The organism is Massilia putida (assembly GCF_001941825.1).
Lineage (GTDB): Bacteria > Pseudomonadota > Gammaproteobacteria > Burkholderiales > Burkholderiaceae_D > Telluria > Telluria putida.
Map to the genome: position 1 here is coordinate 4,349,025 of NZ_CP019038.1, position 57,671 is coordinate 4,406,695.

At 68.0% G+C, this 57,671-nt stretch carries 40 protein-coding genes (2 of these 40 cut by a window edge); 27 read left to right on the forward strand and 13 right to left on the reverse strand.

From position 1 onward, the window contains the following. A protein-coding gene (locus tag BVG12_RS21515; RefSeq protein ID WP_075794187.1) for a LysR family transcriptional regulator crosses the window boundary here: on the forward strand, positions 1 to 236 show its 3' end. It extends 679 nt beyond the left edge of the window; 236 of the gene's 915 nt are visible here — the last part of the coding sequence; the start codon falls outside the window, past its left edge; its stop codon occupies positions 234 to 236. Then, entirely contained in the window at positions 233 to 847 is a 615-nt protein-coding gene (locus tag BVG12_RS21520) for a cysteine hydrolase family protein (protein WP_083685294.1), read from the forward strand. The genes BVG12_RS21515 and BVG12_RS21520 overlap by 4 nt, the downstream gene beginning before the upstream one ends. Here BVG12_RS21520 and BVG12_RS21525 read toward each other — a convergent pair. Next, positions 768 to 1,067 carry a hypothetical protein gene (locus BVG12_RS21525; protein ID WP_075794188.1) on the reverse strand — a complete coding sequence of 100 codons (300 nt, stop codon included), beginning with the start codon at positions 1,065 to 1,067 and terminating at the stop codon, positions 768 to 770. The genes BVG12_RS21520 and BVG12_RS21525 overlap by 80 nt on opposite strands. Positions 1,068 to 1,205: 138 nt before the next feature. Here BVG12_RS21525 and sodC point away from each other — a divergent pair, with 138 nt between their 5' ends. Then, positions 1,206 to 1,736 (forward strand): superoxide dismutase family protein, encoded by a 531-nt coding sequence (gene sodC / locus BVG12_RS21530; protein WP_075794189.1) that lies wholly within the window; start codon positions 1,206 to 1,208, stop codon positions 1,734 to 1,736. 3 nt (positions 1,737 to 1,739) lie between these two features. Here sodC and BVG12_RS21535 read toward each other — a convergent pair whose 3' ends face one another. Then, on the reverse strand, positions 1,740 to 2,216 hold the full coding sequence (locus BVG12_RS21535; protein ID WP_075794190.1) for a nuclear transport factor 2 family protein: 477 nt from the start codon (positions 2,214 to 2,216) through the stop codon (positions 1,740 to 1,742). Between the two features lie 142 nt (positions 2,217 to 2,358). Between BVG12_RS21535 and BVG12_RS21540 the strand changes: the two genes are divergently transcribed. The 4 genes from BVG12_RS21540 (at position 2,359) to BVG12_RS34200 (ending at position 7,045) form a co-directional block, all read left to right on the forward strand. Beyond that, a complete protein-coding gene (locus tag BVG12_RS21540; RefSeq protein ID WP_075794191.1) occupies positions 2,359 to 2,925 on the forward strand; it encodes a TetR/AcrR family transcriptional regulator in 567 nt (188 codons plus the stop codon). A gap of 172 nt (positions 2,926 to 3,097) precedes the next feature. Beyond that, positions 3,098 to 5,713, forward strand: a complete 2,616-nt coding sequence (locus tag BVG12_RS21545) for an ATP-binding protein (protein ID WP_169926836.1) — start codon at positions 3,098 to 3,100, stop codon at positions 5,711 to 5,713. Positions 5,714 to 5,785: 72 nt separating this feature from the next. Continuing rightward, the gene (locus BVG12_RS21550; protein WP_156895704.1) at positions 5,786 to 6,790 is read left to right on the forward strand and encodes a GAF domain-containing protein; all 1,005 of its coding nucleotides are present in this window, start codon (positions 5,786 to 5,788) and stop codon (positions 6,788 to 6,790) included. Between the two features lie 114 nt (positions 6,791 to 6,904). Continuing rightward, positions 6,905 to 7,045 carry a hypothetical protein gene (locus BVG12_RS34200; protein ID WP_156895705.1) on the forward strand — a complete coding sequence of 47 codons (141 nt, stop codon included), beginning with the start codon at positions 6,905 to 6,907 and terminating at the stop codon, positions 7,043 to 7,045. A 68-nt stretch (positions 7,046 to 7,113) separates the two neighbouring features. On the opposite strand, the gene BVG12_RS21555 is transcribed toward BVG12_RS34200, so the two are convergent. Together BVG12_RS21555 and BVG12_RS21560 are read right to left on the reverse strand one after the other, a co-directional pair. Then, on the reverse strand, positions 7,114 to 8,733 hold the full coding sequence (locus BVG12_RS21555; protein WP_075794194.1) for a M28 family peptidase: 1,620 nt from the start codon (positions 8,731 to 8,733) through the stop codon (positions 7,114 to 7,116). An 866-nt stretch (positions 8,734 to 9,599) separates the two neighbouring features. After that, on the reverse strand, positions 9,600 to 11,063 hold the full coding sequence (locus BVG12_RS21560) for a M28 family peptidase (RefSeq protein ID WP_083685296.1): 1,464 nt from the start codon (positions 11,061 to 11,063) through the stop codon (positions 9,600 to 9,602). 475 nt (positions 11,064 to 11,538) lie between these two features. Between BVG12_RS21560 and BVG12_RS21565 the strand changes: the two genes are divergently transcribed. Genes BVG12_RS21565 through BVG12_RS21585 form a run of 5 tightly spaced genes read left to right on the forward strand, consistent with a single transcriptional unit; the run spans position 11,539 to position 18,249 of the window. Beyond that, on the forward strand, positions 11,539 to 12,189 hold the full coding sequence (locus tag BVG12_RS21565) for a response regulator (protein ID WP_229503677.1): 651 nt from the start codon (positions 11,539 to 11,541) through the stop codon (positions 12,187 to 12,189). Between the two features lie 33 nt (positions 12,190 to 12,222). Beyond that, positions 12,223 to 13,224, forward strand: a complete 1,002-nt coding sequence (locus BVG12_RS21570) for a hypothetical protein (protein ID WP_156895706.1) — start codon at positions 12,223 to 12,225, stop codon at positions 13,222 to 13,224. Continuing rightward, a complete protein-coding gene (locus BVG12_RS21575; RefSeq protein ID WP_083685298.1) occupies positions 13,221 to 14,804 on the forward strand; it encodes a sensor histidine kinase in 1,584 nt (527 codons plus the stop codon). Before BVG12_RS21570 ends, BVG12_RS21575 begins: the two co-directional genes overlap by 4 nt. Before the next feature lie 60 nt (positions 14,805 to 14,864). After that, entirely contained in the window at positions 14,865 to 16,553 is a 1,689-nt protein-coding gene (locus BVG12_RS21580; RefSeq protein WP_075794197.1) for a M14 family zinc carboxypeptidase, read from the forward strand. Between the two features lie 22 nt (positions 16,554 to 16,575). Then, positions 16,576 to 18,249 (forward strand): PQQ-dependent sugar dehydrogenase, encoded by a 1,674-nt coding sequence (locus BVG12_RS21585; RefSeq protein WP_075794198.1) that lies wholly within the window; start codon positions 16,576 to 16,578, stop codon positions 18,247 to 18,249. A gap of 203 nt (positions 18,250 to 18,452) precedes the next feature. Here the strand turns inward: BVG12_RS21585 and BVG12_RS21590 are convergent, their stop codons facing one another. The 3 genes from BVG12_RS21590 to BVG12_RS21600 form a co-directional block, all read right to left on the reverse strand. Further along, the gene (locus BVG12_RS21590) at positions 18,453 to 20,282 is read right to left on the reverse strand and encodes a DUF885 domain-containing protein (protein ID WP_075794199.1); all 1,830 of its coding nucleotides are present in this window, start codon (positions 20,280 to 20,282) and stop codon (positions 18,453 to 18,455) included. A 70-nt stretch (positions 20,283 to 20,352) separates the two neighbouring features. Then, on the reverse strand, positions 20,353 to 21,486 hold the full coding sequence (locus BVG12_RS21595; protein ID WP_075794200.1) for a branched-chain amino acid ABC transporter substrate-binding protein: 1,134 nt from the start codon (positions 21,484 to 21,486) through the stop codon (positions 20,353 to 20,355). Positions 21,487 to 21,667: 181 nt separating this feature from the next. Next, positions 21,668 to 22,162 (reverse strand): Lrp/AsnC family transcriptional regulator, encoded by a 495-nt coding sequence (locus BVG12_RS21600; RefSeq protein WP_075794201.1) that lies wholly within the window; start codon positions 22,160 to 22,162, stop codon positions 21,668 to 21,670. Between the two features lie 143 nt (positions 22,163 to 22,305). Between BVG12_RS21600 and BVG12_RS21605 the strand changes: the two genes are divergently transcribed. The 4 genes from BVG12_RS21605 (at position 22,306) to BVG12_RS21620 (ending at position 36,521) form a co-directional block, all read left to right on the forward strand. Further along, complete coding sequence (locus BVG12_RS21605) at positions 22,306 to 24,225, forward strand: aminotransferase class V-fold PLP-dependent enzyme (protein ID WP_075794202.1); 1,920 nt, start codon at positions 22,306 to 22,308, stop codon at positions 24,223 to 24,225. A 162-nt stretch (positions 24,226 to 24,387) separates the two neighbouring features. Further along, the gene (locus tag BVG12_RS21610; RefSeq protein ID WP_229503678.1) at positions 24,388 to 33,096 is read left to right on the forward strand and encodes a glycoside hydrolase family 94 protein; all 8,709 of its coding nucleotides are present in this window, start codon (positions 24,388 to 24,390) and stop codon (positions 33,094 to 33,096) included. 85 nt (positions 33,097 to 33,181) lie between these two features. Beyond that, complete coding sequence (locus BVG12_RS21615) at positions 33,182 to 34,798, forward strand: CehA/McbA family metallohydrolase (protein WP_075794204.1); 1,617 nt, start codon at positions 33,182 to 33,184, stop codon at positions 34,796 to 34,798. Between the two features lie 100 nt (positions 34,799 to 34,898). After that, positions 34,899 to 36,521 (forward strand): serine hydrolase, encoded by a 1,623-nt coding sequence (locus BVG12_RS21620; RefSeq protein WP_075794205.1) that lies wholly within the window; start codon positions 34,899 to 34,901, stop codon positions 36,519 to 36,521. A gap of 124 nt (positions 36,522 to 36,645) precedes the next feature. Here BVG12_RS21620 and BVG12_RS21625 read toward each other — a convergent pair whose 3' ends face one another. Further along, the gene (locus BVG12_RS21625) at positions 36,646 to 37,563 is read right to left on the reverse strand and encodes a hypothetical protein (RefSeq protein WP_075794206.1); all 918 of its coding nucleotides are present in this window, start codon (positions 37,561 to 37,563) and stop codon (positions 36,646 to 36,648) included. Next, the gene (locus BVG12_RS21630; protein ID WP_075794207.1) at positions 37,563 to 39,104 is read right to left on the reverse strand and encodes a S1C family serine protease; all 1,542 of its coding nucleotides are present in this window, start codon (positions 39,102 to 39,104) and stop codon (positions 37,563 to 37,565) included. The genes BVG12_RS21625 and BVG12_RS21630 overlap by 1 nt, the downstream gene beginning before the upstream one ends. Before the next feature lie 355 nt (positions 39,105 to 39,459). Here BVG12_RS21630 and BVG12_RS21635 point away from each other — a divergent pair, with 355 nt between their 5' ends. The 11 genes from BVG12_RS21635 (at position 39,460) to BVG12_RS21685 (ending at position 53,725) form a co-directional block, all read left to right on the forward strand. Continuing rightward, positions 39,460 to 41,097: a TldD/PmbA family protein gene (locus tag BVG12_RS21635; protein ID WP_075794208.1), complete on the forward strand. Its 1,638-nt coding sequence runs from the start codon at positions 39,460 to 39,462 to the stop codon at positions 41,095 to 41,097. A gap of 18 nt (positions 41,098 to 41,115) precedes the next feature. Continuing rightward, on the forward strand, positions 41,116 to 42,453 hold the full coding sequence (locus BVG12_RS21640) for a TldD/PmbA family protein (RefSeq protein ID WP_075794209.1): 1,338 nt from the start codon (positions 41,116 to 41,118) through the stop codon (positions 42,451 to 42,453). A 218-nt stretch (positions 42,454 to 42,671) separates the two neighbouring features. After that, positions 42,672 to 44,309 (forward strand): TldD/PmbA family protein, encoded by a 1,638-nt coding sequence (locus BVG12_RS21645; RefSeq protein WP_075794210.1) that lies wholly within the window; start codon positions 42,672 to 42,674, stop codon positions 44,307 to 44,309. A gap of 10 nt (positions 44,310 to 44,319) precedes the next feature. After that, entirely contained in the window at positions 44,320 to 45,657 is a 1,338-nt protein-coding gene (locus BVG12_RS21650; RefSeq protein WP_075794211.1) for a TldD/PmbA family protein, read from the forward strand. A 15-nt stretch (positions 45,658 to 45,672) separates the two neighbouring features. Continuing rightward, positions 45,673 to 46,293: a DUF4159 domain-containing protein gene (locus BVG12_RS21655; RefSeq protein ID WP_075794212.1), complete on the forward strand. Its 621-nt coding sequence runs from the start codon at positions 45,673 to 45,675 to the stop codon at positions 46,291 to 46,293. 87 nt (positions 46,294 to 46,380) lie between these two features. Next, positions 46,381 to 47,304: an AAA family ATPase gene (locus BVG12_RS21660; protein WP_083685781.1), complete on the forward strand. Its 924-nt coding sequence runs from the start codon at positions 46,381 to 46,383 to the stop codon at positions 47,302 to 47,304. Positions 47,305 to 47,307: 3 nt separating this feature from the next. After that, positions 47,308 to 48,204 (forward strand): DUF58 domain-containing protein, encoded by an 897-nt coding sequence (locus BVG12_RS21665; RefSeq protein WP_229503679.1) that lies wholly within the window; start codon positions 47,308 to 47,310, stop codon positions 48,202 to 48,204. Continuing rightward, on the forward strand, positions 48,201 to 49,184 hold the full coding sequence (locus BVG12_RS21670; protein ID WP_075794214.1) for a BatA domain-containing protein: 984 nt from the start codon (positions 48,201 to 48,203) through the stop codon (positions 49,182 to 49,184). Before BVG12_RS21665 ends, BVG12_RS21670 begins: the two co-directional genes overlap by 4 nt. Then, on the forward strand, positions 49,168 to 51,147 hold the full coding sequence (locus BVG12_RS21675; protein WP_075794215.1) for a DUF4175 family protein: 1,980 nt from the start codon (positions 49,168 to 49,170) through the stop codon (positions 51,145 to 51,147). The genes BVG12_RS21670 and BVG12_RS21675 overlap by 17 nt, the downstream gene beginning before the upstream one ends. Further along, on the forward strand, positions 51,144 to 52,607 hold the full coding sequence (locus BVG12_RS21680) for a hypothetical protein (protein WP_075794216.1): 1,464 nt from the start codon (positions 51,144 to 51,146) through the stop codon (positions 52,605 to 52,607). The genes BVG12_RS21675 and BVG12_RS21680 overlap by 4 nt, the downstream gene beginning before the upstream one ends. A gap of 62 nt (positions 52,608 to 52,669) precedes the next feature. Further along, positions 52,670 to 53,725, forward strand: a complete 1,056-nt coding sequence (locus BVG12_RS21685; RefSeq protein ID WP_229503680.1) for an MBL fold metallo-hydrolase — start codon at positions 52,670 to 52,672, stop codon at positions 53,723 to 53,725. Here BVG12_RS21685 and BVG12_RS21690 read toward each other — a convergent pair. The 4 genes from BVG12_RS21690 to BVG12_RS21705 form a co-directional block, all read right to left on the reverse strand. Next, positions 53,685 to 54,455, reverse strand: coding sequence for a methyltransferase domain-containing protein (locus tag BVG12_RS21690; RefSeq protein WP_075794218.1), 771 nt, complete (start codon positions 54,453 to 54,455; stop codon positions 53,685 to 53,687). The two genes, BVG12_RS21685 and BVG12_RS21690, sit on opposite strands and share 41 nt — an antisense overlap. Then, entirely contained in the window at positions 54,455 to 54,832 is a 378-nt protein-coding gene (locus tag BVG12_RS33590; RefSeq protein ID WP_083685300.1) for an energy transducer TonB, read from the reverse strand. Before BVG12_RS33590 ends, BVG12_RS21690 begins: the two co-directional genes overlap by 1 nt. A 183-nt stretch (positions 54,833 to 55,015) precedes the next feature. After that, positions 55,016 to 56,368: a sensor histidine kinase gene (locus BVG12_RS21700; protein WP_075794219.1), complete on the reverse strand. Its 1,353-nt coding sequence runs from the start codon at positions 56,366 to 56,368 to the stop codon at positions 55,016 to 55,018. 135 nt (positions 56,369 to 56,503) lie between these two features. Continuing rightward, positions 56,504 to 57,671 carry the 3' portion of a sigma-54-dependent transcriptional regulator gene (locus BVG12_RS21705; RefSeq protein WP_075794220.1) on the reverse strand. Its footprint extends 167 nt past the window's final position, so 1,168 of the gene's 1,335 nt are visible here — the last part of the coding sequence; the start codon falls outside the window, past its right edge; it ends in the stop codon at positions 56,504 to 56,506.

Below are 57,671 nucleotides of genomic sequence, written 5' to 3' on the forward strand. Positions count from 1 at the left end.
GCACCGCGGCCCTGCAAGGGCTCGGCATCGTGCTGCAGCCGACGATCCTGCTCGAGGCCGACGTGCGGGCAGGGCGGCTCGTCCAGCTGTTTCCCGAGTATGGCTTGCCGGAGCGGCCGATGCACATCGTCTACCTGCCGGACCGTTATCGCTCGCCCAAGCTGCGCAGCTTCATCGATTTCATCGTGGAGCGTTTTGGCGAGGCGACTTTCCCCGATTCCACGAGGACCCCATGACCGCCCTGCTCATCATCGACATGCAAAAAGGCATGCTCAGCTCCACGCTGCCGCCCCGGAACAACCCGCAGGCGGAAGCCAACATCGCCCGCCTGCTGGCCGTGTGGCGGGAGCGGGATCGAGCCATCGTCTTCGTGCGCCACATCAGCCGCTCCCCGACGTCGGTCTTCGCGCCCGGCCAGAGCGGCGCCGAATTCCAGGAACGTTTTACGCCGCTCGCGCACGAACACGTCGTCGAAAAGAACGTGCCGGACGCCTTCATCAACACGGGCCTCGAACGGTGGCTGCACGCGCGCGGCATCCGTCACGTCGTGATCGTCGGCGTGAGCACGAACAATTCCGTGGAGGCGACCGCGCGCACGGCCGGCAATCTGGGTTTTTCGACGGTGGTCGTCGCGGATGCCTGTTTTACCTTCGACAAAACCGACTTCGGCGGCACATTGCGCAGCGCCGAGGATGTGCACTTGATGGCGCTGGCGAACCTGCACGGCGAATACGCCGACGTGCGCACGACGGACGACGTCCTGGCGCTCAATCCCGCCGCAACCTCGACTTCACCCGCGCCAGCACATCCGCAAACCGCTGCTCCACCGGCTGGCCCGGTGCCCTGAGCCAGGCATCGATCGCCGGCTGGCGATAAAAATTCGGCGCGGTGGCTTCGTAGCGGAGGAAGCGGTCGATGGCGTCGCCGTCCGTGAAGCCCAGGCCCACGGCGTGCGCATACGCGCGCTCGAGCCGGTCCGGCAGGCTGGCGTCGCCGGCGAGCCCGGGATCGGTCTCGATGATGTGTTGATAGATCTGTGCGAGCGGATTGTCGTCAGGCTCATCCATGGTGCCTCCTCGATCGGTACGCGCGGCCCCGTCATTTTCCTGCCGGGCCCACGATAACGCTTGCGTCACCGCAAGCGTTATCGAATACACTATCCTCGCGACACATTCCCAACCTGAAGAACCCTGAAAGGAGACGGCATGACTTTGAAATCGCTCATCGCACTCGCATGTGCGCTGACCGCAGCCGCCGGCGCCCACGCCGCCGACCAGCTGCACGCTCCGATGACCCTCGTGAGCGCCGACGGGACCGGCAAGATGATCGGTAGCGTGACGGTGTCCGAATCCCCGAGCGGCCTCGTGTTCACGCCCAGCCTGACGAACCTGTCGCCCGGCGCGCACGGCTTCCACGTGCACGAAACGGGCAATTGCGGGACCAACGAGAAGGATGGGAAGAAGGTCGCGGCCGGTGCGGCCGGCGGTCACTTCGATCCGACGGCGTCCAAGCACCATGCCGGCCCGGCCGGCGACGGTCACCTGGGCGACCTGCCGCCGCTCGTCGTGGGCGACAACGGCGGGGCCAGCACGGCCGTGACGGCGCCGCGCCTGACGAAACTGAGCGAAGTGAAGGGCAAGGCCCTGATGATCCACGCCGGCGGCGACAATTTCGCGGATCAGCCGAAACCGCTGGGCGGCGGCGGCGAACGCATCGCCTGCGGCGTCATCCAGTAAGGCTCATAACCCCAGGTCCGACAGCCCGGGGTGGTCATCCGGCCGCCGTCCCAGCGGCCAGTGGAATTTGCGCTCGGATGCCTGGATGGGCATGTCGTTCAGGCAGGCATAGCGCCGCTGCATCAGGCCGTGCTCGTCGAATTCCCAGTTCTCGTTGCCGAACGTGCGGAACCAGTTGCCGGAATCGTCGTGCCATTCGTAGGCGTAGCGCACGGCGATGCGGTTGCCGTCCACGGCCCAGAGCTCTTTGATCAGGCGGTAGTCCAGTTCCTTTTTCCATTTGCGGTCGAGGAATTGCACGATCTGGTCGCGGCCGTTGACGAATTCCGTGCGGTTGCGCCAGCGGCTGTCCGGCGTGTACGCCAGCGCGACTTTTTCCGGGGTGCGGCTGTTCCAGCCGTCTTCCGCGAGGCGGACTTTCTGGATGGCCGTTTCACGGGTGAACGGGGGAAACGGCGGGCGGGGTTCGATGGCGGACATGCGCATTCCTTTCATAAGATGATGTAGACAGGTCTGTATCGTATGCCAACGCGGCGCCGCACGGCCTGTCGATCCTGTCAGTTGAGCTAGACAGGTCTGTATCATATACTGGAGCCCCGCACTCCGACCCCATCCGACAACCATGGCCCAGCCTTCCGCACGCGACCGCATCCTCGACACGGCAAAACGCCTGTTCTACCGCGACGGTTTGCGCGCCACCGGCATCGATCGGATCGTCGCGGAATCCGGCGTCGCCAAGATGTCGCTGTACCGCCATTTCGCCTCGAAGGACGACCTCATCGCCGCCTTCCTCGACTGGCGCCACGAACACTGGACGTCCTGGTTCACCGCGGCCGTCGACGCAAGGCTCGCGCGCGATGAAGGGCTGGCCGCCGTCGCCGGCGCGCTGGGCGAGTGGTTCGCGCATGACGATTTCCGCGGCTGCGCCTTCATCAACGCCGTCGCGGAGACGGGCGCGACGATTGACCCCCGCCATCTCGAGCAGGCCGTGCGCCACAAGCGCGACCTGGAACGCTATCTCGGTGATGTGGCCGCGCGCCTGGGCCTGGCGGCGCCGGAGCAGGTGGCGGAAGAGGCGATGCTGTGCGTGGAAGGCATGATCGTCCGTGCGCAGATGGGGCCGGATCCGAGAATCGTCGACGCGGGCCGGCGCCTGCTCGCGCGCATCGAGACGGACGGCAGGGCGTAACATTTTTCGCTGGTTTTGTGACAATATTTCAACATATGGTCACGTTATCGTCATCGCGCCTGCTATGATGGGCTGCTGAGCCGTCCCGGGCTCTACTATGACGATCAACGATATGCCCTGGCCTTTCGATCTTGCGTCCCTGGATGACACATTTGCCCGGAAGCCGGGCGACATGGAGCTGCAGATGCGGCGCCATCCGTGGGAGTCGACGCCCGTCGGTCCTGTCGAACAGTGGCCGTTCAGCCTGAAACTCGCCATCCGCACCCTGCTCGATTGCCAGTTGCCGATGTATCTGGCCTGGGGCAGTCAGTACACGCAATTCTTCAACGATGCCTACGTCCCCATCCTCGGCGCCAAGCGGGAAGGCGCGTTGGGCGGCGACGCCCGCGCGACATGGCCGGAGATCTGGCCGATCATCGGCCCGATGTGGGCGCGCGTGCTGCAGGGCGAGCCCGTCGGCTCGAGCGATCTGCCGCTGACGATCAACCGCTACGGCTATCCCGAGACCTGTCACTTCGCCTATTCGTATAGCCCCCTCTACGGCGATGCCGGGCGGCCGGAAGGCGTGCTGGTGACCTTCGTCGAAACGACGGAAACGGTACTGGCCGAACGCCGCCGCGCCTTCCAGCTCGAGCTGGCCGACATCCTGCGCGGCGAGACGGCATCCGGGCCGCTGCTGCGGGCCGCGCTGCGCCAGATCGGCGCGTACCTCGACGACGCCACCGTGACCTACGCCGAGATCCGCCACGAGGATGGCACGGCCGTGATCCTCGAACAGTGGCAAGGCGGCGCGCTCACGGCGCAGTCCGGACGCGACGTGCCGCTGGCGCAACTGGCCCCCGGGGCGCCGGAACGCCTGTGCGCCGGCGCGACCGTGTGGTCGGCCGACGCACAAGGACACGGCAAGGCGGGCATCGCCGTCCCGCTGATCGACGGCGGCCGCGTGGCGGCCGTGCTGGCGCTGCAGGCGCCGCTCGCCGCGGGACGTCTCGCGGACGAGGTGCGCCTGCTGGAAGACACCGCGCGCCGCACGTGGGACGCGCTGCGCCGCATCCGTGCCGAGGAAGCGCTGCGCGAGGAAACCCGGGTGCTGGAACTGATGAAAGGGGCGAGCGAGACGCTGGCGTCGACCATCGACCTGGAACCGCTGATGCAGGCCATTACCGACGCGGCCACGCAGCTCACGGGCGCCGAATTCGGCTCCTTCTTCTACAACGGCAAGGACGACCACGGCGACGCCTACCTGCTGTACACGCTGACCGGCGCGCCGCGCGAAGCCTTTGCCCATCTCGGCCAGCCGCGTCCGACCAAGGTGTTCGGACCGACGTTCTACGGCAGCGCGCCGATCAGGAGCGACGACATCCGCCAGGACCCGCGCTACGGTTCGATGCCGCCGCACCACGGCATGCCGCCGGGGCATCTGCCCGTCGTGAGCTATCTGGCCGCATCGGTGGTGTCGCGCTCGGGCGAGGTGATGGGCGGCTTGTTCTTTGGCCATTCGCAGCCCGGCATGTTCGGCGAGCGCAGCGAGGAACTGATCGGCGCGTTCGCCGTGCAGGCCGCGATCGCCATCGACAACGCGCGCCTGTACGACATGGCGCAGCGTGCGGCGCAGGAGCGCGAGCAGCTGCTGGCCAGCGAGCGCGCGGCGCGCGCCGAGGCCGAGCGCCACAACAAGATGAAGGACGAGTTCCTCGCCATGCTGGCGCACGAACTGCGCAATCCGCTGGCGCCGATCACGAGCGCGGCCCAGCTCCTGCGCCTGCCCGAGGTGAACGAGGGCCTGCGGCTCAAGGCCAGCAACATCATCTCGCGCCAGGTGCGCCACATGACGGAGCTCGTCGACGACCTGCTCGACGTCTCGCGCGTCACGCGCGGCCTGGTGAAACTGGAGAACGAGATCCTCGACCTGAACAAGGTCGCGATGGCGGCCGTCGAGCAGGCGCGCCCGCACATTGAGGAGCGCCAGCATGCGCTCACGGTGGAGCTGCCGGACGAACCGGTGCCGGTCGAGGGCGACCGCACGCGGCTGATCCAGGTGCTCGTGAACCTGCTCAACAACTCGGCCAAGTACACGCCGCCGGGCGGCCGCATCGTCCTCGCCGTCACCGCCGGCGACACCACGGCCGAGGTGAGCGTGCGCGACAACGGTACCGGCATCGATGCGCAACTGCTGCCGCACGTGTTCGACCTGTTCACGCAGGCCGACCGCGCGCCGGACCGCTCGCAGGGCGGCCTGGGGATCGGCCTCGCGCTGGTGAAGAGCATCGTCCGCATGCACAACGGGCAGGTGGCCGCGCACAGCGACGGTCCGCAGCAGGGCACATCGATGACGGTCGCGCTGCCGCTGGCGCATGCCGAGGTGGGGCAGGTCGTGCGGTCGGGCGAGGGCAACGGAGAGGCGCGTCCGCTCACGGTCACCATCGTCGACGACAACGGCGACGCCGGTCATTCGCTCGCGGTGCTGCTGCGCGCCCACGGCCACGCCGTGCATGTGCACGAGGATGCGGCCGATACGCTGGACCGTGCCGATCCCGCCACCGAAGTCTTCATCCTCGACATCGGCCTGCCCGACATGACGGGCTATGAACTGGCGCGCCGCCTGCGCCGCGATGCGCGCCACGCGCACGCGGTCTACGTTGCGCTGACGGGCTACGGCCAGCAGCGCGACCGCGAGCTGTCGAAGCAGGCCGGCTTCGACCACCACCTCGTCAAGCCGGTCGAAATCGGCAAGCTGGCGCAGATCCTGGCCGGGGCGGCTGCAAGCCAGCCGGTCGCCGATGGTTGACATTCATTGTCATAACGATCAGTATTGGCCGCGCTTTACGTTACCTATCTTTTCACCAGCCGACAGCCGCCCGTGTCCCGCAAAAAGAACAGCCGTCAGTGGGCCCGCCTGCGCATCCTGTGCTACGCGGGGCTCGACCTGATGACGATCGTCCAGGACGCCTTCGCGTTGGTGCGCGAGCTCATTCCGAATTCCTGCGCCGAGCTGGCGCTGCGCGTCGAGCCGGCCGAGGCGTCGCCGCTGGCCGCGAACGAAGCGGCGTACGTGCCGGTGCTGCCGCCGCCGAGCGGCTACGCGTTCCGCGACCATGCCGGCTTCACGGTGCCTTGCACACCGGCGCTGCATACGCTGCAGGTGCCGCTCTCGCAGGCCGGCCGGTGTCTGGGCGAGATCACGCTGTGGCGCCACGACGGGCCGCCGTTCGACCGCCACGACGAGGAAGATCTGCAGCGCGTGGCGACGTATTTCGAGCACGTGCTGCGCAATGCGCCCGAACTGGCGGCCGGCAGCGCCGGCGTCATCGAGGACGAGGCCATGCTGCTGGCCACCGTCGACGGCCAGATCCTGTACCTGAGCGATTCGGCCGGCGCGCTGCTCGACCAGCTGGCCGCGCAGGAACGCCAGGTCTTCAACCGCCGCACCTTGCCCCCGTTCTGCCTGCGCCTCGTGGAATCGGTGGCGCACGGCGACCGCTATCCGTGGCTGCTGCCGCTCGGAACGCTCGCGATGGCGGGCGGCGTGCTGGAAGCGCGCGCGCAATGGATGAGCGCCGGCGGCGCGGCGGCCCTGCATGCCGAAGATCCCGCCTATATCCGCACGGTCGGCATCTTCATGAAGTTCGTCGTGCCGCTGCCGCTGCGCATCTGGCGCGCGCTCGGCTCCGTCGAGCTGTCGCCGCAACAGGCCGAGGTGGCGTTCTGGATGGGTGTCGGCGGCGGCCGCGAATCGGCGCGCGCCAACATGGAAGTCAGCGACGCCGTGCTGCGCGACTGCGTGAAGGCCGTCTACGAAAAATTCGGATGCTCGTCCGAAGCCGGCCTGCTGGAACAGCTGCGTCCGACCGTCTCGCGCATGTGACCCCACCGGTGGGGCTGGGACGGCGCGCGCCGTCTGCCTATCATGTCTCCAAGCTCGAAGCAGGGGCCCGGCACAGGCCGCGGCCCTTGCCTGCTCTTCATGAGGAGAATGAACATGAACTTGGTCAGCGTCCTGGCCGCCTATGCGCAAATGGACCCGTCGCGCGTGCCCGGCCCGGCCAGCCTGGCGCTCATCGTCCTGGCGTTGTCGTTGCTCGGTTTGTCGGTGGGAAGAGGGCGGCGGCGCGGCACGTGAACAACGACTAAAGCGATACACGCGCCGTGTCCGTGCGAGCGGAACGGCGCGTGAGGGGAATTAATTCGCTATCGGCCCGCCGCCTCCCTGATCTTCCCGAACTGATCGCCCTTCTTCCAGGCCGGCATCGCCGGCGCGTCGGCCACCACGCGGCCGAGGTTCAACGCGAACTGCGCCTGCTGCACCATGCCCGCGAGATCCCAGCTGGGATCGTACTCGTCGTCGGCCTGGTGGTAGCGCGGGCCGTAGGCCTTCTGCTTCCCGTCGTTGGCGGCCTTGTCCTTCACCCAGTCACGTCCGCCCGAGATCGAAAACGCCGGCACGCCCGCCTTCGCGAAACTGAAATGGTCGCTGCGGAAGTAGCCGCCGCCCAGGTCGGGGGAGGCCTTCGCGATGGCCAGGTGCATCGCCTTGGCAGTGGTTGCCGCCATGGTGCCCAGGTCGGAACGCTCGCTGCCGCGCACGCCGATGTCCTTCGTGGCCGCCACGAAATTCAGGCTGTCCAGGTTCAGCGCCGCCGCCGTCTTGTTCAGCGGCCAGAGAGGCCTGGCCGCATAGGCCGCGCTGCCCAGCAGGCCTTGTTCCTCGGCCGCCACCCACAGGAACATCTGGCTGCGCCTGGCCGGATGGCGCACGGCCTCTTGCGCCATCGCGAGCAGGCCGGCGCTGCCGGATGCGTTGTCGACGGCGCCGTTGTAGATCGTGTCGCCCGTGTCTCCCTGCTTGCCGAGGTGGTCCCAGTGCGCCGAGTAGATGACGACTTCGTTCTTGAGCTTCGGATCGGTGCCGGGCACGATGCCGGCCACGTTGAATTGTTCCAGCGTGCGCACGGCCGCCTGGGCGTGTCCGGCGACGCGCGCGTTCAACTCGACCGGCTCGAACGATTTATCCTCGGCCGCCGCGCGCAGCTTGTCGAGGTCCTGGCCGGCCGCGGTGAACAGGCTGCGCGCCGTGGCCTCCGTGATCCAGCCCTGCAGTCCGGTGCCCAGGTCGGCGTCGGCCAGCTGGAAGCGCTCGGCCGTCCAGCTGTTGTGCACGACACCCCAGCCGTACGCGGCCGATGCATCCGTGTGGATCAGCAGGACGCCGGCCGCCCCGCGCCGCGCGGCTTCTTCGAATTTATACGTCCAGCGGCCGTAATACGTCAGGCTCTTGCCGCCGAAGCGGTCCGGCTCCGCGCTCGTCGGTGCGGGGTCGTTGACGAGCATGACGAGTAGTTTGCCCCTGACGTCCAGACCCTTGTAATCATCCCAGCCGCCTTCTTCCGGCGCCGCGATGCCGTAGCCGACGAAGACGAGGGGCGCATCGAGGTCGTGCACGGGCTGCGCGTCGCCCGGCGCCCACACCCAGTCCTTGCCGAACGTGAGGGACAGGGGCCGGCCGCCGGCGACCAGCGCGACGGTGCTCTGCTGCGGCAGCGCCTTCACGCCGGCGATGTTGACGCTCTGGCGGTAGCTGTTGCCGACCACGGGACGCAGGCCGGCGGCCTGCGCCTGCGCTTCCAGGTACGCGACGGTGAGGTCGCCGCCGCGCTGGCCGGTGCCGCGGCCCTCGAGCAGGTCGGACGACAGAAACGCCAGGTGGGCGCGCAGCGGCGCTTCCTGGACGGTGGCGGGGAATGAGGCTGCATGGGCCGCGCAGGCCAGCGCCAGGGTGGCGGCGACGGCCGTAAAGACGATCTTGTGCATGGATGGATGCGGGGTCGTTGTCGGGAACCTCGCATTGTAGAGCAGGCGGGATCAAGGAAAGCGCAGCACGTCGGCCGCCACCGTGGTCCCCGTCAGCGGCAGCAGCGGCGGCAAGCCGGCCGGGTGGGGCGGCAGGTCGCGCTCGGGCAGGCCGGGGATGCGCTCCTGGACGTACACGAGGAAGGATGGGTCGCCCCAGAAGTCGAACGCGAAGCGCAGCTCGTCGTCGCCCATGCCGTGCAGCGTGAGATTCCAGCTGAAGCAATCGTGGTCCGTGAGCACGCGGCCGTTGATGGCGGTGCGGTGCGGACAGGCGCCCTGCACGCGCATGAGGATCTCGGGCGCGCGGTTCTTCGAACGCAGGCGGAATTCCACGTGGCGCCGGTGATTGCCCCGTTCATCCTTGTCGATGACGAGATCGGGCCAGGCGATGTCATCGTCGCGCGGTGCCGCCGCGTACCACACGGGATCGGCGTCGGGGCCGAACAGATAAGGCATGACATACGGGTGCAGCGTGTTCGGAAAGACCTGCCGCGTCCATGCGTCGAGCGGCCCCGGTGGGTGCAGCCAGAACGCTTGCCAGCTCGGCGTGTCCTTGTAGTACACGAGCCGGTTCGGCGCGGGCAGTTCGGGCACTTGCGGCACGGCCGCATAGGCCATGCCGAGCGACACCCCGGCGCCGAGCAGCAGCGGCCGCACGAGCCAGCGCCGCGCGAGCAGGTCGAGCGCCATGCCGCACATGCCCGCCAGCAGGCAGACGAGCGCGGACGGCAGCACGAGCCAGGCGGGCGAAAAGAACACGAGGCTCGCGTGCACGGCCGGCAGCAGCAGGAAGAGGGCCGGCAGCGCGCCGAGGACGGCAATGGTCACGCGGTGCGCGTGCGTCCACGCGCGTACGCCCGCGAGCGCGAGCCATGCCGCCTGCCCGGCCAGCAGCGGCCAGGCCAGCACGTAGCTGGCCCCCGGTGCGCGCACGCAGACGGCGACGAGTGCGACGTCGCCGGCGAGCAGCACGCCCAGCGCCGTCGTCGCCACGCCGAGCCGCTGTTGCAGGCGTCGTTGCAGGGCGATGTAGATGGCGGCCGGCAGCAGCGTGAATCCCAGCAACTGCCAGCTCGCGCCGCCATCCTCAACGAGCACCGCGGCCGGGTAGCGGGCCTGCAGCGCCGGCAGCGCTTCGCGGCACAGGTAGGCGATGAAGGTCGCCGGCACGGCCATGAACAGGCAGCTGAACATGGCGTCCACGATGTCGGTACGGACCCGCCGTTGCGCAACGCGGCGCGGCAGGCGAGGGCGCCCAGCACGCAGGCCAGCAGCGCCAGCGGCCAGATCAGCACATAGTCGTAGTGGACCATGCCGATGAGCGGCAACGAAAAATAGACCTGGCCGCGCGGGGGCGATGACGTGGACGGCAGGGTGGCGTTGCCGAAGCGGCGCAGCAGCGCGAGCATCGTGTCGCCTTCGTGCTGCAGGCTGGCGCTCGATAAGCGTTGCGGCAGGTCGTGCACGCCGTCCCAGCCGAGGGAACCCTGCGTCGTCGCGAAGTGCAGCACGGGAAAGCTGCCGCCGGCCAGCGGCGCCGCGCCCGCGCTTTGCGGCAGGCGTTCGTCCAACTCGGCCTTGAACGAGGAACCCTGCGGTGCCGGCGCGCCGCGTGACCAGGCGTCGACCGCGAAGCCGTCCGCATGCTCTGCTGTGAACAGTTCCAGCGGACCGCGGTTGCCGGCATTGTCGAAGCGCAGGGCGACGCGCACGCGCTTCGCCCACGGGTGCGACTGCATGAAGGCGCGCGCGCCCATCGGCTGGACCGCGTCGGCGTCCGTGAAGACGAACAGGATGTCGTTGTCGAGCGGCGGCCCGGCCTGCAGCACGCGCATGGCTTCCAGCAGCGCGGCGGCCGAGGCGCCGCCGTCGGCCGCGCCGAGCGTCGTCGCGCGCGAATCGTAATGGGCCATGGCCAGCACGGCGCCGCCGCGTGTCACGCCGGGCTTGCGCACGACGATGTTGCGCGCCGTCGCCAGCGTGATCTGCGCATGGGACATCCAGTCCCAGGATGTCGAGGACACGGTGCCGACCTGGACGTCCGGTTCGAGGCCGATGGCGCGGATGCGGGCCAGCAGGTAGTCGCGTGCGCGGCCGTTGGCGATGCTGCCGGCCGGACGCGGCGCCTGCGCGAACGCCTGCACGTGCTGCTGCGCGCGCGCCGCGCTGTAGCCCGGCAGGAAGGGGCCGGTCGGTACGGGCGCCGCATAGGGCTGCAGCGCGAGCCAGGCGAGGAAAAACGCCAGGCCGCAGGCCGAGCAGATGGCCAAGGATGGTACGTGACGCATCGTGCGTCTCCCGTTGTTCTTATGGTCTTACACGAAATAAGAGGAGCTGCAAGCTAGTCGAGCTTCCAGACGAAGGCCAGCTTGGCCACCCGGCTTCCGGCACGTTGAGGCTGTGGATGAACACCGCGCCGAGCGCAACGTGCAGCGCGGCAACAACAGCGAATTGCGCGGCTTTGGCGTCGGGGCGGTTGCCGCTCGAGAGACTCGTGAATCGCATGGCCATCCTCCTTGTTGTTGCCGGCCTTGCTGGCTGTAAATCGGAGTGAAGCAGAAAATCCATCGAACGGAACCAATATATGCTATCTAATAGCAATCAGTAAAGCGATTTAGTAGCAATATATAATTCCATTTGCGCGCGCAAAGCGGCCTGGGCTGTAGGAAATTGGTGAAAAGCCGCCTCCCGCCCAGTGCTGTTGTATGGAATAATCGTCTCTGTGCTTTCGCCTGAAAGCAGAAGTAGCCTGGAGAATCGAACGTGCAGAAAGAGCAAAAGCCGATCCGCGTGATGTTGGCGGACGATCACCCGATCGTGATGACCGGGTTCGCGATGTCGTTGTCGGCGCAGGGAATGGAAGTGGTGGGCCAGGCCAAGAGCCCGAGCGAAGCGGCCGCGATGTATGCGGAATTCAAGCCGGACGTGGCGGTGCTCGACATCCGCTTCGGCACCGAGCTGACCGGGATGGACGCGGCGCAGAACATCCTCAGGAACGACCCCAAGGCCAAGATCGTGTTCCTCAGCCAGTTCGACCAGGACAGCCTGATCAAGGAAACCTACCGCCTGGGCGCGCACGCCTTCGTGACCAAGGATTGCGACCCGGCCGACCTGGCCGACGCGGTGCGCCACGCGCATGCGGGCAAGCTGTACTTCCTGCCGCAGATCGCCGAGCGCCTGGCCAGCCTGGCCGTGCGCGGCGACGTGTCGCCGCAGTCGCAGCTGGACGAGCGCAGCCTGGAAATCTTCAAGCTGATGGCCGAGGGCCTGACGAATATGGAGATCGCCGAGCGCCTCAACCTGTCGACCAAGACCATCAGCAACATCAGCCAGTCCGTGAAGGAAAAGCTCGGCGTGCACCGGCAGGCGTACATCACCAAGCTCGCCGTCAAGCATGGCTTGATCGAGCCTTGAGTCGGATGGTGTAGCGTGCTTCGGATACTGTGTATGGATTCCCGTTTTCGCGGGAATGACGTAGCAAATGCGCCGTCGTTCCCGCGCAAGCGGGAGCAGTCCGCCAGACCCTTCCCGCCCATGCTGAGCCACCTGGCGCGCAGCGCCATCGCCGTGGCGGCGGTCTTGTTCGCCACCTCCGCCCACGCCTTCACCACCCGCGACATCAAGCCGGAACCCGTGCAGGGCTACCGTTTCCAGATCGTCACGACGGACGACAGCGCCATCACGCGCCGCATCGTGGACGACATCACGCGCCGCCTCGTGCCCGTGTTCGCCGTGTTCCGCACGGAGCTGGCCCAGCACCGGCGCATGCTGTACGTGACCGTCGGCCCGGCGGCGCTGCGCGAGGTCGCACAGCGCCGCTGCGACTGCGTCGTGGTCTCCACGTTCACGTCGAGCCAGGTCGTGCGTTCCATCCTCGGCACCCTGCCGGCGGCGCGCGCAGCAATGTTCACGGCCGTGTATGCGGAACCGGCGCCGGCCGATCAGTTGCGCCTCGTGGCCCTGCTGTACCGGCGTGCCGTGCGCGTGGCCGCGATCCTCGGTCCGGACACCGCGTTCCTCAAGCCGATCCTGGAAAACGAACACGTGAACGTGCTGCAGGCGGACCCGGACGAGGACATCAACCGCATGCTGGGCCAGATCGCCCAGACCGACGTGCTGCTGGCGCTGCCCGACAGCGCCGTCTACAACACGGAAAACTTCCGCAACATCCTGCTCTCGACCTACCGCCACAAGCAAGGCGTGATCGGCTTCTCGGCCGACATGGTGAAGGCGGGCGCGCTGGCGACGACATATTCCGAAGTCGAGGACATCAACGCCCAGGTGGCCGAGATCGTGGCCAGCTATGTGTCCGGCGGCGAGCTGCCGACGCCCCAGTTCCCGCGCTACTTCCACACCATCGTCAACGAGGGCGTCGCGCGCTCGCTCGACGTCGAGGTGCCGGACAATGTGCGCAACTTCGCCCGGCCCGTGCCGGCACGTCAGCCATGAAGCGGCCCGCCGCCCTGCGCGAAGCATCGCTGCGCGCCGCCGCGCTCAGGTCGCGCAAGCTGCGGCCCGCCAAGCTGCGGCCCGGCGCCCTGCAATTCTGGCGCGGCTGGAGCATCGGCCTGCGCATGGCCTTCATCACGATGCTGCCCGTGACCCTGCTGTTCACGTCCTTCGTCTGGTACTCCTGGTACGCGCACCGCGCCCAGGTCGACGAGGAACTGGCGGAACGCGGCCGCATCCTCGCGCGCGCGCTCGCGGAGACCAGCGAATACAACGTCATTTCCGGCAATCTGTCGGACCTGCGCCTGACCATGAACGGCCTCGTGCAGTCGGACAGCAGCGTGTACCGCATCGACGTCATCGACATGAACGGCCAGAACGTGGTGCCCGTCATCTCCGAACATCCGATCGAGGCGGAGAGCCGTTCGTTCGAGGCCCCGATCCGCAAGCAGGTGGTGTGGATCAACCTGTTCTCCGACAACGGCACGCCGCACGTCTCCGCCTCCAGCGACACGCGCCCGCCGACCTTGACGACGGAGGTCGTCGGCCTCGTGCGCGTGACGATGTCGCCCACGAACATGCTGGCCAAGCAGCTGCACCGCTTCCGCGTGGAGCTGGCGATGGCCGCGCTGGCGCTGGCCGCCAGCGGCGCGCTCGCGTATATCCTGGCGCGCAGCCTCACGGTGCCGCTGCGCGAGGCGATCTCCGTGCTGCGGCGCATCCGCGGCGGCAATTACCGCGTGCAGCTCCCCGTCACGACGGGCGGCGAGGTGGGCGAACTGCAAGCGTCGATCGGCGAGATGTCGGTGGCGCTGGACCAGTCCAAGCAGGACCTGGAGAACAAGGTGGCCGAGCGCACGCGCGACCTGCTCGCGTCGCGCAACGAGGCGCTGCGCGCCGACGCCGACAAGCGCAAGCTGATCCAGAAGGTCAACAGCATCATCGAGGACGAGAGAAAGAGCATCGCGGTCGAGATCCATGACGAACTGAATGCATCCTTGATCGCCGTGCGCCTGGAATCGCAGACGATCCAGCAGCTCGCGGCCAAGGCCACGCCCGGCGAGGAAATCGACCAGATCCGCGCCAAGGCCCAGGCCATCACCAAGCTGGCGCTGGACCTGTACGCGAACGGCCGCCGCCTGGTGCGCCGCCTGCGTCCGGAGGTGCTGGACATGCTCGGGCTGCACGGCGCCGTCGAGGAGATGGTGAGCCACTACCGCAGCAGCTCCGGCGTGCACTTCGAATTCGAATCGCAGGGCGACTTCTCGAAGATCGGCAACGAGCTCGCGATCTCCGCCTACCGCATCGTGCAGGAAGCGCTGTCGAACATCATGAAGCACTCGCAGGCCGGCTTCGCGCGCGTGAGCCTCGCGCTGTCCGACGAGGATGGTGCCCTGCACATCGAAGTGCAGGACGACGGCGAGGGCTTCGATCCGGCCGTGGCGTCGGAAGGCATCGGCATCATCGGCATGCGCGAGCGCGTCTTCGCCCTCGGCGGCAGCATCCACGTGCAGTCGCGTCCCGGCGAGGGCACGCTCGTCGCCATCACCCTGCCGCTGAACGACGTGGCGACTGCCTGAAAGCAGTCAACTGGGGTACAGTAGCGACCTCAGTCTTCCACTCGCTAGCAAACCACCACCATGCTCAACGCATTGCAGACGCCTTTCGAGAAGGGCAACCAGAATCAGACCACGACCTGGTCCGATTGCATCGCCTGGTACGACGATCTCGCGCACCAATACCCCCAGGTGCTGCGCTTTTCCGTGGTCGGGACCTCCGACGCGGGCGTGCCGATCCACGCCGGCGTGATCTCGGCCGATGGGGTGTTCGACCGCGCGCAGGTCAAGGCCGCCGGACGTCCCGTTTTCTTCAACAACAACGGCATCCATCCGGGCGAACCGGAAGGCGTCGATGCGTGCATGGCGCTCGTGCGCGATTTCTGCCAGCAGCCGGAGCGCCTGGCCGCACTGGGAAAGACCGTGTTCCTGTTCGTCCCGTTGTACAACGTGGACGGCGCCTTCAACCGCGCCAATACGTCGCGCGTGAACCAGGACGGGCCGGAAAGCTACGGCTTTCGCGGCAACAGCCGCCACCTCGACCTGAACCGCGACTTCGTCAAGTGCGACACGCTGACGGCGCAGACTTTCAACAAGCTGTTCACGGAATGGGATCCGGACGTGATGGTCGACACCCACACGTCCAACGGCGCCGACTACAGCTACACGATGACGTTGATCCCGACCCAGGCCGACAAATTGGGCGGAGACCTGGGCGCTTTTCTCCGCGACACCATGCTGCCGGCGATGTATGCGGAGATGGACGAGCGCGGCTGGCCCATGTGCCCGTACGTGAACCCGGTCAAGGACAGCCCGGACGAGGGTATCGCCGATTTCCTCGAGACGGCGCGCTTCTCGACGGGCTACGCGGCGCTGCACGACACGATCGGCTTCATGCCCGAGACGCACATGCTGAAACCCTTCGCCGACCGCTATCACTCGATGCGCGCGCTTGTCGAGACGGCGCTGGACTTCACCGTCGCCAACGGAGAAAAAATCGTCGCGTTGCGCCGCGCCGCCCGCGCGGCCGGCCGCACGCGCCGCGAATGGCCCGTGCACTGGTCGATGGACGAAGCAAATCCGTCCACGTTCCGTTTCAAGGGTTATGCGGCCAAGTACAAGGGAAGCAGCCTGGGCGACTACCAGCGCCTGTACTACGACCGCAACGAGCCGTACGAACGCGACATCGCGCATTACAACCGCTTCCCGGCCGACGTCGTCGTCCCCGCGCCCAAGGCCTACGTGGTGCCGCAGCAGTGGCGCGAAGCGATCGAGCGCCTGCGCTGGAACGGCGTCAAGCTCGAACGCGTCGATGCCGAGCGCACGCAGGAAGTGTCCGCGTACCGCATCGCGTCCGTGTCCACGCGCGGGCATGCGTACGAAGGCCATATGTTCCACGACGACGTGCAACTGGAGCGCGTGCGCGAGACCGTCACGATCCGCGCCGGCGACTACCTCGTCCCGCTCGATCAGGACCAGGCCCGCTACGCCGTCGAGACGCTGGAACCCCAGGCCCACGACAGCTTCTTCCGTTGGGGCTTCTTCAACAGCGTGCTGGAAAAGAAGGAAGCCTATTCGGACTATGTATTCGAGGACGAGGCCGAGCGCCTGCTGGCCGCCGAGCCCGAACTGGCGGCGAAGTTCGGCGCCTGGAAGGCCGCCAACCCGGACCTGCTGAAGGACCAGGGTGCGGTGCTCGACTTCATCTTCGCCAACTGCGCGCGCTGGCGCGAGCCGGAGTGGCGCCGCTATCCGGTCTTCATGATCGATTGAATCACCCACGGGAGGGGGAAACATGCACAATAAAATCGCCACCGCGCTGTTCGGCGCGCTGACGTTGGCCGGGACGGCATCCGCCGCGCCATCCGCCGGCCAGGCCTATTTCGAGCAGAACTGCGCCAGCTGCCACACGGCCGACGCCAGCATGGGTTCGCGCGCGGGTCCGCCGTTGTTCAACGTCGTGGGCCGCAAGGCCGCGTCGGCGCCGGGCTTTAACTACACGGATGCGCTGACGAAGGCCGGCGCCGCCGGCAAGACGTGGACGCGCGCGGAACTCGACGTCTTCCTGCGCGATCCGTCCAGGGACGTGCCGGGCACCGCGATGCCGGTCGCGGTCGCCGACGCGAAACAGCGCGCCGCCGTGATCGACTATCTCGCGGCGCAGAGCGGCAAGGCGGCGGCGCCGGCCGCGAAGGCGGCAGCCGGCGAACGCGCCGGTGCCTGGACCGAGGACAAGCCGGGCGACGTGCATCACGTCACCGTCGATCAGCTCGTCGCGCCGTTCGCCAGCGAGAGCGCGGGGAACGGTCCCAAGCTTGCGAAGCGTCCGGACGGCGCCATGCCGGCCGTGCCGAAAGGCTTCAAGGTGAGCGTGCTGGCGGAAACGGGTAAGGCGCGCCTGCTGCTCCGCGCACCGAACGGCGACATCATCCTGTCCGATATGGGCAAGGGCGAAGTCCGCATCCTGCGCCTGGGCAGCGGCGGCGACACGGTGGAGTCGGACAGCGTGTTCGCCACCGGCCTGTCGCGCCCGTACGGTCTCGCGCTCTGGCCGGCCGCGAATCCGAAATACCTGTACGTGGCGAACGCGAACTCCGTCGTGCGCTTTCCGTACACGACGGGCGACCTGAAAGCGAAGGGCAAATCCGAGACGATCGTCGACAAGCTCGTCGACGGCATGGGCAACCACGTCACGCGCTCGCTCGCGTTCTCGCAGGACGGCAAAACCTTGTTCGTCTCCGTCGGCTCGGCCACCAACGTCGCGCAAGGCATCGGCAACAAGCCGCCGAAGCCGCTGGCACAATGGGAGTCGGAACACGGCATGGGTGGCGCGTGGGGCGAAGAGACCGACCGCGCCAGCGTGCTCGCGTTCGACCCCGACGGCAAGCACCGCCGCAACTACGCCAACGGCCTGCGCAACTGCGTGGGTATGTTCGTGCATCCGGACACGGGCGACCTGTATTGCAGCGTCAACGAGCGCGACGAACTGGGCGACGACCTCCCGCCCGACTACGTCACGCGCGTCAAGCGCGGCGGCTTTTACGGCTGGCCATGGTACTACCTCGGCGCGCACGAGGATCCGCGCCTGAAAGGCATCCGTCCGGACCTGAAGGACAAGGTCACGGTGCCCGACATGCTGATCCAGGCGCACTCCGCGCCGCTGGGCATGACGGTGTACCATGCCCCGGAAGGCAGCAAGCACGCGTTCCCGAAAGAGTACGACGGCGACATCTTCCTCGCGCTGCACGGCTCGTGGAACCGCGGCATCCGCACCGGCTACAAGGTCGTGCGCGTGATGATGAAGAACGGCGTGCCGACCGGGCAGTACCAGGACTTCATGACCGGCATGGTGCTGTCCGACCGCGACGTGTGGGGCCGTCCGACCGGGGTGACGGTGGCGGAGGACGGGGCGCTGCTCGTCGTCGATGACGGCGGTGGCGTCTTGTGGCGGATCGCGCCGGAGAAATAACAACGTCGTCCTCGCGAACGCGGGCACCCATGCTGACTACTCGAAGCCGGTACGTCGATAACACGGATGTGTTTCCGATGTACCGAATTTGGTTGCTCCGCATGGGTGCCCGCCTGCGCGGGGAGTCGTTTCCGGCAATGCCGGGGAGTCGTTTCCGGCAATGCCGGGAAGTCGTTTCCGGCAATGCCGGGAACGACAGACGGTTACTTCGTCTCTGCGATCCAGCGATCCACCTTCTTCTCCAGCAGCGCCAGCGGCAGCGTGCCTTCGCCCAGCACGATCTCGTGGAACTTGGGCAGGCTGAATGCCGGGCCGAGCGCCTTCTCCGCGCGGGCGCGCAGTTCCTGGATTTTCAGCGCGCCGATCTTGTAGCCCAGCGCCTGTGCCGGCCACGCCATATAGCGCTCGGTCGCGTTGCGCGCATCCGCTTCCGTGTAGCCCAGCGTCTCGCGCATGTACTGGATCGACTGCTCGCGCGTCCAGCCCTTCGCATGCATGCCGGTGTCGACGACGAGGCGCACGGCGCGCAGCATCTCGTCGTTCAGGTGGCCGAACCAGTCTTCCGGCTTGTCGTACAGGCCCATTTCCGTGCCCAGCGTCTCGGCGTACAGTGCCCAGCCTTCGGTGAAGGCGTTGTTGCCGCCGAACTTGCGGAAATTCGGCAGCCCCAGTTCCTGCATCAGCGCGATGTGGAAGTGGTGGCCCGGCTGGCCCTCGTGCAGGAACAGCGTGACCATGCCGGTGCTGCCGTATTGCGTCGGGTCGTTCACGACGGACCAGAACACGCCCGGACGCGAGCCGTCGATCGCCGGCGGCGTGTAGTGGTCGGAGGCCGTCGCCCGCGACAGTTCCGGTTCCAGGCGCAGGTCGAGCGGCGTCTTCGGGCGCAGCGAGAACAGCGCGGGCAGCTTGGTCTGCAGCTGCGTGTTCAGCTTGCGGTAGACGTCGATGATCTCGCCCTCGGTCTTGAAGGGCTTGTACTTCGCCTGCTGCGAGACCCACACCGGCAGGCCGGCCGCCGGACCGTCGTAGCCCATCTTCGGACCGATGCGGGCATATTCACCTTGAATGCGCGCGACTTCCTTCAGGCCGATCTGGTGGATCTGTTCCGGCTGCAGGTCGGTCGTCGTCTGGCTGGCGACGCGCGCGAGATACCAGTTCATCCCCTGCGGCAACGCGCTCCAGCCGGTGCTCGTGCGGCAGGCCGGCAGGTAGTCGTGCTCGACGAAGTCGGCCAGGCGTTTCAATGCCGGATTCAGCTTGCCGGCGATGGTGCTGCGATAGCTCGCCGCCAGCTTCTTCTTGTCGGCATCCGAGAAGCCCGCCGGGAAGTTCTTCACGGGCGTGTAATAGATGCTGTCCTCGGCCTTGGCGGCCACCAGCTGCTTGAACTGGGGCAGCGCGGCTTCCATGATCGCCTTCGGCTGCACGACGCCGCGCTTCATCCCTTCGCGCATGTTCGCGATGGCCTGGTCGATCCACGGACCGAGCTGGTTCAGGCGGCTCAGATAGGCCTGGTAATCCTTCACGGTGACCAGCGACTGCGCCTGCTGGCCGCTGCTGTAGTTCGCGAGCGTGACGGGCAGGGCGTCCATCTGGTTCAGCGGCAGCAGGTGCTCGGGGAACGGCTCGAAGCGCAGCGCGGTCTTCAGTTCGTAGTCGAGGATGTCGTAGCTCGTCTGGTCGCGCTGCGCGAGGCCGTCGCGGCGGATCGTGTGCAGACGCTTCAAATAGTCCTTGTACAGCGCGAACTGGTGCGCGCGGTTCTTGGGCGAGATCGACATGCCGATCTGGTCGGGGAAGCGGTTGTCGCCGCTCTCGCCGGCGGAGACCGGGTCGAAGCGCGCCTGCGCGTCCCAATATTCGTCGGCCAGTTTGTTCAGCTTTTTCGATTCGGCGGCGGTGGCTGCATTGACTGCGGCGTTCGTGGCGCCGGCACCGGCCGTGGGCTTGGTCGCGTTGTCGGCGACGGCCGGCGCGCAGGCGATGAGGCAGGCGGCGGCGATGGTGCCCAGTGTGAGGGTCTGTTTCATGTTGTGTTCTGCGTGATGGAGATGAAAACGTTCCGGTAGGGTGGGCACGGGGCGCCCACCCTACGAGAGTTCAATAACTGGCCAGCGGCGCCAGTTGGCCGCCCTTGAAGGTGTAGACCGTGACGGCCGTCTTCTTCAGGTTGCCGTTCGCATCGTAGCCGTAGGTGCCGGCCACGCCCTGGTACGTCATCGTGTGCAGCTGCTTGCCGACGGCGGCGGCGTCCGTCGTGTTCGCGGTCTGCATGGCCTTCGCGATGAACATCGTCTGGTCGTAGAACGTCGGCGCGTACACGTCCGGGTCGTGCTGGAAGCGCTGCTTGTAGCGGGTCTTGAACGCCGGACCGCCGGCCTGCTTGTCGAGCATCGCGCCGGCCTGCGCGCACATCACGTTCTCGCCGACGGCGTCGCCCCCCAATTTGGCCATCTCGGGGCTGCACAGCGTGTCGCCGCCCAGCAGGCGCACATTCGCCATCCCCAACTGCTTCATCTGCCGTGCCATCGGCGCACCCTGCGGTGCATAGCCGCCGAAGAAAATCGCGTCGACCTTTTTCGCGCGGAACGCGGTGAGGATGGCGGAGAAGTCGCTCGCCTTGTCGTTGGTGAACTCGCGGCCGGCGACGGCAACGCCGGATGCGCGCGCCTGCTTCGCGAATTCGTCGGCGATGCCCTGGCCGAACGCGGTGCGGTCGTCGATCACGCCGACCGTCTTGATCTTCAATTCCTTCGCGGCGAACGACGCCATCGAGCTGCCCACCTGCGAATCGCTGGCGACCATGCGGAACACGTTCGGGTAGCGCGACTGCGTGACCTTCGGGCTCGTGCCGACGGTGGACATCAGGATGCCGGCATCGTTGTAGACGCGCGCGGCGGGAATCGCGACGCCCGAGTTGTACGGGCCGAGCACGAACTTGACGCCGGCGTCGGCGAATTTCTGCGCGACGCTCACGCCGGCCTTCGGGTCGCCCTGGTCGTCTTCGGACAGCAGCTCGAACTTGAGCGTCTTGCCGCCGATCTTGAGCTTTTGCGCGTTGAGTTCTTCGACGGCGAGGCGCACGCCGTTCTCGTCATCCTTGCCGGCGAAGGCGTTGGCGCCCGACAGCGGGCCGCTCACGCCGATGCGCACGACCTGGTCCTGGGCGAGCGCGGAACTACCTGTCGCTAGCAGGATCGCCGCCAGCGCCACGGTTTTGATGGTTGATGCCATTGGTTCGTCTCCGTTGTTATTCAACGGTCGCCATCATCGCACGGGAACCTCGAAAAACCTACTGCGCGTTGCCCTGTCGCCCTGCGATGCTCGCTGTACATCCGTACAGCTGCGCTTCTCGGACAACGGTGCTGCCGCTGGCGACGGTTTTTCGAGGCCGCCGATAAGGCGCGCAAACAGATTACGCCGGCAGCCCGTGCGAGATCAGTTCCAGCGGCAGCGCGGTGGTGCACTTGATCTGCTCCATCGAGAACGCGGACGAGACGCCGGACAGCTGGGCCGTCTTGATCAGTTTTTTGTAGAAGCGGTCGTAGCCGTCGATGTCGGTGGTGACGACCTTGAGCAGGTAATCGACGTCGCCGCTCATGCGGTGGAATTCCAGCACTTCGGGCAGCGCGACGACGGCGGAGGCGAAGCGCTCCAGCCATTTTTCGTCGTGCTCGTTGGTGCGCACGCTGACGAACACGGTCACGGGCAGGCCGACCTTGTGCCGGTTGACGATGCTGACCCGGCTCTCGATGTATCCCTCTTCCTCCAGGCGCTTGACCCGTTTCCAGCACGGGGTGCTGGACAGCCCCACCTTTTCGCTCAAGCCGGAAATCGACAGGGTGGCATCCGCCTGCAGAGCCGCCAAAATCGCGCAGTCGTATTTGTCGAGTGAATTCGTCTTATCCATGTCACGGTATCTAGAATGTTCGTTCTTCAGCCTAGGAAAAATCAAAGATTCTTTAGTACGTCATTTTCGGCACCAAACCGTAACATATTACTCAACAATCGCGCTGATGGCGCATTTATTTTTGGACTTTTAGCAATTATTTTATGGCCTCCGACATCTACCTCGACGCAAACGCCACTTCGCCGGTCCTGCCTTCCGCAATCGCCGCCGCCGTCGAGGCGATGGAGGCCCAGTTCGGCAATCCGAGCAGCAGTCACGCCACCGGCCTGCGTGCCAGGCGCATCCTCGACACGACCCGCGCGCGCGCGCGACGCGTGCTCGGCGCCGGACCGGGACGCGTGCTGTTCACGAGCGGCGCCACCGAAGGCATCCAGACCGCCGTGCTGTCCGCGCTCGTCGCCGTGCGCGAACGCCGCGCCGCCGGAGAAGACTGCGGCGACCTGCTGGTCTACGGCGCCACCGAACACAAGGCCGTGTCGGAAAGCCTCGCGCACTGGAACCGCCTGCTCGGCACGGGCCTGACCTTGCTTGCGCTCCCCGTCGACGCCGCAGGACGCCACCGCCTGGACGTCCTGCGCGACCTGGCGCCGCGCGCCGCCATGGTCTGCACGATGGCCGCGAACAACGAAACGGGCGCGATCTCGGACCTCGACGGCATCGCGCGCGTGCTGCGTGAGAGCGGCAGCAAGGCCTACTGGATGGTCGATTGCGTGCAGGCGCTGGGCAAGCTGCCGCTCGATCTGGCGAACACGCGCATCGACTACGCGCCGTTCTCCGGCCACAAGCTGCATGCGCCGAAAGGCATCGGCATCCTGTACGTGCGCGACGGCGCGCCCTACACGCCGCTGATGATCGGCGGCGGCCAGGAAGGCGGACAGCGCTCCGGCACCGAGAACATGGCCGGCATCGCCGCCCTCGGCGCCGTGCTGGCCGCGCTGGAAGAGGGCACCACGTTCCGGGGCCACGCCGAACTCGCCGCCATGCGCGACCGGCTGGCGGCCACCCTGCGCGATGCCTTTCCCGCCATCGTCTTCAACGCGCCGTTCGAACACACCTTGCCGACCACCCTGAATTTCGCCGTGCCCGGCGTGTCCAGCAAGGACCTGCTCGACCTGTTCGATGCGGCCGGCGTGCGCGTCAGCGCGGGGTCGGCCTGCTCGGCGGCGAAGGCCGCGCCCAGCTACGTGCTGGATGCGATGGGCCTGCCGTTGTGGCGCAGCGGCGGCGCCGTGCGCCTGTCGATCGGGCCGCTCGCCGACGACGCCTTCGTCGATGCCGCCTGCGCGCGCATCCGCCATTGCGGCGAGGCGCTGCGCGCGTCCCGGTTCAAAGACGGAAGCCCCGGCGTCATGCAGGTCAGCGGCGACGGGCGGTATGGCTGGATCGTGTTCGATGCCACAACCTGCGTCGTGATCGATCCGCCGCGCGACCAGCTCGAGCGCATCGCCGCGCTCGCACGGGACGCGGGCCTGCGCGTGCTGGATGTCGACGTGGCGGACCACGCCACCGTCGAACTGGACGACGGCAGCCATGCGCCTTGCATCGTCATCGGCGGCGCCGTGCTGGCCCGCCTGCCGGACGGCTGGCTGCTGGGTGATGCGGACGCGGGACACCTGCGGCGCACGGCCGTGCGGCACGTCTTCGGCGCCGTCGACGCCGGGCGGCTGGCGCGCGTCGCGCATGACGGCGCCGTGATCTGCCACGGCGCCGACGTCGACGGCCTGGCCTGGGCGACGCCGCGCGCGCGCGATGGCGGCACGGCCGGACAGCTGCATCAGGATACGCTGGACGTCTTCCTGCGGCGCCACGAGGACGCGCTGCTCGTCGACGTGCGCGAAGCCTTTGAAGCGGCGGCCGGTCCGATGGTGCTGCACGGGCGCGCGGCACGCAACGTGCCGTTGTCGCGTCTCGCGGAGCATGTGGCGGGGTGGTTGGCTGAGCCGGCACGGCCGATCGTGTTCGTGTGCCGCAGCGGGAACCGCAGCGCGAAAGCCGCGACGTTGCTGCGCCGGGCGGGGCATGCGCAGGCGTGGACCGTCGTGGGTGGCCTCGCGCTGGCCTGAACATACCGATCGCCAACCTCTGTACGCTAACGCACAGTTTCCAGACTGGCGATCTCTTAGCATGGCGGGAGCCGTGCGCCCTCGAGTCTTTTCGCTCTCACCCGAATGGTCGCGTTCCGCGTCAGCCAACGGCCGGTTGCGCACGCCACCATGAGGTTTCTGTTGAACGAAGAAAAAGCGCTCCCGCCCGCAGCCCGCGGCCTCGCCGCCGACGACGCCCCGCTGCGCGCCGAACTGTTTTCCGCCGCCCAGATGGCCGTGCATGGCCGCCGCCTCGCCGCGCGCCATCAACTGAGCACCCAGCCGGGCAGCGACCGTCTGCTGGCGCGCTTGGCCGACAACGCCGCCGTCATCGCCGACGCCTGTGCCGGCCTCACCGTGGCCGCCAAGTCGGGCGTGCGCCTGGCGCCGGCGGCCGAATGGCTGCTCGATAACTACTACCTGATCGAGGAGCAGATCCGCCTGGCGCGCAGCCACCTGCCCGGCGCTTACAGCCGCGAGCTGCCCTGCCTGGCGGATCCGGATGCGTGCGGCCACCCGCGCGCGTACCAGCTGGCCCTGGAAGTGATCGCGCATGGCGACGGTCGCCTCGAGCCGGAAAGCCTGGCGCGCTTCGTCGCCGCGTACCAGGAAGGCGCGGCGCTGGCGCTGGGCGAGCTGTGGGCGATCCCGATCATGCTGCGCCTCGCGCTGATCGAAAACCTGCGCCGCATCGCCGCGCGCCAGGCGGACAGCCGGCGCCAGCGCGAACAGGCGAACCGCTGGGCCGACCGCATGACGGTCAAGGCCGACGAGCGTCCGGGTGACCTGATCCTCGTCGTGGCCGACATGGCGCGCGAAGTGCAGCCGATGGGTTCCGGCTTCGTCGCCGAACTCACGCGCCGGCTGCAGGGCCGCGGCGGGCCGCTCACGCAGGCCTTGCAATGGATCGCGACGCGCCTCGCCGACGAAGGCCGCACGATCGACCAGGCCGTGCAGGCCGACGTCAAGCAGCAAGCCACGGACCAGGTCTCGGTCGCCAACACCATCGGCAGCCTGCGCCTGCTCGGCAGCACGGACTGGCGCGAATTCGTCGAGACGATGAGCGCCGTCGAGCAGGCCCTGCGCGGCGATCCCGCCGGCGTCTACGGCAAGATGGATTTCGCCACGCGCGACCATTACCGCCACGTCGTCGAACGCCTCGCGCGCACCAGCGGCCGCAGCGAGATCGAGGTCGCGACGGAAGCGCTCGCGCTGGCGGCCGAACCGCGCACCGTGGGCGACGGCGGCCTGGATGCGCGCCTGCGCCACGTCGGCTACTACCTGGCCGGCAAAGGGCTGGCGCGCCTGGAGGCACGGCTGAACATGCGGCCCGGCGTAGCCGCCACGCTGCGCCGCGCGGGCCGTGCGCGGCCGCTGCTGGCCTATCTGGGCGGCATCGGCGTGTTCACGGCGCTGTTCGCGGCGGCAGTCACCGTCCACGCGGCACGGGACGGCGCCGGCCACGGCCTGCTCGTCGCCATCGGCGTGCTGGGCGTGCTCGGTGCGAGCCAGCTGGCGCTGGCCCTCGTCAACCTGATGGCCACGCGGCTCGTCGCGCCGGCGCCGCTGCCGCGCATGGATTTCAGTGCCGGCATCCCGCCCGACGCGCGCGCCATCGTCGTGGTCCCGGCGCTGCTGTACAGCCGCGACAACGTGGCGGCACTCGTCGACGGGCTCGAAGTGCGTTACCTGGCCAACCGCGATCCGCATGTGCGCTTCTGCCTCCTGACCGACCTGGTCGACGCGCCGCGGCAGGAAGTGTACGGCGATGCCGAACTGATCGAACAGGCGCGCGCCGCCATCGCCGTGCTGAACGCGAAGTACGGCGACCAGCCCTTCCTGCTGCTGCACCGCCAGCGTGTGTGGAGCAAAGGCGAGGGCGCCTGGATCGGCCGCGAGCGCAAGCGCGGCAAGCTGGAAGACCTGAACGCCTTCCTGCTGCGCGGCGAGCGCGCGCCGTTCGCCGCCATCGAGGGTCCGCTCGCCGGCCTGGACGAGATCCGCTACGTGATCACGTTGGACGCCGACACGCAGCTGCCCCGCGACGCGGCGCGCGCCTTCGTCGCCGCGATGGCGCATCCGCTCAACCACCCGGTGTTCTCGGCCGACGGGCGGCGCGTGGTGGAAGGCTATGGCCTGTTGCAGCCGCGCGTGACGGCGGCGCTGCCGCTGGAGGACGCGTCGCGTTACGAGCGCCTGTGCAGCGGCGAGCCGGGCATCGATCCATACACGCGCACGGTGTCCAACGTCTACCAGGACCTGTTCGGCGAAGGCTCTTTTACCGGCAAGGGCATCTACGACCTGGAAGCATTCGAGCGCGTGCTGCGCGGGCGCTTCCCTCCTGATCGCGTACTGTCGCACGACCTGCTGGAAGGCTGCTACGTGCGTTCCGGCCTGCTCAGCGATGCGCACCTCGTCGAACCTTGCCCGGCGCGCTACAGCGACGACGTCAGCCGCCGCCACCGCTGGATCCGCGGCGACTGGCAGCTTGTCGGCTGGCTGCGGTCGCGCGTGCCGCTGGCGGACGGCCGCCGGGAGCCCAATCCGCTGCCGCCGCTGGCGCGCTGGAAGCTGTTCGACAATCTGCGCCGCAGCCTCGTCGCGCCGGCGTTGACCGTGGCGGTACTGCTGTGCTGGACGCTGCTGCCGGCGCCCGCGTTCTGGGGCGCGGCCGTGCTGGCCGTGTTCTTTTTGCCGTTCGCGCTGGGCGCGCTCGTCGCCCTCGCCGACAAGCCGCACGACATCCCGCTGGGCCAGCATCTGGTGAACTGGGCGCAGGGCGCGCGCATCGGCCTGGGTCATGCGCTGCTGAACACGGCCTTCCTGCCGCACGAGGCCAGCTACGGCCTGGACGCGATCGTGCGCAGCGCGTGGCGCATGCTCGTGTCGAAGCGGCGCAGGCTCGAATGGCGCGCGTCGAGCCTGTCGCGCTCCAGCACGGACATGGAGTCGAACTGGCAGAACATGTGGTTCGCGCCCGCGTTCGCGGTCGGCGCCGCCGTCCTGCTCAGCTTTACGAATCCGTTCGCGCTGTTCGCCGCCGCGCCGCTGCTGTTGCTGTGGTTCCTGTCGCCGGTCGTGGCGTGGTGGGTGAGCCTGCCGGCGGCGCGCCGCGCGCCTCACCTCTCGGGCAGCCAGCACCGCTTCCTGCGGGTGCTCGCGCGCCGCACCTGGGCGTTCTTCGAGGATCACGTCACCGCGGAAGAGAACTGGCTGCCGCCCGACAATCTGCAGGAACATCCCGCGCCCGTCATTGCACACCGCACGTCGCCGACGAACATGGGACTGGCGCTGCTGGCCAACGTCACGGCATGGGACTTCGGCTATGCGGCCACGGGCGAACTGCTGGCGCGCACGCGCGCGACGCTGGGCACGATGGGCCGGCTGGAACGCCACCGCGGCCATTTCTACAACTGGTACGACACGCAGACGCTGGCGCCGCTGCCGCCGCAGTATGTGTCGGCCGTCGACAGCGGCAACCTGGCCGGCCACCTGCTCACGCTCGCCGCCGCCCTCGAACGGCTGGCCGACGAGCCCATCGCGTCGAGCCGCGCGCTGGACGGCATCCGCGACACGCTCGACGTCGTCGAGGAATATGCACCACCGACGATACCCGCCGTGCGCGAGGCGATCGCCGCACTGCGCCACCAGCTGACGCCCGAACGCTGCCGCAACGCGGGCACGCTGCCGGGTCTCGCCGACTGCCTGCAGGCGCTGGTGCGCCAGGCCGAGGCGCTGCGCACCGTCGTGCCGGAGGATGCCGATCCGCTGTTGCGCAACTGGGCCGGCAAGCTGGCGGCGCGGGCGGCGGCCGCGCAGGCCGAGCTGTTCCTGACGGCGCCGTGGATGCGCGTCGTGCAGGAATACGTGATCGATTCCAGTCTCACGCGCATCCCGACCTTGCGCGAACTGGCCGGCTTCGGCATGAAGGCGCCCGGCGACGACCTGGAACCGGAAGAACGCACGCGCCAGCTGCTGCTCGCCCGCCTGGTGGCGGAAGGCAGCGTCAACGCGCGGGCGCGCTTGCAGGAGATCGAACAACTGGCCCGCGATGCGCGGGCGTACGCCGCCATGGATTTCCGCTTCCTGTACAACCAGGACACGAACCTGCTGGCGATCGGCTACCACGTCGGCGAGCGCCGGCTGGATGCCGGCAGCTACGACCTGCTCGCATCCGAAGCGCGCCTGGCCAGTTTCGTCGGCATCGCGCAGGGGCAGTTCCCGCAGGAGCACTGGTTCGCGCTGGGCCGCCAGCTGTGCCTCGTGCACGGCCAGCAGCTGCTGCTGTCGTGGAGCGGCTCGATGTTCGAATACCTGATGCCGCTGCTCGTGATGCCCACCTACCGCGACACGCTGCTGGACCAGACATACCGAAGCATCGTCCGTGCCCAGGCCGACTACGGCCGCCGGCGCAACGTCCCGTGGGGCATCTCAGAGTCCGGCTACAACACGGTGGACGCGGCGATGAATTACCAGTACCGCGCGTTCGGCGTACCCGGCACGGGCGCGAAACGCGGGCTCGGCGAAGACCTCGTCGTCGCGCCGTACGCCACGATGATGGCGCTGATGGTCGAACCGGAACGCGCGTGCGCCAACCTGGAACGCATGGCGAAGCAGGGCTTCACGGGCCGCTACGGCTTTTACGAGGCGGTCGACTACACGCCGGCGCGCCTGCCGCATGGCCAGGCCTGCGCGATCGTGCGCTCGTTCATGGTGCATCACCAGGGCATGGGGTTCCTCGCGCTGTCGTATCTGCTGCACGACCGTCCCATGCAGCGCCGCTTCGAAAGCGACCCGCGATTCCGGGCCGCCTTGCTGCTGTTGCAGGAGCGCGTGCCGCACGCCCGTGCCCACGCGTCCGCGCGCGCGGAGGCCGAGGAGCTGCGCCTCCCCGCGCCCGCAACCGGCACGACGACGCGCACCGTCGACGCGCCGCACGGGGCGCCGCAGGACGTGCAGCTGCTGTCCAACGGCCGTTATCACGTGATGGTGACGGCGGGCGGCGCCGGCTACAGCGTCTGGCGCGACCTGGCCGTCACGCGCTGGCGCGAGGATCCGACCGTCGACGACCGCGGCCACTTCTGTTACGTGCGCGACCTGGACAGCGGCGCGGTGTGGTCGAACACGTGGCAGCCGACCCTGGCGCAGCCCGAGCACTACGAGGCCGTGTTCTCCGAAGGCCGCGCGGAATTCCGCCGGCGCGACCACGGCATCGAGCTGCACACGGAGATCGTCGTCTCGCCCGAGGACGACATCGAACTGCGCCGCCTGCGTATCGCCAACAAGACGGGAACCACACGCACGATCGAGCTGACGAGTTATGCGGAGGTGGTATTGGCGCCCGCCGCCGCCGATGCCGCGCATCCGGCGTTCTCGAAACTGTTCGTGCAGACGGAGATCCTGGCCGAGCGCGGCGCGATCCTGTGCACGCGCCGGCCGCGCCACAAGGAAGAAGCCGTGCCGTGGCTGCTGAACCTGATGACGGTACACGGCGGGCACGCCGCTGCGCCGGCACCCGAATTCGAGACGAGCCGCGCGCGGTTCATCGGCCGCGGCCGCGGCAATGCGCGTCCCGCCGCGCTGGCGGCGCGTGAGCCGCTCGCCGGGACGGCCGGCCCGGTGCTCGATCCGGCGGTGGCGATCCGCCGCGTGCTGACCTTGGCGCCGCACCAGGAAGCGAGCGTCGACATCGTGCTGGGCGCGGCCGACACGCGCGAGCAAGCGCTGCGCCTGATCGACAAATACCAGGACCGCCACCTGGCCGACCGCGTGTCCGAACTGGCGTGGACGCATGGCCAGGTCGTGCTGCGCCAACTGAACGCGAGCGAGGCGGACGCCCAGCTGTATGCGCGCCTCGCCGGCAGCGTGCTCCACCCCCAGGCCGCGCTGCGTGCCGACCCCGCCGTCATCGCGCGCAACCAGCGCGGCCAGTCCGGGCTGTGGGCCTATGCGATCTCGGGCGACTACCCCATCGTGCTGCTGCGCCTGCGCGACGCCGCCAACATCGAACTGGCGCGCCAGCTGATCCAGGCCCACGCGTGGTGGCGCCTGAAAGGACTCGTCGTCGATCTCGTGATCTGGTGCGAGGACGGCGAGTCGAAGACGGGCGGCTACCGCCAGGCGCTGCACGACCAGATCATGAGCCTCATCGCGTCCGGTCTCGACGCGCACTCGATCGACCGGCCGGGCGGCGTGTTCGTGCGCCTGGCCGACCAGATCCCGAACGAGGACCGCGTGCTGATGCAGGCCGTGGCGCGCGTGATCCTGTCCGACGAACACGGCGGCCTGGCCGAACAGCTGCGCCGCGCGGCCGCGCGCAAGGTCGAGCTGCCGCCGGCGTTCGTGCCGGCGGCGCCCGCGCAGCAGCACGCGGCAGCAAAGCTGGACGTTCCCGCGCTGGTGCTGGACAACGGCATCGGCGGTTTCAGCGCGGACGGCCGCGAATACCTCATCCGCACGGGACCTGGCCGGCCGACGCCGGCGCCGTGGGCCAACGTGCTCGCGAGTCCGATGTTCGGCACTGTCGTGTCGGAAAGCGGCCAGGCCTACAGCTGGAATCAGAATGCCCACGAATTCCGCCTGACGCCGTGGGACAACGATCCGGTGGCCGACCGCGGCGGCGAAGTCTTTTATGTACGCGACGAGCAGACCGGCGTGTTCTGGTCGCCGACGGCGCTGCCGGCACCGTCGGGCGGCGACTACGTCACGCGCCACGGCTTCGGCTATAGCGTGTTCGAGCACGCGGCGCACGGCATCCGCAGCGAGCTGCTGACGTACGTGGCGCTGGACGCGCCGCTGAAGTATGTCGTGGTCAAGCTGCGCAACGACAGCGCCGTCCCGCGCCGCCTGTCCGTGACCGGCTACGTGGAATGGGTGCTCGGCGACTTGCGCGCGAAATCCGCGCTGCACGTGGTGACCGAGCAGGACCCCGTCAGTGGCGCGCTGTTCGCCCGCAACGCCTACAACGCCGATTTCTCCGGGCGCGTCGCGTTCTTCCACCTCGACGCCGAGCACGTGGCGTTCACGTGCGACCGCGCGGAATTCATCGGCCGCGACGGCAGCCTGGCAAATCCGGCCGCGCTCGGACGCACGACCTTGTCGGGCCGCAGCGGTGCGGCGCTCGACCCGTGCGCGGCGCTGCAGGCCGCCGTCGACCTGCAGCCGAGCGACGAGCAGGAGCTCGTGTTCATGCTGGGCGTCGGCGGCCGGCGCAACCTGGACGCCTCCGGCATGGTCCAGCGCCACAGCGGCGCAGTGACGGCCGCCGCCGACCTGGCCCGCGTGCGCGATTTCTGGGACGACACGCTGGGGGCCGTGCGCATCGAGACCCCGGAGCCGGAATTCGATCTGCTGGCCAACGGCTGGCTGATGTACCAGACGATCGCCTGCCGCATGTGGGCGCGCAGCGGCTATTACCAGTCGGGCGGCGCCTACGGCTTCCGCGACCAGCTGCAGGATGCGATGGCCACCGTGCACGCGCGTCCCGAACTGCTGCGCGACCACATCCTGCTGTTCGCGGGCCACCAGTTCGTCGAAGGCGACGTGCAGCATTGGTGGCATCCGCCGACGGGACGCGGCGTGCGCACGCGCTGCTCGGACGATTATCTGTGGCTGCCGCTGGCCGTGCACCGCTACGTCGGCGTGACGGGCGACGAGTCGCTGCTGGACGAGGTCGCGCCGTTCATCGAAGGCCGCGCGCTCAGGCAGGACGAGGATTCGTGGTACGACGTGCCCATGCGATCGAGCGAACAGGCCAGCATCTACGAGCACTGCGTGCGCGCGCTGCGCCGCGCCCTCGTGTTCGGCCCGCACGGCCTGCCGCTGATCGGCACGTGCGACTGGAACGACGGCATGGACCGCGTCGGCAGCGACGGCCGCGGCGAAAGCGTGTGGCTCGGGTTCTTCCTGTACGACATACTGTGCCGCTTCGCGGACCTGGCCGACCGCCGCGGCGACTATGGCTTCTGCACGACGTGCCGCAGCGCGGCCCAGGTCCTGGCGCACAACATCGAGGACAACGCCTGGGATGGCGAGTGGTACCGGCGCGCGTATTTCGACGACGGCACCCCGCTCGGCTCGCGCGAGAACGACGAGTGCCGCATCGATTCGATCGCGCAGAGCTGGGCCGTGCTGTCCGGCGCGGCCGATCGCGGGCGGGCGCGCATCGCGATGGACTCGGTCGACGCGCATCTCGTGCGCCGCGACACGGGGCTGGTCCAGCTGCTCGATCCGCCGTTCGACCAGGGCCGGCTGGACCCGGGCTATATCCGCGGCTACGTGCCGGGCGTGCGCGAAAACGGCGGCCAGTACACGCATGCCGCGATCTGGTCGGCGATGGCGTTCGCGCAGTTGGGCGACATGGAGCGGGCCTGGGAACTGGCGCGCATGATCAACCCGATCCATCACGCGCGCACCTTCGATGACTGCGGCATCTATCGATCCGAACCCTACGTGATGACCGCCGACGTGTACGCGGCCGCACCGCACGTGGGGCGCGGCGGCTGGAGCTGGTACACGGGGTCGGCGGGCTGGATGTACCGCCTGATCGTCGAATCCCTGCTCGGCGTGACGCGCGCGGGCGACACGCTGACGCTCACGCCGCGCCTGCCCGCGGGCTGGGAGGGCTTCCGCCTGCACTACCGCTACCGCGGCAGCCAGTACACGATCGCCGTGCGCCGCGCCGACGAGCCGCTGCTGTGCGTGGACGGGGTGGCGCAGCAGGGCAGCACGATCCTGCTGGCGGACGACGGCCGGACGCACGAGGTGGACCTGCACGTGGCCTGCCGCCACGACGCGACCGCCGCCGCGTCGCATTCGGACGGGACGGCGTTCGAAAGGATGCGACCTTAAAATTTGTCAATAAGTTAATATCTGTTTGATAATTTTATGAGCCTTGGATCAAGGTCGACATGCATGCAATTGCAAAAATTGCATCATGAAAACCTCAATCCCCTCCCTGTCCCTGGTGCTGGCCGCGGCCGGCGTGTTCAACCCCTGCGCCGGCAAGGCCGCCACGCTCGAACACCGCGAGTTCGATGCGACGTTGCTCGCGCCTTATCGTGGCGAAGTCCGCGACGCGCGCACATTCAGGCTGTCGTTCGAGTACCCCGGCCCGCGCGGACGCCGCCCCGTGACGTGGCGCCTGGACCTGGTCGCCCCAACCGGCCGCCGCGTCGCGCAGTGGCAGGGGCGACTGGAGCTGACCGGTAATCCGGCCGACGTCGTCGTGCACTGGTCGGGCGTTCTCGCCGGCCGCCGCCCCGCGCCCGGCATCTATCACGTGCGCCTGCATGCCGCCGCCGGCAGCGAGACCGCCGACCAGACCTGGGACATCGCCGTGGGCGCGCGCCCGGCACCGGCGCTGCCGGCCTTTTCTCCACTGGCGACGGGCCACACGCACATGCTGGCCGTGCCGGCGCCGGGCGCGCTGCCGTACACCGTCTATTACGGCAACCTGCACAGCCAGACGCACGACAGCGACGGCGGCGGCCCCGTCGACACCTGCCATGGCGCGCAGGACCCGCAGTCGGCGCCCTACGGTCCGGACGCCGCCTATCCGTATGCCCGCAGGCACGGCCTGGACATGCTGATGGTCTCGGAGCACAACCATATGTACGACGGCTCGGACGGCACCAATCCGGACGCCGATCCTGTGAAAGCCAAGGCCATGTACCAGGCCGGCCTGAACACGGCGCGCGATTACACGGCCGCGAATCCCGGCTTCCTGGCCTTGTACGGCATGGAATGGGGCGTGATCGGCAACGGCGGCCACCTGAACATCTTCGACAGCGACGAGCTGCTCGGCTGGGAGAAAAACGCGAAAGGCGAGCTGATTGCGGACACGGAGACGGCCAAGAGCGACTACGCCGCGCTGTATGCCCTGATGCGCCAGCGCGGCCTGACGGGCCAGTTCAACCATCCGGCACTGGCCGGCCAGTTCGTCGTGAACGGCACCTCGCTCGCGTACACGGCGGACGGCGACGCCGTCATGGCCTTGTGCGAAGTGGTCAACAGCTCCGCGTTCTCCAACAGCGAGACCGAGGGCGAGACGCGGCGCAGCAACTTCGAACAGGCCTGCAACAAGCTGCTGGAAGCGGGCTACCACGTCGCGTTCAGCAGCAACCAGGACAACCACTGCGCCAACTGGGGCGCCTCGTACAGCAACCGCAGCGCCGTCCTGATTCCGAACGGCGTGCCGTTGTCGCGCGCCAGCTTCCTCGAGGCCGTGCGCGCGCGCCGCGTGTTTGCCACGATGGACAAGGATGCGCAGGTCGTCTTCACCGCGAACGGCCACCTGATGGGCGAGCGTTTCGACAATACGGGACCGCTGCATCTGCAGGTGGCGTACGCCGGCGCGGCCGGCCGGCAGGCCGCGACGGTCGCGCTCGTCGAAGGCGTCCCGGGACGCAACGGCGACGTGAGCCAGCTGTCCGACAAGGCCGACGTCACGACGTTGCCTTCGCCCGGCGCGCATTTTTATTATGCGAAGGTGACCCAGGACGACGGCAGGATCTTGTGGTCGGCGCCGGTGTGGGTCGCGCAACAGCCTTAGAGTCCGTGGCCGGCTGCCGGCGCCGCCGCGGAAATGCTATCCTGCTCCGCGCTCCCGCCACCCGGCGCCGTACCATTCGAGGAACCCAAGAGTGCAATCCATGACCCGCATCGCAGCAGCGATCCTGCTCGCTTTTTCCGGCGCCGCACTGGCGCAGGCGCCCGCCACCGCCCCCATCGCCTCCACCGTCACGCAGGACGCCGCCGCGTCCCTGCGTGCCCGGCTGGCCGACGACGTCGAACGCACCATGAAGCTGTTCGACGTGCCCGGCATCGCGATCGCCGTCGTCCAGGACGGCAAGGTGGTGGCAAGCCAGGGCTTCGGCGTGCGCAAGCTGGGGGAGCCGGACAAGGTCGACGGCAAGACGCTGTTCGAGGTCGCGTCGAACTCGAAGGCCTTCACGGCGGCCGCGCTGGCGATGCTCGTCGACGAAGGCAAGCTCGCATGGGACGATCCGGTCACGAAGCACCTGCCGGACTTCCAGATGTACGACGCGTACGTCACGCACGAGATGACGGTGCGCGACCTGCTCACGCACCGCAGCGGCCTGGGACTCGGCGCCGGGGATCTGCTGTGGTGGCCGACGACGACTTTCTCGACCGACGAAATCATCCACAATCTGCGCTACGTCCGGCCCGCCACGAGCTTCCGCAGCAGTTATGCGTACGACAACCTGCTGTACATCGTGGCCGGCAAGATCATCGCGGCCAAGTCGGGCAAGACGTGGGGCGAGACGATCCGCGAACGCATCCTGCAACCCGTGGGCATGGCGTCGACGACGACGAGCCTGGCGGAGAACGCGGGCAATCCGGACGTGGCGAACGCGCACAGCAAGATCGGCGACAAGATCGCGGCCGTGAAGGCGATGCCGGTGCCGAACGCCGTGGGCGCCGTCGGCATCAATACGAATGCCGAGGACATCGCGCGCTGGATGAACGTGCTGCTGGCCGGCGGCCGCGTGGGCACGGACGCGAACGGGAAGGAAGTCCGCCTGTTCAGCGCGAAGCAGGCGCGCGAGATGTGGACGGCGCAGACGCCGATGCGCATCAGCGAACCCGATCCCAGGCTGGCTGCCACGCGCCCGAACTTCCTGGCCTACGGCCTGGGCTTCCAGCTGCGCGACTGGCAGGGCCGGCTGATCGCGATGCACAGCGGTGCGCTGCAGGGCTTTTATTCGAAGGTGGTGCTGGTGCCGGAAGCGAAGGTCGGCATTGCGATTCTCACCAATGCGGAAAGCGGCGGCTCGCTGAACGCGCTGCAGTACCAGCTGCTCGACCGCATGCTGAACCCGGCCTCCGGCACCGACTGGATCGGCATCGTAAAAGCCGTCGAGGACGAGAACCATGCGAAGGAGCTGGCGCGCCTCGGCAAGGCCAGCGCGGCGCGCGCGGCGAAGTCGCAGCCGTCGCTCGCGCGCACGGCGTACGACGGCGATTACCAGGACCCGTGGTACGGCATCGCGACCATCCGGCACGTGGGCGGCAGGCAGGTGCTGACGCTGTCGCGCACGCCGGACCTGACGGGAGAACTGGAACACTACCAGCACGACACGTTCATCGTGCGCTGGAAGGAGCGCAACTTCAATGCGGATGCGTACGTCACGTTCGCGCTGAATCCGGACGGCAGCATCGAGCGCATGAAGATGCAGCCCATCTCCACCGAGACGGATTTCAGCTACGACTTCCAGGATCTGAATTTCACGCCGGTGAAGGCAGCCCCGTAATCGTCGTTCCCGCGAAAGCGGGAACCCATGCTGAGTCACAGAACCCCATACCTTGAAGCGTTATAAATGCGCTGGTTCGGATACTCAGTATGGATCCCCGCTTTCGCGGGGATGACGGGATCATTCAAATCGCCGGCACCGGCGAAAACCCAGAAATCGCCCGGTATTTACCATTGCCGTAACGGAGCACCTGGCGCTGGTCGATCGCCGCCGGCGGCCCCGCATACGACTCGGCGCGGCTGATCGCGCCCTGGTAGTGGACGGTCAGGTCGCCCGGCTGGTCGTGCGTCGCGTCGATCGTCCAGCTGCCCTCGATCGCATAGCAGTCGTGCGTATCGGACGCGCCGCCGTCGTCGCGCGCGCCCGGGTCCTGCGCGTGCGGCTTGACGAGCGGCGCCAGGCGGCGCTGGCAATCGGCCGCGCTGTCGACGTTGATGCCGGACAGCGCCAGCTCCACGGCCGGTTCGCGCCTGACCATGTCGCGGCCCGCTTCGTACACGGCCAGCCAGGTGCCGCAATAGCCCTGCCAGCAGCTGCCGTATTCGACGGCCACGGCCGAACGCCGCGCGGCCAGCGCGACTTCGCGCACGGCGGCGGCGCCGGAAAAACCGCGCAGCGCGAAGATGCCCTGGCGTCCGCTCACGCCCCAGGTACCGCCGCGCTGCTCGAACTGGTAGGCCGCCAGCGCCATCGGCGTCGCGTGGACGGCGATGGAATGGCCGTCGTCGGCGGCAGGTACCAGGCCCGCGATGAGGGTCAGGTGCGAGGCATCCGTACGCAGCACGAGTTTCGGTTCGACGAGTACCCGGTTCTTGCCCGTGTTCCAGCCGGCGTAGATGCCGTGCGCGGTGCCGGGAAGGGGCGGCAGCGTCGCGCTGTGCACGCGTCCGGCCGCGCTGTCGCTCCAGCCGGGAAAGGCGAGCGCCGCCAGCTGGGCCGGCGTGGGCAGGGCGGACGCACTCGCGCCGGCGCACAGGACCGGCACGCAGGCGGCCATCACCGCCGCGCCGAATGCGCGGTGTAAAGAAATCGCCTGGCCCATCAGGTCTTCTTGCCGTTCCAGACGTCCATCATGTCGGGCGAGCCCTGCGAGCGGATGCCGTTGTCCTGCAGGACGGCCTCGGTCGCGTCGACCATCGCCTTGCGCGGCAGGACCATCGTCTCGCCCAGGCGCTGGTCGAAGCGCAGCACGACGAGATCGTCCTTCAGGTCGCGCAGCAGGGTCACCAGGTGGCGCAGGCTGCGCACCGGTACGCCGTTGACGGATTCGACGACCGAGCCGAAACGGTTGCTGTAGCCGGCGACGAGCTTATGCGGGAAGAACGGCGAGCTGACGACGACGAGTTCCTCATGCTGCGCGTCCGGCTCGTCGCCGCGGCGCGTCACGAGCGGGCTGGCGTTGAAGCCGTACGCATTCTGCAGTTGCGCGTTGGCGGTGATGAACGACAGGTATTCGGCTGTGGCGCGCGAGAACACGATCGGGCCGTACACGAAGTACGACGGGTAGGCGCCGTCCAGCGGCGGGATCAAGAGGGGGCGCGGACCGCCCACGGGCACCTGCACCTGCATGGTCTTGCCGGCGCGCACGATGGTCAGCGGCACCTTGCCGTCCTTCGCGACCTGCTGCACGCGGTACTGGAAACGCACGCGCAGGTTCGGCCCCAGTTTCACCATGCCCTGGTCGTCGATTGGATAGTCGCCGATGCGCGTGATGACGTCCCATTCCTTCAGCGGATACGCGGCATCGCTGCGGTAGGGACGGTGCACGACGACGCCGTCGACCGATTTGTCGAGCTTGAGGTATTGACGCAGGACCGGATTTTCCAGCGTCTGGATATCGTCCAGCAGCAGCGGCTTGCCGTCGTAGCGGCCGTCGGCCACGTCGCGCAGGAACAGTTCCACTTCCTCGTTCGGGATCACGTAGCCGATGTTCTGGGCGTTGGCAGCCCCCGAGAACGCGAGGCCGACCATCTTGTCGCCGTCGATCACCGGGCCGCCGCTGTTGCCGGGGTTGATCGCCGCGTCGATCTGCACGCGCAGGCCCGCGCTGCCGTAACCGTAAGGGACGAATTCGACGCGCGAGACGATGCCCTTCGTGACGGACAGCGACGTGCCGCCGAGCGGATAGCCATAGGCCATCACGGCGTCGCGCACGTCCGGCAGCACGCTCGCGCGCTTGACCGGACGGTGCTTGTCGAAGAACGATTCGTCGTCCAGTTTCAGCAGGGCCAGGTCGATGCCGCGCGCGATCGCGACGACGGTGGCGCCGACCTTGTCGCCGTCCTGGCTGGCCTGCACCTCCACCTGGCTCGCGTAACCGACGACGTGGGCGTTGGTGAGAATGCGCTTGCCCTCGATGACGACGCCCGATCCGGTGATGTCCTGCGGCGTGGCCTTGGTCCAGGGCTTGAACGGGTCGGGGCGGCGCACGGTGCTGAAGATCTTGACCACGGAGTTCTCGACGGCCGGCGAGACGGGCGGCGCGGCAGTCGGCGGGGCGGTGGCCTGGCTGGCATCCTGGGCGTGGAGCGTGCAGCTGGCCAGCGCGATCGCGGCAGCCGCGGCAAGGCGGACGATCTTCATGAATTCCCTGTTCCGGTGTGCGAAATGTGACATGCAAGCGTTGCCGTCGCAATATACACGGTGCGTAACTGTAAAAATGCACGAATTCTCACGCGTAACCATCCCGTAATGTTGTGCATACATACGAGGGTGTCCGGCCACCCCGTCGCGGACACTCTGCGGACAGTCGCGGACACCGGAAATGCCCGCAACCCCGCCAGATCCGCGGCCTCATCCATGGCATGAAGATTGCCTATTCAAAACGTCAACTTGCTGCTAAGGTGTTTTCGCTTTCGCACCGGAGCAGTCAACAAGAACGAGCCGCCCGCGACCCGGGCCGCTGTCAAAAAAATGTTGTGTGATTTCAGGAGACCCCATGGAACGCCGTACCTTCCTTAAAATCGGAGCCGGCACCGCCGGCGCCATGCTGGTGCCCGTGTTCGGCAACGCCATCGCCGCCGAGGAGATGCTGACCTCGATGCCCGTCGCGGCCAAGAAGGCGCTGGCCGATACCGCGCTGAATGCCGCCACCAAGGCCGGCGCGAGCTACTGCGACGTGCGCATCGGCCGCTACCTCAACCAGTACATCATCACCCGCGACCTGAACGTCGAGAACGTGACGAACACGGAATCGGCCGGCGTCGGCGTGCGCGTGCTGTGCAATGGCGCATACGGCTTCGCCGCCACCAACGACCTGACGCCGGACGGCATCGCGGGCGCGGCGCGCCAGGCGGTGGCGATCGCGAAGGCGAACGCGCGGCTGCAGTCCGAACCGGTGCGTCTCGCACCCGTCAAGGGCGTGGGCGAGGTGGCGTGGGCGACCCCGATCGTCAAGGACTGGCGCACGGTGCCCATCAAGGACAAGGCCGAATTGCTGATCGCGGCGAACAAGGCGGGTATGGACGCCGGCGCCAGCTTCATGCAGTCGATGCTGTTCCAGGTCCAGCAACAGAAATATTTCGCGTCCACCGACGGCTCGTACATCGATCAGGACATCCAGCGCCTGTGGGCGCCGTTCTCCGCGACGGCGGTCGACAAGGCCAGCGGCAAGTTCCGTTCGCGGAACGGCCTGTCGGCGCCCGTCGGCATGGGCTATGAATACCTCGACGCCAGGCCCGAACACAAGATCAAGGCGGCCGGCGGCGTCGCCACGCTGTACACGAAGTCCTACGACATCATCGAGGACGCGCGCGCCGCGGGCCGCGACGCCAAGCGCAAGTTGACGGCGAAGTCGGTCACGCCGGGCAAGTACGACCTGATGCTGTCGCCCGAACACCTGTACCTGACGATCCACGAATCCGTCGGCCATCCGACCGAGCTCGATCGCGTGCTGGGCTACGAGGCCAACTACGCCGGCACGAGCTTCGCCACGCTCGATAAATGGGAATCGAAGAAGTTCAACTACGGCTCGCCCCACGTGAACATCGTCGCCGACAAGACGACGCCAGGCTCGCTGGGCAATGTGGGCTACGACGACGAAGGCGTCAAGACGAAGCGCTGGGACCTCATCAAGGACGGCATCCTCGTCAGCTACCAGGCCACGCGCGACCAGGCCCACATCATCGGCAAGGAAGAGTCGGACGGCTGCTCGTACGCGGACAGCTGGAGCAACGTGCAGTTCCAGCGCATGCCGAACGTGTCGCTGCAGGCCGGTAAGAAGAAGCTCACGCCGGACGAGATGGTCAAGGACATCAAGAAGGGTATCTACATCGTGGGCGAGGGCTCGTTCTCGATCGACCAGCAGCGCTACAACTTCCAGTTCGGCGGCCAGCTGTTCTACGAGATCAAGGATGGCAAGATCGGCCAGATGCTGGAAGACGTGGCGTACCAGTCGAATACGCAGGACTTCTGGAATGCCTGCACGGCGGTGTGCGATGAGCGCGACTGGCGCATGGGCGGCTCCTTCTTCGACGGAAAAGGGCAGCCTCCGCAGATCAGCATCGTGTCGCACGGGTCGTCGACCACGCGCTTCAACGGCATCAACGTCATCAACACCGCCCGCAAGATCGGCTAAGGCAGGAGACCCCAAACCATGACCATCCTGACCCAGGAACAAACCAAACACATTTGCGACCGCGTCCTGTCCTTCTCGAAGGCGGACGAATGCATCGTCACCGTCAGCGGCAGCCGCAACGGCAACATCCGCTTCGCGCGCAACCAGGTCTCCACCGCCGGCCTCGCGGACGACACCAACATCGCCGTGACGGTCGCTTTCGGCAAGCGCCAGGGCACCGCCACCATCAACGAGTTCGACGACAAGTCGCTGGAAAAAGTCGTGCGCCGCGCCGAGGACCTGGCGCGCCTGGCGCCGGAAAATCCCGAATTCATGCCGGCCGTCGGCAAGCAGGACTACAAGGCGTCGCAGACGTTCAATGCGAAGACGGCCGCCATCGATCCGGAATTCCGCGCGCAGACCGCCGCCTATGCGATCGAAGCCTGCAAGAAGAACAAGCTCGTGGCCGCCGGCTTCTTCACGGACGGCACCAACTTCTCCAGCGTGGCCAACTCGAACGGCGTGTACGGCCACCAGGACCAGACGAGCCTCGACTTCACCTGCACCGTGCGCACGGAAGACGGCCGCGGCTCCGGCTGGGTCAAGCGCTCGGCCTCGGACGCGAACAAATTCGACGCGCGCGAAGCGGCCGACGTGGCCATCGAAAAGGCGCTGCGTTCCGTCGACGCGAAAGCGCTGGAGCCGGGCCGCTACACCGTGATCCTGGAACCGGCCGCCACGTCCGAGCTGCTCGGCTACATGCTGTTCGGCTTCGACGCGCGCCAGACCGACGAAGGCCGCAGCTTCCTGTCGAAGAAGGGCGGCGCCTCGCGCCTGGGCGACAAGCTGTTCGACCAGCAGGTCAATATCTGGGCCGACCCGTGGAACCCGGACGTGCCCGTGCTGCCGTGGGATACCGAGAACCTCATCGCGCGCAAGCGCATGGACCTGATCAAGGACGGCAAGGTCAACGCGCTGAACTACTCGCAGTACTGGGCCAAGAAGAAGGGCGTGCAGGCCACGGCCACGCCGGGCAACATCATCATGGCCGGCACGGACAAGTCGACGGCGGCGCTGATCGCGAATACCAAGAAGGGCGTGCTCGTGACCCGCACATGGTACATCCGCATGGTCGACCCGCAGTCGGTGCTGCTGACGGGCCTCACGCGCGACGGCACGTTCTACATCGAGAACGGCAAGATCAAGTACCCGATCAAGAACTTCCGTTTCAACGAAAGCCCCGTCACGATGCTCAACAACATCGAGGAGATCGGCAAGCCGGTCGTCATCGGTGGCGACGAGGTGCCGTTCCAGATGCTGATTCCGCCGATGAAGGTGCGCGACTTCAACTTCACGTCGTTGTCGGACGCTGTCTGAACGGCCGCAACGTTTGATACGTCATCCCCGCGCACGCGGGGGTCATGCTGAGTGTGTAGAAGCAGTGAACTCCGCCTATTCGCAAACGCAGTATGGGGGGAATAGTGCCGGGGCACTATTCCCGCTTTCGCGGGAAGTCATGTTCGGCAGTGCCGGGAATGACGGGTTAAGGCAGCGTTGATGAAATCGTGCCGTGGCATGCGGCACTTGGAGAAATAATGGAACGCCGTACCTTCCTCAAAATCGGAGCCGGCACGGCCGGCACCCTGCTGGTCCCCGTGTTCGGCAATGCGATCGCCGCCGAGGAACTGCTCAACCCCCTGGCCTCAAGCTTCAAGAAATCGCTGGCCGACACCGCGATGGACGCGGCGAAGAAAGCCGGCGCCTCCTACTGCGACGTGCGCATCGGCCGCTACCTGAACCAATTCATCACCACGCGCGACCTGAACGTCGAGAGCGTGACGAATACCGAATCGACGGGCGTCGGCGTGCGCGTGATCGCGGCCGGTGCGTACGGCTTCGCCGCTACGAATACCTTGAGCCCGGACGCCGTCGCCGGCGCCGCGCGCCAGGCCGTGGCCATCGCGAAGGCGAACGCGAAGCTGCAGACGGAACCCGTGCAGCTCGCACCCGCGAAGGGCGTGGGCGAAGTATCCTGGGCCACGCCGATCAAACGCGACTGGCGCACCGTGCCCGTCAAGGACAAGGCCGACATGCTGATCGCCGCGAACAAGGCGGGCCTCGCGGCCGGCGCCAGCTTCATGACGGCGAACCTGTTCCAGGTGAACCAGCAAAAGTATTTCGCGTCGACGGACGGCTCGTACATCGACCAGGACATCCACCGGTTGTGGGCGCCGATCAACGCGACGGCCGTCGACAAGGCGAGCGGCAAATTCCGTTCGCGTGCGGGGCTGGCACCGCCCGTGGGCATGGGCTACGAATGGTTCGACGTGAAGCCCGAACATAAAATCCGCGCGGCTGGCGGCGTGACCACGTTGTACAAGGGTGGCTACGACATCGTCGAGGAAGCACGGAACGCGGGCCGCCAGGCGCGCGAAAAGCTCACGGCACGCACCGTCGACCCGGGCAAGTACGATCTCGTGCTGGCGCCGGAAAACCTGTTCCTGACGATCCACGAATCCGTCGGCCACCCGACGGAGCTGGACCGCGTGCTGGGCTACGAGGCCAACTACGCCGGCACGAGCTTCTGCACGCTGGATAAATGGGAGTCCCGACAATTCAACTTCGGTTCGAAGATCGTCAACTTCGTCGGCGAGAAAACGACACAAGGTTCGCTCGGCGCCGTCGGCTACGACGACGAAGGCGTGCCGGCGAAGCGCTGGGACATCATCAAGGACGGCATCCTCGTCAACTACCAGGCCACGCGCGACCAGGCCCACATCATCGGCGAACAGGAATCGCATGGCTGCTCGTACGCGGACAGCTGGAGCAAGGTGCAGTTCCAGCGCATGCCGAACGTGTCGCTCGTCGCCGGCAAGAACCGGCTCACGCCGGACGAGATGGTCAAGGACGTCAAGAAGGGCATCTACATCCTCGGCCGCGGCTCGTACTCGATCGACCAGCAGCGCTACAACTTCCAGTTCGGCGGCCAGCTGTATTTCGAGATCCGCGACGGCAAGATCGGCCAGATGCTGGAAGACGTGGCCTACCAGTCGAATACGCAGGACTTCTGGAATGCCTGCACGGCCATCTGCGATGAACGCGACTGGCGCATGAGCGGCTCCTTCTTCGACGGCAAGGGGCAGCCGAGCCAGGTCAGCGCCGTCTCGCACGGCACGGCGACCACGCGCTTCAACGGCATCAACGTGATCAACACCGGCCGCAAGATCGGCTGAAGGAGACAGCATGAAGCAGTTGAATGCAGAGGAAGCGAAACAGATCTGCGACCGCGTGCTGGGCATGGCCAAGGCCGACGAGTGCAGCGTCACACTGTCCGGCAGCCGCAACGGCAATATCCGCTTTGCGCGCAACAGCGTGTCGACGGCGGGGCTGAACGAGGACCGCAGCCTCGTCGTCACCGTCGCCTACGGCAAGCGCCAGGGCACCGCGACCGTCAACGAATTCGACGATAAATCGCTGGAGCGGACCGTGCGCCGCGCCGAGGACATCGCGCGCCTGGCGCCCGAGAATCCGGAATACGTGCCCATGCCGGCCAGGCAGGATTTCAAGGCCAGCGCCGAATACGTCGCGGCGACGGCCGCCATCGATCCGGACTACCGCGCGGAAGTCGCAGCGCACGCGATCACCGAAGGCCGCAAACGGAAACTCGTCACGGCCGGCTTCTTCACCGATTCGACGGGCTTCCAGACCATCGCGAATTCGAAGGGCGTGTTCGGCCACCGCGAATACACCGGCCTGAACTTCACCTGCACGGCGCGCACGGAAGATGGCCGCGGCTCCGGCTGGGTCACGCGCGCGGCCGTCGATGCGCAGCGGTTCGATGCGCGCGAGGCGGTCGACGTCGCGATCGAAAAGGCGCTGCGTTCCGTCGATGCGAAAGCCATCGAGCCGGGACGCTACACGGTGATCCTGGAACCGGCGGCGACTTCGGAAATCGTCGGGCGCATGGTGAACGCGTTCGGCGCGCGCCAGGCCGACGAGGGCCGCAGCTTCCTCGCGAAAAAGGGCGGCGGCAACCGGCTGGGCGAAAAGCTGTTCGATGAACAGGTGAACATCTGGACCGACCCGTGGGACAAGGACGTACCCGTCAGCCCGTGGGACACGCAGGCCATGCTGGCGCGCCGGCGCACGGACCTCGTCAAGAACGGCAAGGTGGCGTCGCTCGATTACTCCCGCTTCTGGGCGCAGAAGAACGGCGTGCCGCCGACGGCGCGTCCCGGCAATTTCATCATGGCGGGCGGCACGCAATCGCTGGAGGAGCTGATCGCGGGCACGAAGAAGGGCGTGATCGTCACGCGCACGTGGTACATCCGCATGGTCGATCCGCAATCGCTGCTGCTGACGGGCCTCACGCGCGACGGCACGTTCTACGTCGAGAACGGCAAGATCAAATACCCGGTCAAGAACTTCCGCTTCAACGAGAGCCCCGTCACGATGCTCAACAACGTCGATGGGCTGGGCAAGCCGGTCGTCATCGGAGGTGAGGAGGTGCCGTACCAGATGGTGATTCCGCCGATGCGCATCCGCGACTTCAATTTCACGTCGCTGTCGGATGCGGTGTGAGCACGATGGCGTCGCATGGCTAACTTCGATTTCTACTTCACGCGGCTGACGTACGAGTCCGGCGACTGGGACGTGGACCAGCGCATGCCCAGCAATGTCCTGAACTCGCTCGTCGAGTACACGACCTTGCGGGTGGATACGGCCGAGCGCATCGTCACGCTGTCGGACCCGAAGATGCTGGAGGCGCCGTTCTGCTACCTGGCCGGACACAAGCTCGTGCAATTCACACCGAGCGAGCGGCGCAACTTCGAGCGCTACGTGAAGGGCGGCGGCTTCGTGTTCGTGGACGACTGCAACCACGACATCGACGGCCTGTTCGCCAAATCGTTCGAGGCCGAGATGGCGCGCATCTTCGGCCCCAAGGCGCTGCACAAGATCCCGAACAATCACCGCCTCTATTCCAGCTTCTTTCATTTCGACGGACCGCCCAATACCGCGGTGGAGTTGAACGGCTGGGGCGACGATCTCGTGCACGAATACCTGCGCGCCATCGAAGTGAACGGCCGCATCGGCGTGCTGTATTCGAACAAGGATTACGGCTGCGAGTGGGATTACGACTTCCGCAACAAGCGCTGGCTGGCGGTCGACAACACGCGGTTTGCGGTGAACATCATTCAATACGCGTTGGGCGCATAGAAAAGGAGTAAAGAGGTGGCAGAAGCGGCATGGACGGAAAACGAGATCGCCGACCTCGTGGCGAAGGTGGGCGCGCTCAAGGAGAGCATGGGCCGCGTGATCATCGGCCAGCGCGACGTGATCGACCTTTTGGTGACGTGCCTGCTGGGCGGCGGCCACGCGCTCGTCGAGGGCGTGCCGGGCCTGGGCAAAACGCTGCTCGTGAAATCGCTGGCGCAGGCGACCGACATGCAGTTCCGGCGCGTGCAATTCACGCCCGACCTGATGCCGTCCGATATCGTCGGCACCGAGATCCTGGAAGAAGACCAGGCCACGCGCCAGCGCGTATTCCGCTTCCAGCCGGGCCCCGTGTTCACGCAGGTGCTGCTCGCGGACGAGATCAACCGCGCGCCGCCCAAGACCCAATCGGCACTGCTGGAAGCGATGCAGGAACGCAGCGTGACGTTCGCCGGCCAGACGCATACATTGCCGAAGCCGTTCTTCGTGCTCGCGACGCAAAACCCGATCGAGCAGGCTGGCACCTACCCGCTGCCGGAAGCGCAGCTCGACCGCTTCCTGCTGCGCATCGACGTCGGCTACCCGACCGAGGACGAAGAGATGATGATGGTCGGCGCGACGACGCATGCGGGCTTGCGCGATGCCGTTCCCGCGATGGACCTGGACACCTTGCTGCGCCTGCAGCGGCTCGTGCGCGACATCGAGATCTCGGAAGCCATGCTGCGCTACGCCACGCGCCTCGTGCGCGCGACGCGGCCAAGCGATTCGCCCGTGGACGCGATCCGCAAGCACATCGGCTGGGGCGCGGGCCCGCGTGCCGGCCAGGCCCTCGTGCTGGCGGCCAAGGCGCGCGCGCTGATGCTCGGCCGCTTGGCGGTCACGCGCGAAGACATCGGCGCGATGCTGCTGCCCGTGCTGGCGCACCGCGTGCTGCGCAACTTCGAGGCCGAGGCGGACGGCATCGCCATCGCGGACATCCTCGCCGCGCTGCGCGCCGGTGTCCAACCCGGGTAAGACGTGCCAGCTTCGTCCACGCTCATTGCGCACACGACCAACCTCGACCTCGTGGTGCGCCACGTGCTGGCGGGGCTCGGGCACGGCATCCACGCCGGGCGCGAGCGCGGCGCCGGCGTCGAGTTCTCGGAATACCGGGCCTATGCGCCCGGCGACGAGTGGCGCCGCGTCGACTGGAAGCTGCTGGCGCGCGCCGACCGGTACTATGTGCGCGAAGCGGAACGCGACAGCCACGTGGCCGTCTGGCTCGTGCTGGATGCGACGGCATCGATGGCGGAACCCAGCCGCGCCATCGAGGGCCTCACCAAGCTGCAGTATGCGCGCGTGCTGCTGGCCTGCGTGGCCGCCATCGCGCAGCGCCAGGGCGATGCGTTCGGCCTCGTCGTGTGCCGGGGCGGGCGCGCCGATTTCCTGCCTGCCGCGCGCGGGCCACGCCAGCTGCAGCGCGTGCTGGCGCGGTTGAACGGCGTCGACGCGGGCGGTGTGTTGCCCGGCGCCGACACCCTGCGCGCCAGCCTGCATTTCAGCCGCGCGCCCGGCGTCGTGTGCGTCGCGAGCGATTTCCTCGACTGGCCGTCGGCGCTGTCGGACGCGCTGCTGCGCCTGCGCCGCATGCGCCACGACGTACGCGCCCTGTGCCTGCACACGCAAGCCGAGGTGGATGCCGCGTTCGATGCGGCGCTCTCGTACCGCGACCCCGAGCACGGTGGCGCCGTCTACCGCTTCGGCCGCGACGTGGCGGGCGCCTATGCGCGCAACCGCGCGGCGCATTTCGATGCCGTGGCGCGCGAGTGCCGCCGGCACGACGTGCCGCTGGTGCAGGCGCGTATCGAGCAGGCGCCCGGTGAAGTCTTGCGCGCGTGGCTGCGTGCGCACCTGACTGGAGTGCGTGCCGCATGAATCAGATGAGTTTGTGGTGGTGGGCGCTGCCGGTCGTGCTGTTGCCCATCCTGTGGCACCGGCAGAAGCGCGCGCAGACGAAGACGGTGCCGCTCGCGTCCGCGCGTTTCCTCCCCGTCGCCGAACCGAAGCAACAGCGCGTGTGGCGCTGGCACGACGTGATCCTGTTGCTGCTGCGCTGCCTGCTGCTCGTGGCCTTGATCGCGCTGCTGGCCGACCTCGTGCTGGCCTGGCGCGGCGACACGATATTGATCGTGCCAGGGACGCCGGCGGCCGTCGTCGAACGTGAGGCCGCCGCGTTCAAGGAGGCGCAGCGCATCGCGCTCCCGGACCGCGATGCCGTCGCCTGGCTGCACGCGCACGAGCGCGAATTCGAGCCCCATGCGCGCCTGCTCGTCGTCGGCGACGCCGTCATGCCGGCCGTGCTGCCGCGCTTGCGCCATGCCGTCCTGCTGCGCACGTCCACGATACAGGCCCCGCCGGCCGAGCGGCACGTCGCGCTGTTCAGCGAGCGCCCGGATGCGTGGCGCCGGCTGTTCGCGGCGGCGGAAGGATCGTGGCACATCGTCGTCGATGCCGCGCCCGGATCGCGCACGGACGTCATCGTCTGGGACCGTGCGGCGGCGCCGCCCGCCGGCCTGCGTGCGCCGCTGTGGTGGGTGGCGAATGCGGACGCGTTCCCCGAACTGGCCAGGGCCGCGACCATCGATGGCATACGCTGGACCGACAGCCCGCGCGGCCGCCTATGGCATGTGGACGGCTGGCCGCCGCGCGATCCCGACGGAGCGCGCGCCCTGTTCGCCGCATGGCAGCGCCTGCATCTCGGCGCGCAGCCGTACACGGCGCCGCCGCAGGTGCTTGCAGCGGATGCCGCCGCGCCGGCCGGACCGGCGGCCGGCGCGCTGCGCCACGGGTTGAGTCTCGCGCTCGTCGTGCTGTTTGCTTTGGAAAGGATCGCGACCCATGTCCGGCGGCGTTGACCTCGCGCGGCGCCTGTCGCGCGCCGCGACGCTGCGCCGGGCCGCCCTGTGGACGGCGGGCGCGGTGCCGTGGCTGCTGCTGCGCGCCGGCCCCGGCCTGCTGGCGTGGTCGGCGTTCTGTGCGTGGGACTGGCTGCATCTGCAACGCCGCGTGGCGCACGGCTGGGCGCACTGGATCGACGGCGCCGTGCCGGAGATGGAAGACAGTGCCGCGCTGCTGGCGCAGGAACCGGCAACCGCCGTCGCGCGGCTGCAGCGGCAGCGTCTCCTGGCCCGCATCGACGCGGCATTGACGCCGCGCCGGCTGCGCGCCGTCAATGCCGCGCACGTGCCGCGCGGCTGGGCGTGGCTCGCTGCGAACCTCGTGCTCGCGGGACTGGCGTGGGGCGCTGCGCTGCTGCCGCATGCAACCGGCAAGCAGGCCGCCGCGCCGGGCACGCCCGGCCGGCAGACCTCGGTCTCTGTGGCGCACGCCGGCCTCGTCGTCAAACTGGCCCCGCCGTCGTACACGGGCGTGGCGCCGTCGTCGTCCGCGCCGAACGACGTGCAGGTGCCCGAACAGACGGCCGTCGAATGGTGCCTGGACGATCCGCAGGCGCCGAGCGAAGCGATCGAGCTCAGTGACGGCCAGACGCTGCACGCAGCGAAAGAATGCGCGCGCTGGACGGCGACGGAATCCATCTTCTGGCGCTGGCGCGGCACGCGCTACACGCTCAAGGTGATCCCGGACCAGCCGCCGGATATCGCCGTCACGCAGCCAAACGCGATGACGAAGGACTTGCCGCGCGATGCGAAGAACGCGGCCATCGCCGTCACCGTCACCGACGATTACCGCGTCCAGCAGGCGACGCTGCACCTGACCCTGGCGCGCGGCAGCGGCGAGAACATCCGCTTCAGCGACCGCGAACTGCCGCTGCCCGCGTCCAGCGATCCGCGCCGGCGCAGCTGGAGCCGCGACTGGCTGCTGACGGACCTCGGCATGGAACCCGGCGACGAGCTGTATTTCTTCGTGCGCGCCGCCGACAACGCGGCCAAGCCGCACACGGTGCAGTCGCCCACGTACACGCTGCGCCTGCCCGCGCCGCCGTCGGCGCAGGACGAGGAGACGACGGCGCTGCCCACGCTCGTCAAGCCGGAAAGCCTGCGCAGCCAGCGCCAGGTGATCATCGACACGGAGCAGCTGGTGGCGGACATGCGCAGTAAAAAAATGCGCGCGGACGAGGTGCGCGCGCGCAGCGAAGGCATCGCATCCGACCAGGCCGCGCTGCGCCGCCGCTACGGCCAGTTCCTCGGCGAGGAATCCACGCTGTTCGGCAAGGACGACGACCACGACGAGCATGCGGGCGGCAAGGTCGACGTGCTGCACGAATTCGGCCACGCGCACGACCAGGCCGAGAACGCGACGCTGTTCGACGACGCGACCAAGAAGCTGCTGCGCCGCGCGCTGTCCGCCATGTGGGATGCGGAAAAGGCGCTGCGCGCGATCACGCCGAAGACGGCGCTGCCGCCCGAGTACAAGGCGCTGGATGCGATCAAGGAATTGCAGCAGTCGGAGCGCATCTACCTGCATAAAACGGCGTTCGCCCCGCCGGCGATCAAGGAGGACAAGCGCATGAGCGGCGACATGGCGGGCAGCGCCAGCTACAAGCGCGCGCAAGCGGAAGCGGGCGAGATCGTGCCGGCGAATCTGCGCGACCTCGTCCAGGCCCTCGGCGGCGACGGCCCGCTGCCCGCGCTGTGGACGCGCACGGCGCACGACTGGGTGCGCGCACGCATTCTCGAGGACGAGCAGCGGCTCGCGGCGCAGCGCGCGATCCAGGATGTGGCCGACGGCCAGCTGGCCGCGCGCGCCCGCTTGGCGGCGTGGCTGCGCGGCGGCGTGGCGGATGCGCCCGTGCTGCTGCAGGCGCGCCCGGTCGTCGAGACGCCGTTCTCGAAAGCGCTGCAGGGAGGCGGGCGATGATGGCCGTCGCTGCCGCCGTCATCGGCTTGCTGGCCGCGCTGGCGTACGGCGCGCGCCGGCGCTGGGTCGACGCCGTGCTGGCGCTGGCGGCCGGCGCGGCGCTCGCGGGCGCCGTCGGCGCATTCACGCTGCCGGGCGAAGCGGGCGCCCCGTCACGGCTGCTCGGGGACGGCCTGCGCGCCGCCGAGTGGGACGACCTGCCGGCCGGGCCGCTCGATTGGAAGCGACCCGACACGCCCGCCATCCGCCTCGACTTCCCGCGCACCCTCGCGCTGGGCCGCGTGTTCACCCTGACCGTGCACCGCTCGTGGACGGCGCCCGGCCGCCTGCAACTGCTGGCAGAGAACGGCCAGGTGCTGGCCGAAGCGAAGGGCGTCGGCGACCTCGCCGTGCAATGGCTGCCGCCCGTGGCCGAACGGCTGGTGCTCAACGCGCGCCTGCTGGACGCGGCGGGCAAGGTCGTCGATGCGGGCCCCGTGCCGTTCACGGTGACGGAGCCGGTGTCGCTGCAGGTGCGGGGCCGCTTCGCGGCGCCGTCGTTCGACCTGCGCGTGCTGGACGATCTGCTCACCAACAGCCAGGCCGTCATCGATTGGCAGGTCGCGCTGGGTAAAGGATTGGAACGCGCCGAAACCGCGCGCGCCGAGTTGACGGCGCCGGATCTGGAGATCGTCGACGCGGCCTGGTTCGAACAGGCCGGCGCGGCCGCGCGCGGCGCGCTGCTGGCGCGCGTGGCGGGTGGCACGCCGCTGCTCGTGCTGGGCGCGAATGCCCGCGATGCCGGCGTGTGGGCACGGACCGTGGCGTTGCCGCTGGCGCCGCAATCGGCCAACAAGATGCTCGGCACGGCGTTGCCGATGACCGCGGCCGGCCTGAATCCGAGCGCGGATCGCGCCGGCGACTGGACCGGCACGGACGGCCTGTGGACGCGCGACTGGCAGCGGGGCCGCATTTCCTGGCTGGGCGTGGGCGACTGGCACCGCCATGCGATCGAGCAGCCGCGCCAGCTGGCGCTGTGGTGGCAGGGGATCCTCGACCGCCTGCGCGTGCGGCGCCACGAAGACGTCGCCTGGCTCGATCCGGACGAGATGCCGCTGCCGCACCAGCGCCTCGCGGTGTGCGCACGTGGCGTGAGCGGCGACGTGACCGTGGCTGAGTTGAAGCAGACCTTGGCCTGGCAGCGCCGCCCGGAGCAGGTCGATGCGTCCTGCGTGGCCGTGTGGCCGGCGGCCGGCGGCTGGCTGCGTCTGCAGGCACGCGCGAGCCGGGGCCAGGTGTATGTGTATGCGCCGGGCGACTGGCCGCTGTGGCAGCGCAGCGAGCGCCGCGCCGCGACCGCGCGTTATGCGGCGCGCACGCCGGCGCCGGTCCGGGCGGGCACGCGGCCGCTGCCCGTGTGGCCGTTCGGCGTGGCGTTCGCGCTGGCGATGCTGGGCCTGTGGTGGCGCGAACGGCGCTGAGCCGGCACGATTGTCCGGAACGTGCGATGATCAATCGTCGATCGCACGAGCCGCACACCGCCATGTCCGAACCCACCGCCGCACCCCGCCTGCCCGATGGCCGTTTTCGCAATGTCATTCCGCGCCGCCGGCAGGGCATCCGCGAGATCCTGTCCCTGGTCTGGAAGCTCTGGACGGAAAAGCCGAAGACGTCGGTGCCGGACCGGGCCCTGCCCGTGCTCCCCTTGACGACGGCCGACATCGAATCCGCACCCGACGCGAGCCTGTGGCGCCTGGGCCATTCGACCATGCTATTCAAGCTGGACGGCCGCTACTGGCTCACGGACCCCGTGTTTTCCGAGCGCGCCGCGCCGGTGCAGTGGGCCGGTCCCAAGCGCTTCCACGCGCCGCCGATCGGTATCGAGGCGCTGCCGCGGCTCGCCGGCGTGATCCTGTCGCACGACCATTACGACCACCTGGACCACGCCAGCATCGTGCGGCTGATTCCCAAGACCGACGTGTTCGTCGCGCCGCTCGGCGTGGGCGACCGCATCGTCGGCTGGGGCGTCGATGCGGCACGCGTGCGCCAGCTCGACTGGTGGCAGACGACGGACATCGACGGCATGCGCCTGACGGCCGCGCCCTCGCGGCATTTTTCCGGCCGGGGTTTGCGCGACGGCGACCGCATGTTGTGGGTGTCGTGGGTGATCGAGGGCGCCGGACTGCGCCTGTTCTTCAGCGGCGACACGGGCTATCACGACGATTTCAAGACCATCGGGGAGCGCCACGGCCCGTTCGACGTGACGTTCCTCGAGAACGGCGCGTACAACACGATGTGGCCCGAGGTGCACATGCTGCCGGAAGAGACGCTGCAGGCCCACCTGGACCTGCGCGGGCGCTGGATGGTCCCGGTCCACAACGGCACGTTCGACCTGGCGCTGCATCCGTGGTACGAACCGTTCGAGCGCATCCGCAGCCTCGCGCGCGCGGCCGGCGTCAAGCTGGCGACGCCGATGATGGGCGAGCGCCTGGCGCTGGCGCAGCCGCAGGAGGGCGGCGCGTGGTGGCACGAGGCGATGCCGGAGACAGCGGCGCCGGTCAGCCCTGGTGATCGCGCATCCACTCCTTCAACCCGTTGACCCAGTTCTTGGCCGGCAGGTTGTAGCGCCGCTTGATCTCGCCCGCGCGCTCGTACAGCACGGAGAAATCGATCTGCGGCGCGTCCTTGAAGGCGATGACGACGATGTTCGCGTCGTGGACCTCGGGCAGCCAGACGACGGCGTCGAACGCGTCCTCCATCGCTTCCAGGTTCTTGCCGTAATTACTGAAATCGCCGAAGACGTTGGCGGTCATGATGCCGCCGTCCTTGAGGCAGGCGGCGCAGGCCGCGTAGAACTCGGGCGTGTCGAGCACGGGGCCGCGCGCTTGTTCGTCGTACAGGTCGACCTGCAGCACGTCGGCCGTGCCGTGGTTATCCGGGTCCAGCACGAAGTCGAGGGCATCCATCTCGCGCACGTCCAGGCGGGCATCAATCGGCGGCAGGCCGAAATGCTCGCGGCAGATGGCGATCACGTTCGGATTCAGCTCGACGGCCGTCACGCGCGCCTGCGGAAAGCGCTGGTGGCAGAATTTCGTCAGCGCGGCGCTGCCGAGGCCCAGCTGCACGATGCGGCGCGGGTCCGGCAGGAACAGCATCCACATCATCATCATCTGCACGTATTCGAGCTCGATCGCATCCGGGCGCGCCAGGCGCATCGCGCCCTGGACCCACGACGTGCCGAGATGCAGCGAGCGCACGCCTTCGAACTCGGTGATGGTTGCCGGCGGGTGGCCGGGCCGGGAAAAGCGGGGATCGCTGGCGTTCGACATTACGGCAGCGACCAGGCGTATTGGACGGGTTGCCATGCCGCGACCGTGTGGCCGTTCTTGAGCGCGGGCTTGAAACGGCACAGCCTGAGCGCGGCTTCGGCGGTCCGGTCGAGGATGGCGTAACCGCTCGACTTGAGCAGCCGCGATTCGCGCACGGTGCCGTCGCTGCCGACGAGGAAGGCCATCATCGACACGCCGCTCATGCGCGCCTGCACGGCTTCCGGCGGATAGACGGGAGGCGCGCAGTCTTCGCCCGGCTGCTGCTGCGGCGGTTGCTGCGCCTGTGCTGGCGCGGCGGCCGTGCGGGTGGCCGGAGACTGGACGCAGCCGGCCAGCAGCGCCAGCGCGGTCATGCAAAACAGGGGAAGTCGCATCATCCTTCGAATGCTCCAAAGTCGACGAAACCCAGAGTATCGCACGATCGTGCGCTTCACCCCAAAATTCGGGGCCAGAGCACATTGTCATTACGCGTTGCGGTCAACGTCGCCCATCAGGCAAATAAATACTTGGAACGGCGCCCAACCGGTCGGATGGTGCCGAAAAAGCGCTCTGACCCGAATTTATGCCGGCAGGATCAGCGTGACGGCCAAGCCGCCGCCTTCGCGGTTGCCGAGGGTGATGCGGCCGCCGTGCGCCTCGGCGATTTCGCGTGCCAGCGCCAGGCCCAGGCCCGTGCCGCTGCGTTTCGTCGAGTAGAACGGGACGAGGGCGTTCGTCAGCACGGCGTCGTTCATGCCGGTGCCGCGGTCGAGCACGTCGATGCGGACGACGTCCTGCACGCGGCGTATCTGCAGCTCGACGTCTTCCGGGCGCGAGCCGGATTCGTGGGCGTTTTTCAGGAGGTTGAGCAGGGCCTGTTCCAGCTGCGCGCGGTCGATGTGGGCCGGCGATTCGGGCAGTTCGCCCCCGAGGCGGAACGCGACCTGGTCCGCCAGCCCGGCGACGACGTCGGCCCAGGGGACGGCTTCCAGGCGCGGCGCGGGCAGCTTGGCGAAGCGGGCGTAGCCGAGGATGAAGCTCTCCAGGTGGCGCGTGCGCTCGCCGATGGTCTGCAGGATCTGCGGCAGGCGCTCCGTCTGGCCGCGCCGCACGAGTTCCGTGCCGGAGTGGGCGAGCGAGGCGAGCGGCGCCAGCGAATTGTTCAACTCGTGGCTGATGACGCGGATGACTTTTTTCCAGGTCTGCACTTCCTGGCGCCGCAGTTCGGCCGTCAGCTGGCGCAGCAGCAGCAATTCGTGGCGCCGGCCGTTCAGGCTGAAGTTGCGGCGTGCCAGGTGGTAGACCTCTTCCTCGTCGCCGTCGCCGGCCGTGAACAGGCCGTCACCGCCGCGCGCCAGCGCTTCGACGAGCGCCGGCGTCTGCGCCAGCACGTCATGCAGCGCATGGCCTTCCAGCTTGTGGCCCTCGAACAGCAGCTGGCGCGCCGCCACGTTGGCGTAGACGATCACGCGCGCATTGCGCTCAAGCGCGCCATGCGCTTCCGTCACGAGCAGCATGGCGACCGGCGTGTTCTGCACCATCGTGTCGAGCAGCAGTTCGCGTTGCACGAGGTCCAGGCGCTGCTCGCGCAGGACTTCGCCGAGCGCGTTGTGGGCGGCGATGAGGTCCGACAGTTCGTCGTTCTGCGGCCAGTGCAGGCTGAACGAAAAATCGCCGTCGCGGTAACTGGCGACCGTACCTTCGAGGGCGCGGAACAGCGACAGGATGGGCTGGACCTGCGAGCGCAGGGTGATGATCGAGATGGGTACGACGCACAGCAGGCAAATGCCCAGCACGGCCAGCGGCTGGCCCGGCAGCAGGTGGTCGAGCGCCAGCGCGATCAGGATCCCGACCGCGAGCAAGGTGCCGACGAGGGCCGACCAGCGCGTGACGAGGGACAGCCGGAATCTCTTGTGGTCTTTTCTGTCTTTCAAATGAACCTCGAAAAACCGTCGCGAGCGGCCGCACTGTCGCCCGCGACGCGCAGCCGTACGGCTAGTACAGCGCGCATCGCAGAACGCGCCGTCCGCGACGGCAGTGCAACGCGCAGCAGGTCTTGCGGCGGTCCTTCATGCGGCGCGTGCGATACCCAACCGCTCCATGCGGCGATAGAGGGCCTGGCGCGACAGCCCGAGTTCGGCGGCCGCCTGGGCGATCACGCCGCCCGCGCGCGCCAGCGCCTGGGTGATGGCCTCGCGGTCCGGTTCCGCATCCGGCGCGCCGCCGGCGGGCAGCGGGAGGCCGAGGTCGGGCGCCTTGATCACGTCGCCCTGGGCCAGCAGGTTCGCGCGCGCCATCACGTTTTTCAGTTCGCGCACATTGCCGGGCCAGTGATGCGCGAGCAGGGCCGCTTCCGCGCCCGGGTGCAAAGTCTTGCCGCGCGGGAGAAAGCCGTGCGCCAGCGGCAGGATGTCGCCGGGACGCGCGGCCAGCGCCGGCAGTTTCAGTTCGATGACGTTCAGGCGGTAGTACAAGTCTTCGCGGAAGGTGCCGGCGCGGATCATCGCGGAGAGATCGGCGTTCGTCGCGCTGATCACGCGCACCTTCACCTGGCGCTCGCGGTTGGAGCCCAGGCGCTCGAAGCGGCCGGTCTCCAGCACGCGCAAGAGTTTCATCTGGCCGGCCAGCGGCAGGTTGCCGATCTCGTCGAGGAACAAGGTGCCGCCGTCGGCCGCTTCGAACTTGCCTTCGCGCGCTTTAGAGGCGCCCGTGTACGCGCCCGCGTCGGCGCCGAACAGCTCGGCCTCGATCAGTTCCGAGGGCAGGGCGCCGCAGTTCAGCACGACGAACGGGCCCTCGCGGACCATCGAATTGGCCTGGATGATTTCGGCGATGCGCTCCTTGCCGGTGCCGTTCGGGCCGGTGATCAGGATCGGCACGTCGGCGCGCGCCACCTGGCAGGCGAGGCTCAGCACGCGCTCCGTGACCGGGTCGGCCCATACGAGGCCGCGCAAGTCGAAATTCTGTTCCAGCTCGCGCCGCGCACGGCGTTCGCGCTGCAGGCGCTGGCCCAGCGCGCGGTTGGCCTGTCCCAGCTCGATCAGGTTCGTCACGGTCGCCAGCAGGCGGTCGTCGTTCCACGGCTTGGAGAGATAGTCGGCGGCGCCGGCTTTAATGAGATCGACGGCCGCGTCCAGGTGCGTCCATGCCGTCAGCAGGATCACGGGCAGGTCCGGATATTCTTTCCGGATCGCGCGGAACAGCGCCACGCCTTCTTCGCCCGACGTGGTGTCGGCC

Coding starts and splice junctions, on each gene's coding strand:
- BVG12_RS21520 (WP_083685294.1), top strand. CDS start 233: ATGACCGCCCTGCTCATCATCGACATGCAAAAAGGCATGCTCAGCTCC.
- BVG12_RS21525 (WP_075794188.1), bottom strand. CDS start 1,067: ATGGATGAGCCTGACGACAATCCGCTCGCACAGATCTATCAACACATC.
- sodC (WP_075794189.1), top strand. CDS start 1,206: ATGACTTTGAAATCGCTCATCGCACTCGCATGTGCGCTGACCGCAGCC.
- BVG12_RS21535 (WP_075794190.1), bottom strand. CDS start 2,216: ATGTCCGCCATCGAACCCCGCCCGCCGTTTCCCCCGTTCACCCGTGAA.
- BVG12_RS21540 (WP_075794191.1), top strand. CDS start 2,359: ATGGCCCAGCCTTCCGCACGCGACCGCATCCTCGACACGGCAAAACGC.
- BVG12_RS21545 (WP_169926836.1), top strand. CDS start 3,098: ATGGAGCTGCAGATGCGGCGCCATCCGTGGGAGTCGACGCCCGTCGGT.
- BVG12_RS34200 (WP_156895705.1), top strand. CDS start 6,905: ATGAACTTGGTCAGCGTCCTGGCCGCCTATGCGCAAATGGACCCGTCG.
- BVG12_RS21555 (WP_075794194.1), bottom strand. CDS start 8,733: ATGCACAAGATCGTCTTTACGGCCGTCGCCGCCACCCTGGCGCTGGCC.
- BVG12_RS21560 (WP_083685296.1), bottom strand. CDS start 11,063: ATGCGTCACGTACCATCCTTGGCCATCTGCTCGGCCTGCGGCCTGGCG.
- BVG12_RS21570 (WP_156895706.1), top strand. CDS start 12,223: ATGGATTCCCGTTTTCGCGGGAATGACGTAGCAAATGCGCCGTCGTTC.
- BVG12_RS21575 (WP_083685298.1), top strand. CDS start 13,221: ATGAAGCGGCCCGCCGCCCTGCGCGAAGCATCGCTGCGCGCCGCCGCG.
- BVG12_RS21580 (WP_075794197.1), top strand. CDS start 14,865: ATGCTCAACGCATTGCAGACGCCTTTCGAGAAGGGCAACCAGAATCAG.
- BVG12_RS21585 (WP_075794198.1), top strand. CDS start 16,576: ATGCACAATAAAATCGCCACCGCGCTGTTCGGCGCGCTGACGTTGGCC.
- BVG12_RS21590 (WP_075794199.1), bottom strand. CDS start 20,282: ATGAAACAGACCCTCACACTGGGCACCATCGCCGCCGCCTGCCTCATC.
- BVG12_RS21595 (WP_075794200.1), bottom strand. CDS start 21,486: ATGGCATCAACCATCAAAACCGTGGCGCTGGCGGCGATCCTGCTAGCG.
- BVG12_RS21600 (WP_075794201.1), bottom strand. CDS start 22,162: ATGGATAAGACGAATTCACTCGACAAATACGACTGCGCGATTTTGGCG.
- BVG12_RS21605 (WP_075794202.1), top strand. CDS start 22,306: ATGGCCTCCGACATCTACCTCGACGCAAACGCCACTTCGCCGGTCCTG.
- BVG12_RS21615 (WP_075794204.1), top strand. CDS start 33,182: ATGAAAACCTCAATCCCCTCCCTGTCCCTGGTGCTGGCCGCGGCCGGC.
- BVG12_RS21620 (WP_075794205.1), top strand. CDS start 34,899: ATGACCCGCATCGCAGCAGCGATCCTGCTCGCTTTTTCCGGCGCCGCA.
- BVG12_RS21625 (WP_075794206.1), bottom strand. CDS start 37,563: ATGGGCCAGGCGATTTCTTTACACCGCGCATTCGGCGCGGCGGTGATG.
- BVG12_RS21630 (WP_075794207.1), bottom strand. CDS start 39,104: ATGAAGATCGTCCGCCTTGCCGCGGCTGCCGCGATCGCGCTGGCCAGC.
- BVG12_RS21635 (WP_075794208.1), top strand. CDS start 39,460: ATGGAACGCCGTACCTTCCTTAAAATCGGAGCCGGCACCGCCGGCGCC.
- BVG12_RS21640 (WP_075794209.1), top strand. CDS start 41,116: ATGACCATCCTGACCCAGGAACAAACCAAACACATTTGCGACCGCGTC.
- BVG12_RS21645 (WP_075794210.1), top strand. CDS start 42,672: ATGGAACGCCGTACCTTCCTCAAAATCGGAGCCGGCACGGCCGGCACC.
- BVG12_RS21650 (WP_075794211.1), top strand. CDS start 44,320: ATGAAGCAGTTGAATGCAGAGGAAGCGAAACAGATCTGCGACCGCGTG.
- BVG12_RS21655 (WP_075794212.1), top strand. CDS start 45,673: ATGGCTAACTTCGATTTCTACTTCACGCGGCTGACGTACGAGTCCGGC.
- BVG12_RS21660 (WP_083685781.1), top strand. CDS start 46,381: ATGGGCCGCGTGATCATCGGCCAGCGCGACGTGATCGACCTTTTGGTG.
- BVG12_RS21670 (WP_075794214.1), top strand. CDS start 48,201: ATGAATCAGATGAGTTTGTGGTGGTGGGCGCTGCCGGTCGTGCTGTTG.
- BVG12_RS21675 (WP_075794215.1), top strand. CDS start 49,168: ATGTCCGGCGGCGTTGACCTCGCGCGGCGCCTGTCGCGCGCCGCGACG.
- BVG12_RS21680 (WP_075794216.1), top strand. CDS start 51,144: ATGATGGCCGTCGCTGCCGCCGTCATCGGCTTGCTGGCCGCGCTGGCG.
- BVG12_RS21685 (WP_229503680.1), top strand. CDS start 52,670: ATGTCCGAACCCACCGCCGCACCCCGCCTGCCCGATGGCCGTTTTCGC.
- BVG12_RS21690 (WP_075794218.1), bottom strand. CDS start 54,455: ATGTCGAACGCCAGCGATCCCCGCTTTTCCCGGCCCGGCCACCCGCCG.
- BVG12_RS33590 (WP_083685300.1), bottom strand. CDS start 54,832: ATGATGCGACTTCCCCTGTTTTGCATGACCGCGCTGGCGCTGCTGGCC.